A 57,076-nucleotide genomic window follows, 5' to 3' on the forward strand; every position below is an offset into this window, starting at 1 on the left:
TTTCGTTAATCTCCATTGTAATAGATTTAGGTTTGAGAGTTTACACAAAATATTTTACAGTCCCGCACAGACTCACTTATTTACTCTCCTTTAAGAGTAAATTTACCAGCTTTATATGTTCCTATCTCATAGTTTTGAATCGTTAAGGTAACTTCTGTATTATCATCCCATTTTTTAAGATTCGACCAACTATCATAACGTTCTTTGACTTGTTCGATGATACCAGATGCCATTGCTTTAACATCCCTATCTTCCATACTAAAAATGCCATTGCCTTCATATTTAAGTGCATTAGTTGGCTGATTAATTACATCGATTGTAAATTTAAGCGGGTCAAGACTAGTTACAGTAAACTTTTCAACAATTAACTGCTGGGTTACGTCGCCACCTTCAGTGCTCCGAGCAAATTGAACATAACCTAAACTGTTTTCCAAATAAGCAATTGTATTGGTATTTTGTCTATTTGTTTCAGTGACGCTTGAAACAGTTTGAGCCATTAAAGTGACCTGTTCTTTAGTATTCTGATATAAAATAACTAATGCAATAACAACGACAACTAAACACCCAGTTATAACAGCATTCACTAATCCAAGTACATTTTTATTTTTCTTTTGCACTTGCGTCATGTTCTCTGTCTCGTATACTGTCTCCATTCATGAATTCCCCTTTAAGCATTAATATTATTAACTTATTATAGGATATATGTCCCACTTATACAACCAAAAATATTCCCCACAGACCATTACAGCCCATGGGGAACATTACTTATTTCCGCGATAACAAAACCAAATTAAGCCACGACAACTCACTCACACTCAATGATCTACTCTCAGCCTTCTCCAGCCATGTCTTATCTGTAATCGTACCCTTATTGAGCAATTCCTGAATTGTACTTTGCACAGTTTTCCATTGGTACTCTGTCAACGTCAAATCATCATCATCCTTCCCATAAGCATTTACCTTTGCTATAAACTCAGCTTTATCAATTCCAGAACCAGGACACGTTTTCCCAGTATCGTTAATCTCACGATGGAACACAATCTTACTCCCAAATAAATCTACCAATGCACGAGTCAACCCAACAGCTGTATTAAGCTGCTCACCTTCCAACCTCTCTTGACCAACATCGAAATTACCGATCATCTCAAACATAAATGGATGCGTCTTATCGTCATCGCTGTCGTTATAACCAGTAGCAGAAGCAGGAGCGACCAGTAATGATCGCCCTGTCCAGATATAGCCATCAGGACAAATAGTACAATGTTGCGCAATGTCTGACCAACCTTTAGCCTTATGTGTTCGTCTCATTGCTTCAACGAGATATTCAGCACCCTTGGTTCGATAATCAGCAATAGTTGGTTTCCATGTAGCATGAACATGTACCTCAGGAAACTTAACATTATCTATGTATGACTTTAGATAAGCTATGTATTCATCAAGCGTATAGCGTTTAGTTGCCATTAAATCTCCCTCTTTCCTATTCAGGAATAATGTGGTACAATCAGTAACGGAAGACTCGTCTGTATGCTCAAGCAGGGCTATTTGATCGAGTCTTCTTTATTTGTGTCTTTGTTCTCAATATCGGTTCGTTTCTTGGTGTAATGATAAGCACCTGAAGCCGTTAATCCAATAACAGATATTAGGATGATCTTAGACTGTATATAATCAGGAACCATTACAAATACACTGGCAATCGCTATAGCAATAAGATGAGTCCATTTGTCAGATAAACCAAACCCCTTAGCAACGCCTACATAAGCTGCAACTAAAGCGGCAAGTGTTAGAATATCGTTTGTTACCTCCATTTATATCTACTCCTTTCCCTTGAATCGTTCTTTAATATCGCGAATTTCTCCCACAATTAGATCATACTTTTCACTAAATTTATCAAGTATGTCATGTAGTTTATTTTCACGTTCTCTTGCTTCCTTACGAGATGAAAATAGTAACCAAATAAAAAGAACCGCAAATGGCCCCTGAGTTAGAAAATAACGTAAGATTTCTGATTCCAAAGTTAATTCCTCCTTTCTGGCGGAAATGAAAAGAGATGCCCTATTTGGACATCTCTATAAACACACCACTATAAATTAGATACTACCTTCAGTCAAAGAAATTGTTGCCGATTTTTTCACCGTGAGATTTCTCGTTGTAGGTGCTAAATTCATAAGCCTTGAACCTTCATCAAGCACTTTGTCATTTAAAGGTGCAAGTAGTTCAAGACTTGTTTGAGGAAATGTTCCATCAATCATTAATCTAAAGTTCTCTGCAATTTGAGCTGTACGATAAACAGCAAAATCCTTAAATTCATATCCCGAAATGAGATTCGTGGAACTTGGTCTACCTGCTAGATAAAAATTATCTACACTTGTCAACGAGGCAGATACGGTTTCGTCTGAAATAACTTCATTGTCAAGATAGAGTTTTATTTTCTTGCTTATAACATTGTATCTAATGCCAAGCGTATGCCAATTGGTATCGCTAATTATTGCTGTCGTTTTAACCTCTGTACCAGGATTTATAGCAACAACTCCAGTGTTTGTTAGTTGTATCCTAATATAGCCACCATCACCATACGCGCCGATTAATGTTATGGGAATATCTATTACACTTGGAGCCTTGAAGCGAACAAATGCGCTAAAACTTGCCAATGGGTATTCTGGAGAGTATCTAAAGACATAATCAGCATTAGTATTCGATTCAATATGTATAGACCCTTTTTCTGGTGTATTAATCATTTTACCACTCTGAAAACCAACTTTTTCGAACAGACTTGGCGGAATCGATTGGTAGAGTGCAGAATGTCCAGTATCGTTAAGATGCAGGTGATCGAATGATGCTGCTGGGATAGGCATATACGTAGTTTCATCAACAACAGCGCCCATCCAGTCCACTACATGAACGTCCATCGCATCTAATTCAGCATTAAGATTTCTTGCATAACGATAAATTTCCGCTGTGTAATTTTGTGTCGGCATTTGATTTGCAACAATTGGAACCATCCCATGTTGCTTTACAAGTCGAATGATATTAAATAACCCAGCTTTAAATTGTTGATAAACAATATCCTTATCGGACGCATTATAAATTCCTTCGTTCCCAATTGTGAATGCGATAAAGCAGTAATCAGCATTCAGCGGTGCAATATCTTTATAAAACCTTTCGATTGCCTTAGTGGTATTATCTCCACCAACACCACGAATATAGCATTCATATCCTTTAGCGCTTAATGCAGATGCCAACAAACTCATATAAGCATTACTTTTTGTAGTTGTTCCACGACCGTCAGTTGTAGAAGAGCCAAAGAATACAATTTTCTTACGCTGGTACATCGGCTTAAGAAGTGGCGACTCTTCTTTCCCATTAATGTTTAATGTGAGTTTTTCTTTCGTTTCTGACCACCATAATCCAGCGGTAGTAGATTGTTCTGATTCTCTTAATATACTACTACCAAAATCATCTTTCTTCGCAACCCTCAACTTGCCATCATCGCCAACCACATATAAAGCTTCTCTCCTGAGATACGTGGAATCTACAGAATCAGGCAAATTATCATCATCAACACTATTGCCACTTGGAGCATAAGGAACAATCTTACCTGTCCCATCGTCCACATACCATAGACTTTTCGATACAAAATCACTCACTTTTCTTCTCTCCTATCCTATTTATATAATTTAGTTTTAACATCCAATATCAAATACAGCAGTCTTCGTCTCATTGTCATAGGAAACAACAGTACCACCTGTTATCTCAGCAATATCCTTGAAGCTCAACATTAATCGTCCATTAACTATAACTGGTGCTTGAACAAGGTTATATGGTGTTCCATTTACATTTGCTATAGTAGAATTTGCTGTGACTGTGACTCTAAGTTTATCTATTTCAGGCGGTTCATCCTCAATAGTTGGTACTGGTAAACGCAATATTCCATGACCAGAATAGACATCATATCCTACAGTCTCAATATCGATACAGTTAGACTCGATAAGGTTAATCGTTTCTTGATATGTAGGTTTCCTACCATTCCTATCGATAAAGTCGGATCTAAAGTATGCAAGAATACTCCCCACCCAAGGAGCGGCAAAGGATGTACCTGATACAGGTGTTGATTTATGTACTGGAACAACTCCATCGAATCCCATACAGTTAAGGTCGGTTCCTCTATCGTCATAACTACTAAATGACTCCCTAACAATCCTATCTTCAACAAACTTCACTGCACCAACAGATATGGTCAATGGATCACGGGATAATCCAGATAAGCCGTCTGAGCCATCATTTCCTGCTGAACAAACGATAATTCCACCCTGAGCAATAAAGGCTTCCTTCAGTGGAGTATCTATATCGTTGTACCATCCACCTGAATCAAGGCTAACGTTAATTATGTCAATGTTATGATCGATGCAATATTGAAGCCTATCAGCAGTACTACCACTTAATATGTGATATATATCGTTGGGGCGGTTAATTAGATATGTACCAGTGGTATCCATTGAGTGTTCATTAGTGGCACTGTAATCAATCTTCTCGGGAGGTACTATAATGTTATAGCCGATAAACAGGTTAGGATTAAATTTACCACTCTGTAATTCCCATATGGCTATCTTTTGGACTCTATGTCCTTTACCTGCTGCATCCCATTGATCTATTCGACAATAAGCTTTCTCACGTTCATTCATATAATCACATCATTTAATTCGTCTTCAACTTGTTGCCTAAACTCTGCACCATATTTTGTTTCAATTTGTTCAAGAATTTGGCCCGAATCATATCCACCGCTAACCTTGATTTGAACATATTTAACCCAGAAATCAAGTAAGGCAGACATTATACTGCACCTCCTAAAATTAAATCTCCCAACATTTCGGTAAGTGTCGCAACTTCAGATTTAAGATTGGCAATTTCTTTTTGCTCTTCAGTTTCACTATTCTCATAAGTCACAGCGTCAGTTTGAACTATCTCAAATTTAACTGTGCCATCTTCAACGAAAAGACGATGACCAACACCGAATGCTAAATATTCCTCAAAAGTATGTTCCGAAATAGTAAATCCATATGAGTCAGGCGCATAATCAGCAACCATCTCCTCAGTTGGTTCAGTTGCATCAGGTATAATACGAAGTAACTCTAGCGTTTCTCTGTTATAAATGATAAGTAACAATGAATATTCCTCCCCTATACTCCCAAATACATGTTGTACCATGCATCTGTTGCGCTAGCTTCAATTGTGCCGACTCGAATTTTAATCTGACTATCAGTAATAACGTAAAGTCTAATCTCACAAACGCCGTTAGTGGTTGTTAGGTCGAAACTGCAGCCCGTAAACGTTATTTCACCTGTACCAGTAAGTGAACCAGATTTAGTTGCGACTGTATACTCGCCACCGCTATATGCAATCCTCAATTGAAGCGTTACATTTGTCGCTATAGTGCTTGAACTTGTTTCCACGCGAACGGGAATTGTTTGATTGTTCATAACGACACGCCTTTTATTTGGATATACTCTAGTTGCGATTGCGTTGAAGTTGGACGGCGTAATCACATCGAGCATAGTTACAGAACCCGCATTGACGAAAGATGCTGTTGGGGCGATTGTCGCCGCATTCGAACCGCTTATATTGCCGTGAGCATACAAGATAAATGGTGTTGAATATCCTTTATGAAAAACATCATTATTGTTATATGTAAATTCATTGCCACGCAACCTTAAAGGCGTTGCCGTGTTACCAATTAAAGTTTCGTTTGTATAGCTAATCGATGCAATAGGTTGAACACTGCCATTTGTCATGTAACCGCGCAAACCCTTATTGCTCCAAAAAACAATGTCGCCACTCATTTCGCCACCTGAAGTTGATAGTTTAGTTGCTGCAAGGTCGTCTACATATTTTTTAGTTGCGGCATGACTATTTGCAGTCGGAGCCCCAACATTAAATTGGCCACTGGCATTTCGCTGTACAATTGTGTTTGCTGTCGCTGAACTTGTTGAGCCATGTACATCAGTAGTTGCTACTTTATGAGCATCTAATTCAGTAATCTTTGTGTTTAATAAATCAACGTTTATATTGAAGTTATCTTTAGTGGCTGCATCTGTACCTTGATATTTTTTAATGCCACTAGGTAATGTCTCCATTAATCATCTTCCTTTCTTATGTACCATTCCATGCAGCAAACTCATCAAATGTCATACCAAGAGCATCAAGTTCATCGAATGTGATGTCGTAAGTATCAAGCTCATCAAACAGTAAATATCTGAAGATATATTCCACTCTAATATGAGCAGGAACAATATCTGAGATAATACTCTTGAGGTCATCCATATTAGTCGGTACACCTCTTATGGATACAAATTCAACCTTAATTTGACCGTTATAAGTTACATTAACTTCACCGTCTGGGTAGCTATCTGCAATAATTGATTTGATTTGCTCTAAGCTGGCATGACCGCTACCTCTTAGTCGTGCCTTAATATTGCTTCGCCTCTCTGTGATTGTCTTATTATCAGCGGATAATCCCAGATCCTTCTCATATATCTCCAATCCCCATGTCGCTTTATCGACATCCAATTGATTCGGATATTCATTGATTCTTGTTTGAGTTGTATCAAGAGAATTCCCAATTGATTCACTCATATTAATGGTAAGCAAGTCTTTCCGAGCAATCTTAGGAAGATTAGTCAATAAAGTATCCTTATGCAAGTGTGACACCACCCATTATGGCAACTTGCCTTGAACCGATAGGAATGTTTGCTGTGGCACTATTGATTAAGAGTGAAGAACAATCAATTACCCCATCTGAATTCAGAATGGCCTCGGTTACTTTAGCGTAACTAACATATTCACTAGCGAAAGCAATACCCTCTAGATAAGTAGTAATCGATCCCTTGATATTGTTGATGATGCTATCATCAGAATATCCCGCTTCCCTTGTCACGCTTAGACTAATATTAATTACAAGACCTTCAGCAGATGATACATAACATTTTGCTCCAATTGGTGCTTCGCCGTTACCTTCCCCTGTGCTATTTGGATCAATATACTCCTGTACCTCAGCTACCAAATCTGGGCTTGCAGGCTGCTTATCTTGATCGATTATAACAACATCAACCGTGTTATCTCCGCTACCTAATGGGAACACTTTAGCATCACCAACACCACTTATTGATTTAGCCCATTGATAGTAGTGCCACTTATTCCCTGATGTGGCTGGAGTCCTCAAGTATGTATAATATCGATTTCTCAGGCTCTCATCTGATTCAGCATCAAATCCATCATGTGTGGGATTAGGGTTTGTCACTGATGTGATACCCGATATAGTAACAGGCATTTGGGTTATTGAGTTTATAACTACATTCCCGACAGCACCAGCAACAGTACACTTCACATTGACTGAGCCAGAACCGGCAATAGTCTTGGTTTCCTGTGCTGAGAACTGTATGCCGTCTGGAGTTTCGAAGAGATCTCCAATTGTTACGGTTCCATTGCCAGTTACTGTGACTTGACCAATGCTATTGGTAGCTGCTGTACGCACGATCCCTGTCCGTTGGAATATAAATTTTGCAAGCAATTCTCCTGACAAATGGTCAACGTCTAATAACTCTTCCGCTTCTTTTTGTTCTTCATCCAATTGGGATATAACAAGAGCTACTGACTTCAACAAGTCATAAACAATATACCCTTCGGTCTTATCGTATTTGTCATCGATTGCCGCTAATAAACTGTTAAAAATATCGTCCATCAATACTCACCTCACTTGTGAAATCATCTATATTACCCTTTACAGTCTTCACCGTAAAGGAGATGACCGATTTACCACCTTCTGTAGTTACTTTGAAGTTGTCGATTCCTACAATTTGCGAATGCATAATTACCTTCTCTTCAATTTGTCGCCGCAACTCTGAATTAATTGCTGCTATAGGTACATCTCTACGTCCGATATAGTTTTTCAATACTAATCCGAAACCTGTTCCCTGATATACTGGGTACTGGTCAAGTTCAGTCGTAATCAGCATAGTGACCCATTGTCTTATTGCTTCTGTATAGGTTGCTTCAACTGGTCTTCCATTCTTGAGTACATATTGTTTCGTGTCGAAGTCAAACAAAAACACTGTTTTTAACTGATTTTCCGATTCATTCAATGCAGGAATATCTAAGTTTACTGATATTGGAAACATGAACTACCCCCTAACTCTTAACTAACATCTCTCTTAAAATAAAACCCTTTACAATTCTTCAACTTACCAGTCAAAACAGACGATATTCCAGATTGAGATACCGATAACTTCTCAGATACTTCTTTCAATGAATCATACTCGCCAATTAATCGATCATCTTCATAGGAATAAACTTTAATTTTCCCTTTGTAATTAGGATTTTTTGTTCCAATATAGTTTGCTTTTTTATTCTGACTAAGCTTTATTTTATGTTCTTCTGAGAATCTTTTACCTTTATGAGACTCACTCATTCTCCGTTTTGTTACTTCTAAAACAATTCTGCTTTTCTGAAACTCACTCATTTTCCTTTTTGATTCTTCTGTATGCCTATATCCAAACAAAGATCCAGCAGTCGGTAGAATATTGTAGCAAGACTTCTTATTGTCATAAAAAATATCCAAGTATTTTTGTTCTACTTGGATAAGTGCACTTAAATCTTCAACATATTCAATTACTTCAAATGTAAAGGAACTTTCACCATACTTATTAAATGAACGTTGAAGATACTTATTCTCATGTTTTCCATTTGTTAATTTATTAAAATGCTCATATTCTCTTGAAACTAAATCAACTGAACTTCCTATATAAACTTTCTCATTCACCTTATTTTTTATACAGTAAATCCCACTTTTACACATATGTCTAAAATCTATCCACCCACCTTGTCTATTACATAATACATTTGACCATTAGGGATAAGTATCACGCTATCTCCAGATACAGGAGACAGCTCATAAATACGATTGGCAATAACAAGGTTATCGCTCTCAAGTAATATCTCATCACCTAATGCGATCTTAATGGATGGCAATGGGGAAATTACTTTACCAACAGTAGCTCCATCATATTTAGGGTTTTCGTTATCTTTAAACATTTTGGCTAGACCAACTGCCCATGGTTCCATCATCTCACCCCTAACTCAATCGAAACTTTATGTATCCCATTGCTTACCGTATGATTAGCCGACTTAATCAGGAATCGACCAACAATATTGGTTATTGGTTCATTAATATCAATCAATCGACCAGCCTTTATATCGTCATGTCCTAGTAACTCCAGTGATATCTCATGATTTATCTTATTAAGATCAGCCAATGTTGTCTTTGCTATTTGCCTTGCTTGTGATTCGTCTTTTTCATCAACGGTAACAGTCTCCGTTAGAAGTCCATATTTATTGATATTTGCGTTATCTGAAGCCTCTGCATAAACACTAGTCGAATCCTCTTTATTGCTTACAACAATAACATTGTTCCTTAACTCATCAATGGATGATTTATGGCTTGGATTCGATATGAAGTCAGTCAGAGAGAATGCTGCAATATTGTCAGCCAACTGTATCGTAGGATTAATGAGCAAATCCGTTTGCTTCCTTATTGTTAGCTCCTTATCGACCATCTCCATATAATACTTGTTGCCTGTTTCCTGTGCGGCCTGTTCAAGCAAATCAAGAATGATATCACTAACGGTATTGTCTTTATATATCTTGCTGATTAGAGTAGGGATTGGGACAATATTATGCATGATATCGAATTTGTCACATAGTTTTTCGATTGCAGTTGATACACTTACCTTAGAAAATTGAATAACAGTTTTGCTCTTATTTAGCCACCAAGCATAATCATAACACTCATAACTAACCGTATTTCTGTCTGCTTCTGTACTCTCAACAACAACATAATGATGAAGTACCTTATCGTTATAAAGAACAATGAAATCTCCATTATCTATAGTGAGATAATCATTCTTTGCATAATCGAATGACAATTCTTCTCCCAAAGTATCAACATTGCTAGACCATGACAAATTGCTGATTAGTCCCGTGATATCGTACTTATTACCACTAACAATTGCAAACAATTGATGTGCCATATCCTATACTCTCCTTACCACAGGGAAAGGAAATTCCTTAAGTGTCAGTGTATATGGAATATCTCCTGCCTGATTGACACCATAGACAAAACTATCAACCAGACATGCCATATTAAGAACCTCTAAACCATCATTAGTTGTAATGATGATACGAATAGGACGCTTGTTGTTCATCCAATTGTTGATAGTGTTCACGCACTGCCAACCATCTTTTTGGGATTTAGCCCATGGATAATACTTTGTGGTAAAGAATGTTTCGATGGTTAGTGTCTTAAGTTCACGTAAGCCAGCAAGGTTTAACTTACCCACACCATTTATTCCATTGATTAGTTCGAATTCTTCATTGTTTCGTGTATGATTCACCATGTCAGGTAATTCTTCAGGTATGAAAGGAAGTGTAATAACTTCCTCCATATTGTTATAGCTTAATACGATGTCCATTAATTACCACTTCCTTTACATATTAGCTTTTGTTGTTTTAACTTGTTTGAATATTGCATTACCGACTTTATTAATTAAGTCTTGTTCACCATAAACATTGCCATGAATAATAATCTGGTAGGTATCTCCACCATTACTTTTCTCGATGAGTTTGTTTGTCTTATCAGCAGGAAGCACTTTAGTACCGCTAGGTAATTCAACAAGCTCTCCACCTCGCTCGTTGATTCTTGTTAAGCCTCCACGAGCAAAGGATGTGCCCGTTGCATATTGGGATATACTCGGTTTGGAAGATTTAGAAGTAGAGGCAGATACGCTAGAGGAATCATCATTATCGATTAATGAAGAAGCCCGAAATTTAATTTCCACTCCCGGTATCTTATTAAGTGTCTCAATCATACTGTCGATTATTTTAGCTACCCAATTAACACCCTGTCGGAATATCTCCTTAGTTCGTTCCCAGAATTTAGCTCCGACCTCTGTATTCTTTACGAACCAAACGCCAAGTGCTGTTAATCCTGCAACAAGTCCAGCAACAGCTATAATGATTAAAGAGATCGGATTCGCTGACATAGCAACATTCCATGCCCACTGTGCCGCTATAATTATATTGAGTATTAGCCGATAAGCACCTAATACTGTAGTCTTTATGGCAATAGCCGTTGTAACAACAGCGGTTAATGTTCTCCAAACTATCAGAACGGTAACAATACTCTGAATCGTGGTGGAGATAGTTGACCAGTTGTCCTTTATATATGTATAGATTTCAACAGCTTTATCCTTCAGCTCTTGAACTTTTTGAATGGCTTTAGGCAAGTTTTCGGTTATCGCGTTACCGATCCTAGTCACAGTTCCATCGTCAACAAGTTTATTCATCCATTGGCCTAACTCATCAACTTTACCTTTGATGTATTCATAGGCAGAGCCAGCTTTAATTGATCCATCATCAGCAATACCAATAATTCGAGCAAGAGAAGTTTTATAAATGTCGGTTACTGTACTCCATAAACCTCTCATTGATTTGGACTGCTTCTCCATTCCACCTTGGAATCGTTTCTCCATTAACTGCATCAAGGCTTCATTAAAGCGTTTTTGATCGGTAATTTGTCCCTTATTATTGACGATCTCCTTACCTCTCATGGTCTTAGCAGCTTGATCTATGACATCTTGTTTCCTGATGCCGAATTCTTTCACTTATTGTTACCTATCGGATGATAGGGCTAGGTCATTTCTGCCTAACTCTGTATATCACTATACAGAACGGACTATATCTTAGACTGTTCTAGTCTCTCGGCATTTCCTTAAACAATTACTTGAATAAGGCGGGTTTTATTGTCATATCTCCATTAAAGAAACTTAGACTTCCCCTAGTCTCTACACGTTCCAATGGTTTCCCTATTGGCTTCGCTCGGTATTGTCTCTTCATAAGACTTTCACCGAATTTACCGAGTTAATTATTCGCCATATCCCTATGACGCGAGGCTATAAATTAACCTCTCAAGTTCTCCAGTGTTAGCGTCTATCATAGCTTCAATTGCTTGATCAAGAGATTTATTCGTAGAAGATGCCATGTCACCGAGAAGAGGAATATACTTCTCAGCAGTCAAACCCATCATTTCCAGTTTAGACGCACCCTCAACCAACTCACCTGTTTCAAACGGAGTACTCGCGGCAAAATTTGAAGCCCATCGCATTATTTCACCAGCACGTTCAGCCGATTTTGTAGCAGTTTCTAGCTGAAGTCTAAACCCCTCCAAATCCATTGCTTCACTAAAGCCTTGTTTTGCAACCATTGCAGCAGTTGTAGCGGCAAAAGTTGTACCAATTGCAGTAATACCAGCAACTGTTTTTGTTGTTTTCTTGATTACATTGTCGAATGAGGAAATCGCACTGCTATGAAAACTTTTAACACTATTTGTAGCTCTCTTAACTTCCCGCTCCAGCTTTTTAATCTCATCTTTGGTCTTTTTGACTTTCCCCGAAAAATGATCTCGTAACGCCAATATGACGTTGATTTGCTTGTTTTTAGCCATCTGTTCACCCCCTTGCCACAACAAAAAGAGGATAGAACACTCTATCTCCCTGCCATTGCTTTCATTTTGGCCGCTTCTTCTTCGAAGTAAAGTCTCATCATTTCGTAATAGTACTCTAACTCTAGAATTGGCATATTGATAAACTTATCAGGATCATGACCCCGAAGCATCCAAAAGCCAATCAGACGCAATTCAGGATCATCTGCAACTACTTTTTTACTCGCTCTTGCACCTGATCCAATCCGCTGAGACTAATGATTTCACTGCCTAAGTCTAAGCGTTCACCAATAGTGAGAAGTTCTTTAACGATATCTTGTCCAATCTCAATTTCATAAGCTTTATGCAGTTCGACATTTCGGAAGATATCTACGGAGTTATATATTAGATACTCATATGCTTCAGCTACTGTAACCATATCTTCTCCATCTTTGATCATATCGATTGTTTTAAGAATGTACTCATCCTCAGGAACTGTAACAGTTACTTCCCCTTCTAATGCCTCTATATAGTATTCCATCTTCTTATTCCGTTTGTTTTTTACCTCAAGCTTCTTTGCAATAATATCATTCAGCGTCAACTTAACATCGCGTTTCTTATTCGCCATTTATATATGTCCTCCTATAAGGGTGACATTGAGCCACCCTGTTCTCATTATTTACATTAGTTCCTCATATGTAATGTGACTGCATTTAAAAGGCAGCTCTTCCGTTAGGGAAGTGCCTTGTTCAAATCGGTGTGTAAATTCCGTAAATACAACATTATGTACAATAGCACGTTCTGCTTTGCCAGTTTGTTTATTCTGAATTTTTGACACTATTTTAATGTTAGGCATAATACCAGTACGAGCAGCTTCTGCCATAATCTTAGCTCCTCTGGAGCTAGTTTTATGAACTGTTAGTGTTCCTTCACACGTTCGACCGTTGTAAACTTGATATGCATTAGGATCATTACACTGTCTAACCTCAGAAAAATTTAGAGTTGTTTTTACTTCAAATGAACTTACTCCTGCCCACTCTTCTCCGTTGATCCAAACCTGACCATTATCGCCAGAGACTACTTCATTGCCCAAATTGCTCATCTATAGTTACCTCCTTTATGCCATTGTGATATCGAATTTAAGGTCTTCGATAGCATCCAAGATTTTAATTTGACCAGCCAAATAGAGATTGCTACCAAACGTATTGTTACGAACCTCGACATCTGTCCATCCCAATGCTTCGGTTTTGCCGCTATCTACCCACGCTGCACGTTGAGCCTCGACATCTACATAGCACACATTATTATAGTTGCGGTCTAGGATACCTTCAGATGCCAAATCAGCTAAGTAGGAATTTATTGCTGAGATAAACAGAACCTGATTATCATAGCTGTTCTTATACTTGCCTACATAATCATTCTTGAATGTTGCCTGAATATCAGCACGAATCAAATCAATTGTACGAACGATAACGATTTTTTTAAAATCATCAGTTACACCATTACTTAGAGTTGTAAGTGAATTAACACCGCGACCAACTCTGACTTGTTCATCATCATTAAAGAGGACGAATTCTCCATTATTAATCGCAGTCTCAACATTAGCTGGTTCAATTACAGATTCAAGTTCATTGAAGACATAGTATGTACTTGATTGAGTTAACGGTAGTCCTGCTTGAAGTCCAAGGATAGGAGTTACAAATTTATCACCTGTGGCAGTCGTACCAGTCTTATATTTCACATTATTATTCGTAAAATTTACAATATGTTGACAATCTGGAGCCGTAACATTGAATACAACACCCCAAATTCCTTTCTTCAGTGCTTCTTGCTCCTTAACATAAGTAACAAGATCAGATTGTTCTTCTGCTGTTCCCTCAGCAAGTGCAATCCAGTTAAATTTCCTATAACCAAGAGCAGTAATCGCATCAGCCACAACATTCTCACTCGAAGATGCCACGGCCACTACAATAACTTTAGAGCAGCCACCTGATAGTACATCCTTAATGTACTGCACATTTGTATCTGTATATATGGAATCTGCCAATGCTAGTGCAGATGTGAATTCCTGAACACTTGCTGTTGCTTCCTTGATGATTAACGCTGCAATCTGTTGGCTTGATCGTGTGATTGCTGTTACAGCCAGTTTACTAAAATTGATATCAATTATTGGCAATCCAATAGCCATAAATTTATCCTTCTTTCTGTTTAATATTTTCCTTTAAATGCTCCATGAATGGTTTGTTTCCATCATCACTATCAGCAATCTCGATACTGTGTATGTCGAATCTGGATTGGAGAACACCATCAACCTCAGTACTGTCAATTTCATTAATTTGCACACCAAAGTAATCGGTTATGGCAAAGTACCCTCTAAATGCACCCTCTAATATGTCCTGAACTTCAAGCAGCTCTAATTGATGATCATATCTATCTCGTGGAAAATAATAGATTGTCACAGATATAGTCCTCTCTTTACCTCGTGTCATAAATTGAATAGTATTTGTTCGTTCAAAATCGACATAAAGAGATGGCCTAGAGAATCCTTCCTTAATATCTGTACTCTGAACATCAATATTAGGCAAAATCTCCTCTAATTTATCGTTAATGGCGGTCATAATTTGCTTCAGGGTAATCATTAATGAAGCCCCTTATCTAGCAAATCGTCTATAAACGCCTCAACATCATTTTCATATGTATCAGCAAAATCATCATAGGCTGCTTGGAATACAAATTTGCCTTTAACGAAGCCGACTTCCCTTCCATCCTCGGTAACTTGTCGATGTCCATATTCGACTAAATTCGAATGGGATGCAGCCCCATAGACTCGAATAGACTGATCGCCATCATATTTGTAGACTTTGCCACGCCTAACCCCAGCAATATAATCACCAGTATGTTCTTCAACAGCCAATTCAGCTTCTTTTGTAACCCGCTTCTTGAGTTTATTTCCTTCCTTTAAAAGAAACTTTCGTGTCTCTTTCGGCATGGTTTTCTCTGCGAGTTGAAGTAGATCATCGGCAAACTCATTCAATTCATCTGAATCAAATCCATCATTAGCCACTATTCAACGACCTCCTCACAGAATATCTCTCGTTTTTCCATACTAAAATCGTCAATGATGTACTTAATATCAAGCCTATGCCCACGATACATGAACCACATATCAGTTTTGATGTCCTTCCCTGATAAATATCGGATGATAACTTTATGTGTACATTTGCTAATAACAGTATCTGCTTGGTATGTCTGTGTGCTTCCTGATTGAGGGATAATTTCACACCATATTGTTCTTATAGGTTCAGGCTTATTAGAAGTAGCGTTGACCTCATTTTTCACCTTAACGTTATGCCATAACTCAACTTTGTGTCTCAATTTTCCTGCTTCTACAACCTGTTGTTTTGCCATCTTCTTTACCACCTACAACAAGTTAACTGAGTGCATGTCTAGTATAGTCTTAACAACAACATTGACCTTATTGTTATCAACTGTGTACTGTCTCTGAGAGTACAATTCGTTACATAGCACCATATAAACAATTGATAAATCATCTTTTGTATTCATATCTTCATCTGTTAAGCCTGTATAACCCTTTATATACGCCTTAACTGCAAGCATGATAATATCTAAGTCACTATCATCGTCATCATAGTCCATTCGGATATAGTCCTTAATATTCTGCTTCGTTATTTGGCTAATCCCCATGTAAAACACCTCATAAATAAAGAGGCATAAGCAACAATACTTATACCTCTTTATGATTAGTCAATTATTGTACGATCAGTGCTGCAATCTTCTGATTCTCGACTACTTTGGAATCAGCTTCGATATAACCTACTACGCCAATTGCATGTTGAGTTGCATATTTTTCATTAAGAACTTGGATTTGAACGTTTTGAGCAAGCTTAACGTAAAGACCACTCATATCACCATAGAATACTGCTTTATTACCAGTAGCTACAACATCAGCAGATTCGGTAACATAAACACGTTTGCCAAGCAGATTCCAACCGAATGCATTGGTAAGATCTTTAGTTAACGCATAATCTCCGTTGGCATCCTTCACTTTACGAAGACTCTTCAGCGTAGCTTTATTCATGATCCAAACAGCATTAGCTTGATATACTTCAGGAACCGCCATTTGCAAATCAATAAGGTCATCAATTTCAACCAAAGCAACCTTTGCAGTTGTTACAGTATTAGTCGTAGATTCAATACCAGACATCTTATTAGCTGTTCCCTTAATCAGTTCAAGCTCAAGGAATTCAGCAATAGCTTCGGCTACTTTCTTTACGACAAAATCAATCAGGTTGAAATCTGTACGATTCAGTAAGCTTTTGGATACTTTAGCCAGTACACCAACAATAAAGTTTTGAAGCTTAACAGTCGTAAATTTACCAGTACCTTCAGTAAGTTCAGCCATATCATCAACATAAGCTGCTCCAATACTGGAATTAGTCTCATCATATACAGGGAATACTAGGTCTCCACCAACGTTATATACAGTTGCCATAGAGTAAATTGGGGAAAGTTCCTTCACTTTCTCGATAATCTTATTAGCAATTGAAGTTGGAATTACGCCGCCATTGTCTGCAACATTCAATGCGCGTTCTTCACCACGAATAAATTTCAGAAAGTTTGCTTCATCCAATGCGCGTTGTTCCAATTGTTCATCCTTTTTTGTTTCTGTTTTCTTATCCATCGATCTCACTTCTTCCTCAAGTTTAATTGTTTTATCAATTCCATTAATTTCGTTTTGGATTGCTTCCATTTTCTGTGCTTCTTCTGCTGTAAATGCGCGAGTCTCATTCTTTGCGGTATTAAGCATTGCTTCCATTTCATCAACCAGAGTGTTACGTTTTTCGATTAGTGCTTTCATAAATTTACATTCTCCTTTTTGTGCCTTTGTCGGCTAATATTGATTTTTAGACAAATAAAAAAGACACCTAATTAGTGTCCCTTGTTCTTCAACTTATTTATTTGGATCTGATACTCGAACAAACTATAATCAATTGGTTCATTTCGAACCTCTTCTTCAACTACATATTCGATATCATCCACGTTTCGATGCTCTATGACAGTTGCTACCTCATCCCTAATCTCAATGGACGTTGCTATGTATGCTGGTGTGACAGATAAGATGCTGACTTCTGGGAGATCAATATCCTCCAGTGTGCGCCGTTGAATACCATCTTCACCATCAGTCCAACTATCTTTATTAACTCGAAATGCAAATGACCAGCCAGTTAATTGCTTATTCTTTGCTTTCTCCACAATCTCAGGATCATTAATATCAACGACAGCTCTTAATCCTATCTCATCTTCCCACAATTGAACATTACCTTCTGTTGTGTTACCAAGTTTGCGATTATAGTCATGATTAAACAGCAGATCAACATTTGGTTGCCGTTCTAGTGCTCGTTGGAATGTCTTAGCCTTTACCTTCTCAATGAACTTACCTTTCGGTGAAGGTAATATGCGGCTTTCTCTTTCTACGGCGTTTACATAGCCTTCAATATGTATGGAATCATTGCGAATCTCCACTTTCAATCCTATCACCTCCCCCCATGGATGCTGTTTTGTTCGTATTAGGCGTATAGATTTCCTTTGTTTTTGGATTAAATAGGACATCCTGCAAGCCCAATTTAATAAAGTCTAATCCATAAGGTTCAAGATTCTCTTTATATCGGATATCATCCCATTGAATCCATCCATTCTTAAGACCAATTTCATAAGCCTGATAACGCTTAAGAATATCACCTTTGACCAGTTCTTCTTTATCAAATTCCCAATAATATTGGTCTTTTTCTGATTCAAGTAATAAGTCCTTATTGAGAGCAGTCTCGAACGCCTTCAGTATTGGCAATATCGTAGTCTTAATAGCGTTATCATCTAATGTTCCATTAGGGATACCAAAAATGTTATTAATTTCAGACGAATTAGTACGTTTGTTCTCGTTCATCTGCATCTCAACAGATGTAGCAGATGTTTCCTGAAATTCAGTACCTTCATTTAGTACCATCACATTCTCAGAATTATCTCGATACAATCTATTCCAAGCATTCTTAAGGGCTGTAAGTGCTTCTTCGGTTAGTTTACCCTTAGCCTTAAGGAAACCCTTCTTATTACCGCCTGTCTTAAGCAAGATCTGCTCAAACTGAAGAGTGAGATAAGCAACTGTCAAGGCTTTATTACTCTCCTGTACAATACCTACACCATTGACTCCATCTTTCGTTTTGCGAGTTAACTTTATAAAATCAAATGGACGATAAATTCTGCCATTGACCAATATGTCATAATCCTTGAATATTGGATCTGAATTCTTATTAGCCGAGAGAACATCTGTATCTACATAATTAAGGCTCTTGACTCTGTTTCGCTCTTTATTAATATAGAAATATCCTGCTCCAGACAATAAATAATCTTCTATAAGTTGTCTCTTTAATTGGAATGCATCTAATGTATCCTTGGTATCATCATTCAGCAATTTAACCCTATCATCTTTAATAACAGATATTTTCTTGCCGCCTTCCTCTTTATAGAGGTACACAGGAAGCATAGCAATAACGCCACTAATTAGATTCACATTACTTGCTACTGCTGGAATAGATAGAGCCTGTTGTTTCGTTATGGCCTCTACACCAACACCAACTTCAAGCAACAACTCCTCTAAAGTTTGCGCTCGTTTCTCATAATCTCTCCATTGCCGCCATTTGTTAATTAGTCCCAAATTTGTCTCACCTCCTTAAACTTAAGCGAATTGGAATACGAAGTTGTCATTGAGCAACTCTTCTTGTTGAAGTACATATATTGCATTTATGAGACTAACAACCATATCCACTTTGCCGTTTGATTTCTTTTTGTTAACATACTTTCGGAGGTTGGTATCCTCAGTTACTTTAGCATTTTGAAAATTAACTTCTAAGAGTTTATTTTCTTCATACTCAAATTGCTTATTTAGTATATATTCCTGTAACAACTTAGTTGGAGGATGTAGTGTATCTGAATGCTGCCTTACCATAGTACATGGCAATCCTTGTGCTTCTAATTTCTGTGCTGTTGATAAGCAGTTTGATCGATCATATCCAATTCCCATTATTCGAACATCAAACTTCTCTTCAATTTCCATAATCATATTTTCGATAAAGTTATATGATACAGTTGGCCCTTCACAAGCAAAGCATTTACCTGATTTAATGTGTTCGTAATAGTCCTCACGTTCAGACTTAATCTTATCTTCAATCCGATCTTCAGGAATGAAGGCATACGAATCAGCCAATATGTGACCAGTTTGCTTATCTAAAGCAACCATACTGTATGACGTATTGTCCGTTGTGAGACTCAAATCAAGCCCAATGTACACATTACGTCCAGACCAATTAATCTTATCCACTTTACATTCTTGAAGATCGCTAACATCAATATAGGATTCTGTACCGATGCCTTGATAGATAATATTGCAGTGTTTGGTGACAAAGTTTTCTCGCTTGCTAGAGACCTCTATAGCCACTTGACGTTTAGACAACAAACTTTCCATGATTTCAGGAACTTCTAAGGCTAATGGATTAGCTTGCTCAAGAATCTTATCATCTGTCATCCAATCTTTTGTATTGTCTGGTTCATAAAGCAGAGCAAATACTTTATCATCAACTACTGTACGATCAAGCACCTTTTTCGCATAACTTACTTCATCCTCAAATGGATTATTAAATGTAGGATACTTAGTGCTGATTACACATCCCAGTTTATTAAGTATGGTTAATTGTCCTGAACGCATTGCCTCAATCGCATACGGATTTGGTAAAGCTCCTGTCTCATCAACAAGAAACACAGAAGGTAACTTACCATCAAGCCTACTGGTACTGTAATTCAGTGGTATATACTTGTTGCTATTGACTAGACATTCAATATCATCTCTGCGAATCTTAAATTTACTCTTAATTTGCCCATTGCCAGCCAATGCAGGACTAACGGCAATTGTCTCCTTAATCGCTTCCTTAACCTCACGACTTAATGAACCATCTGGAGCAACAGAATAGAACTTACTGAACTTAGGTTCTAACAAGAACAACAATAAGAAGATGATACCTATGAGCCATGTCTTCCCGTTCTTCCTACAAATTTCGAGGATTGCAGTCTCGTATCTTCGTCTATTTATATTGTCACGATGCACAGTACACAAAATAGCGATAATAAAAAAGGACTGAAATCCTGCGATACTGTTATACACTGTATCACCTGAATTTAGCCCTTTTGCCATGTTCATAAGTTTCAACAAGGTATCAATCAAGTTAACTTTTGCCTGATCGATAATATATTTATCACTTTTACCATTCGCAATATTAAGGAAATCTTGACATTGGAGTATCACATATTTAGGTGCATTAATATCACCATTAACAACAGACAATGCGTATCTATAACTCTTATGTTCATTAATCAACTGTTATCACTACCTTGCAATGCCTTAAGCAACGGATCTTCTTCTTTTTGTTTAGCCTGTAAATTGATATTTCCTAACTTTGCTCTAGATGCAGGAGACAAAGATAATTCATTTGTACATCTGAACAAGTCCTTCGTATATTTATCCTTGGCTGCCATTAGACCCTTGTCGCCTATTTTGTCTGCGTCCTCATTAATCCTTCGTTCAATTTCCTGAAGCCGATCAATAGCAATGACACAAGTGGATAAGATGTAAACGTCAAGGTTACCAAGAATGCCACTTGCGTCAAGCTGCTGAACAATATACTTGAACAGTTTCTTCTGATGGGAGTTAAGATATGATGGAGGCTTAATCTTATCCGATTGCCCCTTCAATTTTTCTTCTTGATTAATTCGTTCCTCAATTTCATCTTTAGTTTGGGATCTTTCATGCAGTAATTTTGCCGATTTAGTTGGTCGAGCCATCACCTCACCTCTCTTTCAACTTTTGCCATTTATTTCAAATTCCCATTTTACGAATATTTTGTATTTCGATGTGGCGCGTGCCGTCTCAAAGAAATGACAAAAAACCCTCTTTTCGAAGGGGGGGTATCATTTTTCTCTTTCCCTGACAATATCCCTCAATAATGATGCTGGAATTAGTCCTCGCTCAGCATAACTATGATGTTGATTGCATAATACAATCAGATTGTCATTACTAAGCCTCTTATCCCAATCCATAGCTAATGGAATGATATGGTGAACACTTGTTCCCTCATATGTATATTGGTTAATCGTATGATACAGATTCCTAATGCACACTTGACACATATGCAAGTCCCTTTTCTGAATCTCTACAGCCTTAAGTGTCCATGCCCTACTTGACCTAAAAGCTCTAATCTTCAGACTCAACTCATCATCTTTATCGATTGGCTTTCTGTTTCTCTTCTGCTTAAACGGACACTCGAACTTAATATCATGGATTCGACCACAATAGACACATGACTTATTCATTTGTCATTCGTGTGATACATTTAATCTCTTTCTTATTAATCACATATGATTTACCAACTAAGAACAGTTTCTCATCATTACACATATCAATAATCATAATTTGATATTCCTCCTCATTCCATTTGATTGAACTACCACTAGGCTAAAGCCGTAGTGGATTCCTAAGTACAGAGTTCTATCGAACTCTAATTGATTAGGCTAGCCCCGCAGTTCCTGCGGTTAGAAGTCTTATGGCTTCATTTTTAAGATTTTGTCCTGCGTTAATATCTCTATCGTGATGTGTTCCACAAGATGGGCAATCCCATTCACGAAGATTCAGATTCTTAACGTCTTTGTTTTTGTAGCCACAATATGAGCAAAGCTGGCTGGAAGGGAAATTTTTCGCTACGGTTACGAGTTGTTTGCCATACCACTTCGCCTTGTATTCAATCATGGTTTTGAATTGTGACCATGATACTTCACTGATAGCTTTTGCAAGGTTATGATTCTTTAACATATTCGATACTGACAAATCTTCCATTCCAATAATGTCGTGGTTTTTGACAATACGGGTAGAGATTTTGTCCAAGTAATCCTTACGTGCATTCGCAATCTTTTCATGGATACAAGCCACTTTGATTTTAGCTTTGTACCAGTTCGCACCACCTATCGTTCGTCTACTCATGATTCTTTGTGCTTTCGCTAATTTTTCTTCTAAAGTGCGGAAGAATTTTGGATTTGAGTAAGTCGTACCATCTGACTGAATAGCAAAATCTTTGAGTCCTATATCTATACCGATAGCTGATTCTGTTTTTGGTAGTTCTTTCACTTCCACTTCTGTTCCGATTGAAACAAAGTATTTTCCTGATGGATTTCGCCTAATGGTTGCATTTAGGATTTTCCCTTCTACTTCACGACTTTTAGCAAAGCGAACAAGTCCAAGTTTGGGTAACTTGATATGGTTGTCTATGACAGCGATATTTCCATTCGTATGCTTTGTTGTATAAGATTGAACAGGATTTTTCTTAGACTTGAAACGTGGATATTTATTCTGCTTTTTGTAGTACCTGTCATAAGAATCAGCTAAATTTTCTACTGATTTTTGTAAGGCAATACTGTCTACTTCTTTTAAGAAGCTATATTGTTTTTTCAATTCTTTAACTGCTTTAACGGTTTCATATTTGTTTAAACATTTCCCTTTCCAGTTGTTTGTTGGAAGTTGACCGTTTTGAACCATTTCTTCACAAATATACCAGTAAGCGTCTTTATCTTTCTGCTTTCCTAAAAAGAAGTTAAAGACGAACCTTGCAGAACCGATAGTCTTATTGATTAATTCAATTTGCTTCTTATTAGGATAGATACGGAACTTGTACGCTTTATTAACTAACATTGTATTTCACCTCCTCTTAGTATATACTAAGAATATACATTAAGTTATAAGTATATGTCAAGAGTATATATTTAAAGGAGTGATACCAATGGAACGTATAGCAAAATTGATTAAATTCCCTGTCGATTTAGTAATACGAATTGAGGAGTACAAGGAACAACATAATATCCAAACCTTCGCAGGTGCTGTTTATGAGCTAATACGAAAAGGCTTGGATAAGCAATGAAATACATTTCCGAAAATCATAGCAAACATTTACTCATGTGCCACTTGATATTTGTTTGCAAGTATCGGAAAAAGCTATTGTCAAAAGTAGGTCATGATATTAAGACTGAAATCGAATATATTGCTAATCACTATGGTTGGCAAATTATTGAGCAGGAGATAGACCAAGACCATATCCATGTCTTAATTCGTTATTCTCCGAAGTGGAGTATTCTTGAAATTGTTAGGTTGTTGAAGCAACTTACAACCTATCGAATATGGCAAAAGCATAACGAATATCTTTCTCAACATTTTTGGAAAGAAAGAACCTTTTGGAGTGATGGATATTTTTCTTGTAGTATTGGAAATGTAAGCAAAGAGATTATTCAAAAATACATTCAAACACAAGGTAGTTAGGGCTTACATCCCCTAGCCTAAAGGCATAGGGGTTTTACGCCCCCTCCTATAAAATAGAGCTAGAGCATTTCGCCCTAACTCCATTTGAATTAAACTGCACATTAAGGGAGTGCTCACCTGAATTAAAAACTCAATGTTCTTGAGTGATTTAATAATAGCATTCTTAATTGACTATAGTCAATGAGATTTCAGAAAAATGTTCCAAAAAATAAGAGTTAAGAAAATAGTTGATAAACTAAGGATCAAGGATAAATTCTTAGCTCAAACTTTCTTGTCCTTATCAAACACATAAAAGGACTCCATCTCTGAAGTCCTCGTCAATAAAACGACCATTTTAAATTCACTCTTTTTTATCTCTTATGTATTCGTACCATTGCATAAACGCAGCTTCATGCGGCATCGATTGAACACCATGGACACTTTTCCATTTATGTATCTCGATTGCAATATCCTTTAGCAATTGTTCGTCTTTAACCAATATCATTCTAGGTTAAATTGACGAACCAATTTCTCTTTCTCGCGCCTATTCCTCTGCCCTTGGCTACGCTTCTCTGTTACGTGTTGAACATGCATGACCTCAACGATAATACGATTCGCCTCTGCGAAACCTGTTTTATTATAACGCTCCTCAAGTCCTTTAATGGCACTTTTGCAACGATTGATCCGAGTTTCAGCATCCAATTGGCCTACATAATCTCTGAAGTCTTCAGCAATACCAATTAACTCTCGTGGAGAACAGTCCCTGAATGTTTTTATGGTTCGCCCAACACTAAACCTATAACTATTGAACTGAGCAAAAGTCACAAACCCATTTTTCTTTGCGATCATCGTCAACTCATCTAGTTGATCTTGAACATCAAAATATTCATCAATCAATTCTTCATACGTTTCCCAAGCCTCATCTGTACCCAATGACTTTGCATGAAGCAACGCCCCTTTATCAGTCCAAAGATAAAGTTTGCTCGTCTTTTTATCCACTCCCGAAATTCGGGATTGCATCAGAAAGTCTTTTAATTCTTGCCCTTTTAATTCAAAGTGGTGTTTTCCAGATGTATACCTTTCTTTATTCTCGTTGTAATTATTTGAAATTCTCTTGCTGGTCGCTCCGTATAAGGCAGCTAATTGTGCTGTCGTTAAAACAGGGACACCTTTGTACATAATTACTTCTAATTGATTTAATTTCATTAAAATCACCTTTACCTTTTAGTATTATTGTTTTTGGGCAAACAAAAAGAGCAGCCTAATAAGACCACTCTCCCTGTTTGCGTGTCGATTCACATCGAGACAATAACCGATAAAGGAGTAACCCTTTCGCCTTTAACTGGCGATTAATTGTATTAAGTTATATATATTAACTCCATGATGGAGATAATAAGCAGAGCATCAACAAAAGCTGACGCTCATCGGAGGAATCGTAACGTTTTTCCCATAAATTGCGGCGTTACTAGTATCAGCCTTATTCTAATGCCGACACATGGTCATCGATGCGGCAAAATGTACTCTTATCATTATAAAAAAATTTTGAGAATGCCAAAAAAGTCAAAGCAGCCGAAAATGCAATTTTGAGTTTAATCTGCCTCTCTCCTCATACTAGAAAATTCTAAAATTCGCAAAAAGTTCAGTTGTATCAAGGGTTTGAACTTATTTTCTAAACTTCTACTTTTTTATTTTTATCATGTTCTCTTTTCCATTGTTTTTTTAATTCTTTTTCTCTGTGATGCCAACATTCCAAACAATATAATTTCCTATTACTTTTCACTTGAATTAGTTTGCTACAAGTTTCACAATTTCCTATATTTTCACCTTTCCATCTCAAATAAGTAAGAACATAATCTCTAAAATCGTTAATACTAAAACTGATATCACTCGTATAATCAATAAAGCAAACTCTTTCGCTTGTATTGTCAACTTTCTTTGAACTCCTCAGAAGCCCCATGTCGTTCAAAATTCGCAGAACTGTTTGCTGTTCTCTAATTGACTTATAACCTTTTGTGATTAAAGCATCCTTAAGAATATCCTTAATCTTAATTCCAACCCAATTATCATTATTGGACTTGATTTTGTTGAGAATTTTGGCATAAACGAGATATACAAAAGCAATCTTTTCTATGTCATTGTCATTAATATCTTTTATACGCTGCAACTCGGTTTCTGTGATATCGACTTTATCAATATTAACCAACTCAACTCCGTACTTTTGCACATTCTTTATTGCATATTCGATTCTACTAATCCAATCTTTATGTATGTATTTCTTAACTCGTTCTCTGATATGCACTGCCAGCGTGTCTTTAACTTGCTGTTTATCCATTCCAAATAGGAAATAATGCTTAGTAAGCACTCGCAATACGATTCCATAATTCTTCTCGTCAAATTCTTTACTCTCAAGAGCTTTATGTATTAGTTCCTGTTCATTTAAAACTATTTTCAATATCGTATTCCCTCTCCTTTAAATATCATTAAACTGATTGTTGTTTCAGATCAACAAATATAAGAGCCAGAGCTGATTCTTCAAATCTCAAATCATATTTAAATCTCGTTTAGAGAACTAATCAGGCAATAAAAATCAGGGCTCATGAATATGAGGTAATTGTCCACGATAAATTTTACTTTCCCTTTAAATACCATTATCCCTAAATGTTAATTTCCCCTGATTCCCTTGATATTACTGAGCTTTGGGACACTGTAGCGGAAGCTGATTCTTATTACATTTTATTGCGTCCCCTTTAGAGACCGCTATCCACATATTCCTATTCAACCAAAAGGTCAATAATATCAAGGATTTGTAGGCACAAATTTGAATTGCAGCTTTACCATTTAGGATTTCATCATTTTAAGAGCTCTCGATAATATCCACACTTTTAGCACACTAAGCAATCAACTCTAATCTTCAGTTTTACTTGCTCAATATATTCTTTCCTTCCAAGAGTTTAATCGAGATTTCATCGGAGACATACTTTGTGATCGAGATATACAAGTTGGTTGCCAATTTTGATATGTCGCTACTCATATTCTCATCTAAATCATACTTATATCTTCTAACGAAAGCCTTGATTCTCCTGACCCTTGACTGTTCCTGGTTCGAGTCAAGATAGAGTGATTGTATGTATGCAATCCAATCTGATCCCTGCTTTGTAGCATTACACTCCTTACATGATGGAACTATGTTACCCCATGCATGAAGGCCACCTTGTTCTTTATTCATTGGAATAAGATGATCTTTATCCCATTGAACATCCATGATATTTTTTCTGCAATAACAACACTTGTCTTTGAAATATCTCCTAATTACATAGATATCCTTATTATCACTAAATGGCTTCATGCCTCTCTTTAGATCATATTCTTTTCCTAATTGGCGAAGCAGTCTCCTAACTGCTTGATTTGCTGCCTGTGCTGGTGATGACATGATATCCTCCTGCTTTATGAATGTTTGAACTTTGCGATCTGTTCGTCTATAAACCTGCTTGCCTCATGATCATAATAAATCTCATCACATTCATCACATTTCGTTGCCGGTATATTTTCGATTATGAGCTGCTTGCCATTTATATTTGTCTTTAAGGTATCGATTATATTGATTAGATTGCTGGATAGGCATTGAACACAAGTATCCATATGTATCGCTCCTTTGATTGATATCAATCCAACTTCGTATACCTTTATGCAAAGAGTTCATCTAAATAAGTTAAAATGCAACCCCCATTTCCTTCTCTCTCTTTTTCTGTTGAGTCTTCATATATAATTTCATATATTCATCTTCTTCTTCAAAGACATCGTATATGTCACTGTAGTCAGGTTCTGGAGCTGTATATACAGGTTCATCATCATCGGCATTATGCCAATTTATTTCTTCTCCCTCCTGTTTGTTGCTACTATTTTCATTCACCGATTCCTCTTCAGTAAGTCGTATATCAGTTTTGTATTCCTTTTCCCATTCATCAAAGTCATATTCACAGTCTGGATTGTCATTTAACCTTTCAATAATTAACTCGACTTTTTTAACAAAGGTAATAGCAACATTCTCATCTTTAGCTAATCTGAAAACGAAATAATCATGATAAGTAATCTCTTCGTAAATCCCAAACGAATCTCTTTTTCCCCAATTTGATTCCTTCAACGCTATCTTCAAATCTTTAACAGTAATATCATCACCATAATATTTGTTCTGAATGATTTCCGTATCTTTTCTGATCCTGGATTGCTTAACTTTCTTCTCATTAACGTGCTGGATATGTATTCTTTTCTTTTCTTCGGACATATTCTTATCCGAGAAATAAGTATTCACTTCTTGTTCTGGACTTCCATCAATGCGTTGACCACTGAAACGATATATCAACTTCCCATCCATTTCATTGATAATGTCCTGAATTGTTCTCGTTGCATAATGCTTAATACTGTTGAAGTATTCACATTTCGATGAGATTACTTCGAAACTCAATTTGCTTCCATCAGAAAACCGATTGATATCAGCATAAATATAAAATTTTAATTTCGCTTTATTTAAGTCTTCACGTAATAAGTTGTCTAATACAGAGTTATCTATTCCGCTATACCCTTTATCTAGATTTATAATCTTCCCAATGACAATCTTCGTATATTCCGTAAATTCATCAATATCACAATTGATATAACCTTTACATTGAAGAGAGACTAAAATATCTCTAACGTGTGACTTATTTTCGCTGTCATTTCCCTTTTTAAATTTTAAAACCTTACTCAATAAATCAATTGAAGTTATAAACTCATCATCTACATTGTGATACTTAAACAGAAAAGAAAATGTAATTGCCTCATCTGGTGATAATTTCTTATCACCTTCAAGCGTAAATGCATAGTGCGGAATTCTAATCATCATCTTATTGAATCTTCCTCTTTCATTTTTATATTTTGAATTTAAATATAGAATATTAATAATCAACAAAATATTCATTCATGTTCTAAGCTGCTCTTGTCTTTTGACCTTGATCTTTTCCTAAGCGAAGCGTCAATTTTTCTCGTCGCCACATTATAGTAATATAAATTATTTAAATACTTATAAAGATATTGTCTTGGCACCACAGCTACACTTTTGTAGTTAATCCCTGAACAACTACTATGAATCCATAGGAGATTATTTTTAATGTACTATGAATTAGTAGTACATTATTTGAAACAAAAACATCTACTATAAATATGTAGTGGATTATTTTTTGCTCATGACATTCATCAGAGACTTAACTTTGTCGCTATTATGGAATACGAAGACCTTTTTATTTGTATCAATTAAGTTCTGGTTGCATTGTAGAAACATGATTCCGTTAAACATAAGCCATCCAGCCATTCGAGGGCTATGTATTGTAATTGTCTTATTCAGTTTGCGTACCTCCATTATTATTTTTTGTTTTAAACAAGTCTCGTTAAAATAGTACTTTTATCGACCACAAAAAACTGTTGACTTTAAATAAGCAGATTCTTATAATAAAAGTAACTTCTCTCCTTCCCAACCGAAAATGAACTACAGTGTTTTGAGAAGAATTAGATGTATAACGATCACCACCTTTAAAATAAAATATGAAAATTAGATAGAGGAACTGAGACCCCATCTGATTCTAAATTACCAGCTTTGACAAATATATGTCAAGGTTATTTTTGATTTCTATATTTATCTATCCGATTGTATTTTGTTCCAACTTTTCTTGAATTAATAAATAAGTTTATGATAGAATTTATATGCACCATTCGACACATACTTATTTAGGGCTGCTGACTTTATGTTAGCAGCCTCTTTTTGCGCGGTGCAGTTGGGCTATATTCGTAATCTTCATTGTCGATCCGTGTAACATGAGGAAGCTTGCGAACGATTTGCTTCATAGAGGTTACGTTGATTCGTACACTTAGATGGTTGGCTGTATAAACGTATCGTTTATATTCGTTATAAGTTTTAATATGATCTATATTCACGTATAGTTCTTTATCTAACAGTTTAAAATTAGGTGGAAACTCAAGTTGTTCAAGTATCTCGCTCACTGGATGATACTTTATCTTAATCATTTCCCCAGTTACCAGCATGATTTCCCCAAATCCATTGATGTAAAATATGCGATATGCCTCAATTTTCGTTTGAAGTTTATTCACTCCTGTTGGAAATACTAAATAATTGGGATCAGCCTTAATCTTGGCCGATAGTTCCTCTTCGAGTTCAATCACCTGTTTGGTCGATAGTTCTTGAAGCAAGCTCCTGATTGCTGATAATATCATCAATATCCCTCCCTGTTGTGTAAAACTCGCCATTTTAACGAGAGTTCAGAATGACGGAGCGTATCTATAAGACACGCCCCCATTTGTTATGTAGGAATTACTTTGTTTCATCGAGAAATAGCCACAGTTTAGCAGGGATAATAGCAGATACTAAAGCAATAACAACAAGTGCAACAGTTGCGGAAATCTTCTTCATATAATAATCACCTCCCTCATAGGGTATACTCCCTTTTGTCTTGCTTGTGAGACATATAAATTATCGCTATAACCGATATAATGACGCATATGATTAGTCCTCTAAATAGTAAGACTGAGTTGCTGTTCATAAATGTGATGTAAGCTGATGAACAGACAACGAATAAGAATATCGCTATGGAAAGGAACTGTAAGTTATTAGCCTTCCTAAATGAGAAACCGAATCCACCAGCCGTATACTTGGTATATAAGGCCGTACTAGTGGTGATGAATCCGCATAAAGCTGTGAAAGCGTATGATTTGGCTGTGAATGGTTGTGATGCTTCCTGATATGTTAAGGCATCCAATTGTACCGCTAATTCAACCACTAGGAACTGGAATAACGCATATATAACCAAGCCGGAAATTGTGATGACCAAACAATATGCATATTTGTCCCGAAACAACTTACGAAATACGAACGGTAGGATGATCGCAACGAACAGTGGGATGGGAATATAGTTATATAGGTTTGTGATGACCAGAATGTATGATAGCAATGTGAAGCTGATGGTAAGATACGCTATCTCCTTTTTGTGGTACTCTGGGTAACATGTGTAGTACGAGAATATGATCAACAGTAGTCCCATGTATTCAAATAGACTAAAGAATGTATAAAGTATGAATTCAATAATCATGCCATTCACCGTTCCCATCTATCTTGATATAAAGGGGATACTGTCACATATCCCCTATGCCGATTAGCCTAAGATATCATCAACAAAGCTGTATAGCATTTTCCTGCCTTCTTCTACGTTCACGACATGGATTTTTGTCTCATCGTGAATCACAACAACTTTGCTTGGTAATGTGATCTTCCCAATAATCAATTCCTTATCACTGAGCCAATTAATAAGCCAATTTATTTCCTCTTGTGTTGTGATATAGCTATTGAACAATTGATCGAATGGATTCCTTATTGGTGTCGTTACCTGTAGAGCCTCAATCATGTAGTCGGCCTCTTCATCTGTGAATTCATAGTTAGTCGTATTCACTTTCTGTCTCTCCCTTGATGTAAGTTGGTGTTGCAACCTCGCCTCTCAATTAATGAGAAGCGAACGCTCAGAGCCTAATGCCTATTTATCCTCGCTCTGTCGAGTTATTCAGCAATTCTCCATTCCACTTTTGCTCCAGTAGATGTAAACCGTTTTTTCTTACCCTTGATATCCATCTTACCGTTTACCTTTTCCAATCCACTCAGAATCGAGTAAGCATGAATAAGTGCCTTATCAGATGTTTCTGCTCTAGCTGTGAACTCTAGCGGCAATTGAAGTGTTCCATTCGATACGATGATATCTTGATCAGCGATGAGGAAATGCGACTTGTTGCCAACAATTAGGTCTGCTTCAAGACGAAGAATATCAGAACCATCAATTTGCTGCTTGAATGGGATTGTGATGATACCCTTCACTGTAAAACGTTGAGCCTTAATTGCTGTTGTCATATGTAACCTCTCCTTTTTGACTTCTCATAATTTTATTTGACTTCTTGATATTATAATATTCGATTACCAAAACATTGTCAACATGTTTTCAAATATTTATTCGACTTCTCGAACACTATTGTCAGTAGTTGAAAATTTGTTTGAATTTCTGTATATTTTTAAGAAGAAGGAATAAAGGAGAGAATAGGAATGATTACATTTAAGCCACTTCAACACTTGCTTATAAATAGAGGACTCTCTAAAGGTGAATTTATAAAACTCGTTGATATTGCTCCTTCAACAGCATCTAAGATGTGGAAAGATGAATATATAGCAATGAAGATAATTGATGATATCTGTAATAAACTTGATTGTAAATTAACTGAAGTTATTGAACATATCCCAGAAAATAAACCTAACGAGGAACAGCATTAAGTGTGGTGACATATAAAAAGAGAGGGGGATTTCCCTCTCTTTTGGCTACAGACCACGCTTTACTATTACTAATGTGAATTTACAAAAAAGTCCTTAACTGCTTGAATCCCTTTTTTATGTTCTTCTGGATCTCCAGAAACATGCAATGTAATTTTAAATCCGTCCTTGTTCTTAGCAATAAAAATTGTCTTGGAGCCATCTTCATGTTCAGTATAATCGCAAAGCTCTCCTTCAAATAACGCCTTCATCTTGCCATCTCCTCGTTGTGTTTTAAAAAATAAAAAGTAAAAAATGTTATTATAAGCTATCTGAACTTTTGCTTAGAGTCACTAGAAATGAGTTTTGAACAAGCACTCCCCTTTCCCTCAGATTCTCTTTTAGCTTTTAATAAAATTTTCCAAAATTCTTTACAATTTTCAACGCTAGGAGTCCCAATTATAATCACTTTCGCACCTGAAGGCAGTATTTCAACAATTTGATCTTCTTCTTCTGGCTGCTCCCTATAAGGTGTAGGTACGCTCATTCTGTCATCCCCTCGTTGTAGTTTTAAAATATAAACTGTATACGCTAGTTATAAGATCTTCTTCGACATCTTGCATATCTCATCATTCGACAAATTTAAATCTTGAGATTTGAAATACTCTCCGATCAATAATTGAAGAAATCCTTCCCTAGCTTCCTTATCCTCTTCCTCATCCTCGGTGAATGTTAATTCTACCCACATCTTGTACTCTTGATTAAAACGCTTGAGACTAACTCTCCCATCATCATTAATAAATTGAATATATTTCTGCCCTCTTATCACGACTTCATGTTCTTCCTTCACGTTGTCATCTCCTCGATGTAGTTTAAAAATAAAAAATAAAAATTGCATCGTACTTTTTATACAACTTTTACCATTTAATTTCGCTCATATTGTATCATTGAGGATTCGACAAATGTAGCGGTAATATATGACAAGGGAACTATTACAGTGGTATAATATGGGTAATCAGATGGAAAGGGGGAAATTATGAATATCTTTGAGGGAATTGAAAGTGATATGTTTGAAGCCATGACTGGGATTGATTCGTCATACGTACAGCCAATCATTTTGGTATGCCTCGGAATTATTATTGTCATTGGTACAGTAGCCAGTCTATTGGGTGGGACTCCAAAGAAGAGAAGACGGAAAAAAGAGCAGTACATTGTATATCCTACAAGAGCAGAACGAAACTATTATAGGAACTACAAGAGATACAATAAACAAAATATGATGTATAGCCATAAGCCATATAAGCAATTTAATAAGTACCCTTATACCAAAAGACGTAAATTTCATTATTGAGTTTAAAAGGAAGGATTTCCCTCTTAAATGACGAATAATGTCATCAGGAGGCGATCATGTGAATCCAACCAGATATGATCTTAAGAACAACGCAGATTTCTTCTATGCGATATTCTGTGAAAAGCATGTCTATTATATATCCGAAAACAAAATTGGCTGCGGTCAGATTGATCTATTTACTGATGCGTATGTAATTATTGATGGTGAATCTTTCAATCGCGAAGCTTCTATTTTCTATGTTGATAATTAGAGGGAGGAAGAAATTTTAAATGGTGTCTTTAGACAAGAGATTTATATCGATCATTATTGCCTTAATAGTACTGTCGTTTCTTATTGAATCCATGTTTGCTGATCCGTCAAGGGAAAGTGTTATTGTCGCAGATATCGTAAAAGACATTTTAATGTTTTTAGTAAATGTTATTACAAAAGTGTTCGGTATAAATTAAAGGAGAGGCAAAAAGCCCCTCCTTTTTTCTAAATTGTTTTCCGTTGTGAACACTTTTCCCTTACTTCCTTAGAAAAAACCACGTTCCTTATTAACTAATCTTCTTGATTTTCTCTAAGTTTAGGCATTTTTATTTTAATATTAGAAAGTGTTTTTTTGAATTCAACTATACCTTTACTAATTTCTTCATGTGCTTTAAAATAGGCTTTCTTTTCATACCACTTTAATTTCCCCCCTGCTTCCAATCTTTTTTCTATCTCAATGTATTTACTTACATTCATTTTTTTCTTCACAATAATTTTATATAGAAATATAATATGATTCTGAACTTTCTTGAGAATTGAAGAAAATATACTTTGAACTTTTTTGAAAATTGAAGTTACTATCCACAGAACAAACGATGTAAGCAAAGACAAAAATATAACATCTATAGCCCTAACCTGTTCGTTAAATAGATAATCTTTAATCATAAAGAACACCTCTATAATCAATTCTCTTCTCATATCTTAATGTAATTATATCATAAAATTTGTAAGTGAACCCTGTAATTCGTTGATTGTCTTTTTATATTCATCGCCTGCAGCATATCGATCGTTTCGCCGCCCCGAACCTCGCCCACGATAATGCGGCTTGGCCGCATCCGAAGCGAAGCGCGAATCAAATCGCGAATCGTAATTTCCCCTTTGCCCTCCGTATTGGCGTTCCTGGTCTCCAGCGAAACGAGATTCGGTACGGTTCGAATTTGAAGCTCCGCCGAATCCTCGATCGTCACGATCCGTTCATCCGGCGATATATATTGGGAAAGCGCGTTAAGGAAAGTCGTCTTCCCCGTCCCCGTTCCCCCGCTTATAAAAACGTTATATTGCGCGGCGATCAGCTTCTTCAGCAAGCCTGCCGCTTCCGGGCTGATCGATCCGATCGCAACGAGCTGTTCCATCGTGAACGGTTTATCCGGGAACTTCCGGATCGTCATTGCCGGCCCTCGAAGCGCAATAGGAGGCAGTACGACATGAACGCGGGATCCGTCACGCAGCCGCGCGTCCACAATAGGCGACGACTCGTTGACGGCGCGGTTAACGCCGGAGACGATCGTTTGGATCAGATCCTCCAGCCGCTCCCTGCTTTCAAAGGCAACGGGCAGCCTTAACATCTTTCCTTCCCGCTCGATAAAAATCTCCTCATGATGGTTAATCATGATTTCCGTCACCGAAGGGTCGTCCATTAACGGCTGCAAAATGTCCAATCCTCGAAACGAATGATACAGCCTCCGGACCAGCTTCCCTTTCTCCACGGCGGTCATCGGGCTGGAGGAGGACCAGTCGAACACCGTCCGCTCCACGAGCTGCATCAGACTGTCGTCATCCAGCGTTCCGGTGAAATCGATCTGCTGCCGGATCCGCTCCCGCAGCCGATGAACCGTCTCATCCGACCATTCCGCTCCGTTCAAGCAGCGCACCTTCCTTCGACCAAGCCATATACAGCCTGTCTACAGCTGCCCGATACATCGGGCTGTCCGTCGCCGCCGAAGCAATCGCATGACGCCATTTCGGCACGTCCGGCAGCATAAAAGCCGCTTGAGCCGGTTTCGCCTGGCAATCATGCTGTTGTCCCGCGCAGCCGCCCGCCACGACATCCAGCCGGCGCTTCGCCGCTTCGTAACGTTCGGGCCAGCGCTTCTCCGCGTACCGGAGCGCAAGCCCGCTCTTGTGCCGGGCGACGGGATCGTCGGTCACAAGCCATGCAATGCGGTCGCTCAGCTCCATGAGCCCCAGCTGCAGCTCGTCCATGCCGCCGCTCGCCTCGACGACGATATAATCGTATCCCGCCTTCTTAACCTCCTCGATGACCGCGGCGGCATCGGATGCCGCAAGAGACAATCGGTCTTCCGGATTCGAGCAGGGACGGACGTAGCCGGCTTTCCAATACGGATGCCGGAGCGCGTGCTTTGCCAGCCATTCCGCGCCTTTGCCCGGCCTCGACTGCACGCAATACAGCAGCTCGGACAAACCCTCTCCGGTATCGTCCACGCCGGCCGGAAACGTTCCGAGTTGGACGTCGGAACCGTTCCATAACTCGAGATTCAAGTAGAACGGCCTTCGGTTGCGCGCGGCGGCCGCCTGCGCCAAATGGAGCGCAAGCGTCGTTTTGCCCGCCCTTCCGACGGGTGAAGCGATGACGGCCACGAACGATTTTCCGTCGGTACTCGCGGCCCCTGCCCCGTAAGACGCTATCGCAGCAGCAAAGCCGTTCAACAGCTCCGGAACCGGCTGATACTGCAGAAGCTCTCCATAACCGGTACGCGTTGCACCCAGCACGCCGACCAGAAGGACGACGGGCACTCCGCCGGGAAGCATCTCCTTTATCTCCTCCAGCATCGAAGGCTGAATCGCCACGAGATCAACGGGATAACCTCCTTGCAGATGGCGAACGAACGCATCGGTTTGCGTAAACGCGGCAAGCTGCCACTGCTCGCCGAACGAGCTCGTTCTGACGTAGTCTGCCAGTCTCCTCGCATACTCCTCTTCTTTCACGACAACCGCTATTTGAACCCGCAAATCTCCCAGTCACCTCCTTCACTCGCACAACGCAAAGAAAAAAGCACCGTTAAGGGGCAGCTGGCGCTGCCATTCCTTAACGGTGCTTCCGTTCGCGTTATATGTGAGACCAATTTACCATAGACTGGACATAAGAGTCAAGGGCGGAATCGGTTGTTATTTAATGATTTGGAAAAAAAGGGAGCTCTCCGGCAATATCGAAATAATAAATATAACCTGTCCTCAAGACGGATAGGCATCGGTAAGGAGGGAAATCGTGATTAGAAATCGTATTTTCATTGGTTTGTCTTGCCTGGCCCTGCTAACGCTAACCGCTTGCTCGCAGCAACAGGATCAGCCTCTCGCTCCATACGTTCCAACCCCGGATAATTCGGTTATAAAACCGTCAACGGTCTCCTCCGGCAATCGCCCGGACACTTCTGCTTCGACAGCTTCCGTATCTAAAGACGTAACCGCAAAAGTCGAGTATGTAGGAAACCCGTTCTCCGACAAACCCGCCTATGCCAGAAACGTATGGGACATGCAGTTATTTGACAATAAAATCTATATCGGACACGGCAATAGCAGCAATAGCGAACCGGCGCCCAATGCCGGACCGATCCCGATCGTTTATTACGATCTGGACACTCGCAAATTCGTCAAGCCAAAAGTCACGACTTATAACAATGCGAAACAAAGCAAAAAAATCATGAAGCAAGCTGCCGACGAAGAACAAATCGATCTTTATAAAGTATTAAACGGCTCGATCTATATCCCCGGACATGATGCCAGCGGAGAAAACTGGGATTTCGGAAATTTCTATAAGCTCGAAAAAGACGGATGGAAAAAGTACCGCAATATCCCAAACGCGATCCACGTTTACGATATGGCGTATTACCAAGGGAAACTGTTCGCTGCCATTAGTTCGGACGGGGCCGAAGTATTGAGGTCGGATGATGGAGGAAAGTCGTGGAAAAGCATCGGATATACTTCCGAGGGTGCCCGTGCTTATACGTTTTTTACATTACAGAATAAGCTCTATGCAGCGGGAATGTTTTATTTAGACAATAAGAACACGCGCCAGACTTCCCTTCTCACTGTCAACGAACGGCTTGAAGTCACAAGCACGAAAGTCGACACGGCTGCATGGTTACCGGGGGCCAAAACAAGCGACCCTGCGGGTTATCTTAAAATGTACCGTCCTGCCGAGTGGAACGGCAAGCTTCTATATATTTTCGGCGAGGTCGATAATGACCACCAGACGAAACCGCAATCGCTTGTGCTTGCCTCCAGTATTAAAGATACGAAAACCGTTTCACTTCCGAATAAAAATGCCGTTCCTTATGACATATTGATTCGCGGTCAAACCGCATATGTTCTCGCAGCAGCGAAGCTGGACAACGGACAATATATGAATTGGGTTTACTACTCCAAAGACGGCGTTCGTTGGTCGGAGAATTTTCGGTTCAAACAAGACACTTTCGCAAGGTCCTTTGAGGAAGTGAAAGGGGATTTTTATTTCGGACTGGGAGGTGACGGGGATATGCAGTGTACGACAAAAGGCAATTCGACCTGGTGTACGTCGAGCGAACCGGATTCGGCTACCGGAACGATTCTGAAGGTCGAGCAATCCGCTTATCGAAAGAAATAAAAAAACCGAGGGGATCTGCTTCAGCAGTTCCCCTCCGGCTCCCAACCAATAAGTACTAATGATCATTAGGACGGATCTTTGATGTCGATGTCAACCAACACGCCGTTAACGTAAGTGTAGTCGACAACTGTCAAACCTTTTCCAGCCATCGTTTCGCTCACTTGCAAAACTTCCAGCTCAGGCGTTTGCCATTGTTTTTTCATTGTATTCACCTCCTTTCAAGCAAACCGGTTTCACTCAGCCTAATCCCCGAATAAACCGCCCGGCTATCAAGCTTCGCATAATGAAGATGCTATTCGGATCCGATGCCTGTTCAGAGGTTAAAGCGAATCCCGTCTTCTCCACGGCGCGTTGCACCTGATCTGCATTCACATAACTGCGGAACCGTTCGTCTCTGCATAATTCCCGTACTTCCTTAATGATATCCGGCCATACGGACGCGACCCGGTAAGCCCAATCGATCCCTTGTATTCCTCTGCTGCTCTGATTTAAACGAACCTTATCCGGCAAAATATGCTCCGTCGCTCTTCGTATAAGGGAACGGCCGTAACCGTTCCGAACGTATTGGTCGAATGGAATGGAGAGACAGAAGCGAACGAGACGCGGATCGCTCGTCGGATCTCTTTCCCATACTTTGAACCGGTAAGAGTTTTTAGCGGCAAGCGTGCCCTGCAGGTTAAAAATCGCCAAGTTGCTGAAATAGTCCTGTCTCTCCGTCAATACAGTCGCTGTTGATGGACGGAGACCGACATCGTGGGCCGCAAGCTTCTCGAACACAGCTGTTTTTGCCGCAAAATCCGGCGAAATAAGACTGTCGACATGCGGCACAAACGGCGTTTTCATCCGTTCCGGAAAAGCTTGCTTCCGAATAGCCTGAACGACCCGCTTCCGGCCTACTCTGCGCGCTTCGCCGAATTTGGACACTTCCTTAAATAAATGCACCCATTTTAGCCGTTTCAAATAAACGGCGTACAATTCGATTGCGGATCCCCACGATATTGAAAAATTCCCTCTTGCTCCCGTAAGCAGTATGCCGACATCGTCAGCTGCCGCTTGTTGATAAATGCTCTTGATCCAATAGGAGTTTTCAAAATTTTTATAAGGGGTTTCGAGCATGCCCAACAAATCTTCGATTTCGGTATATGGATTGATGCCGGGAAGCTCCAAGTAATTGGGAGTTATGTTTTGAACATAATCGACAACCGACTGAATATACGGTCTTTCATCCGCAAACGCGGTATCCGGCGTCCAATCCTCAAATCCGTGTGCCGGCACGTGGCTGTACGCGTTAAGGGTTTTCCCTTCCTTCTCCAGCATGTTTGCCGCAAAGCCCGCGACCGATCCGGAGTCCAATCCTCCGCTTAATGTAACTCCTACCTTCTTAAACGTGCGGCACCGGCTTCGAATGCTTTCCCGAAATAATTCCTGAAAAGCTTCGACGTAATCGTCATCATTCCGATACGTTATGGAGCCCTCGGGAACTAAACTCCCATATCTTTGGATATTGAGATTACCGTTCGAATATGTAAAGGAATGGGCTGGCGGCAATTGATAGATGTCTTTATAAAGCGTCGACCGAATATCGACGGCGTCAAGCACTGAAGGAATGGCCAGAAACTCCGACAATCGTTCTTCGTTTATCGATCTATGAACCGAAGACAATGCAAATATCGGATGAATAACGCTGCTGAATATAAAGCCTCGCCGATCGCAGCAATAGTATAAGGTACGGCTTCCCAGCAAATCTCTTGCCCCATAGAGCAGCTTATTGCGGTCGTCCCATATGACAAAGGCAAAATCCCCGATTAAATGTTTCGCTGCCTCGACTCCCCATTTTTCATAAGCCCGAAGGATTAATTCCGCATCGCTTATCTCATTCTGCTGGAGATATAAGCCTAAGTGACGGAACAATTCCTTTCGATTATCGAGAATGGCATCGGCTGCAATAACCAGTCCCGCATTCGGATCATGCAAAGGAAGACGTTCATTGACGGATTCCGGGGTAATCCATTGATTCTGGCACATCATCGCCGCAGCTTCCTGCTGCCATATCGAGAAACCGTCGCCGGGATAACGGCAAAGCTCATTGCTGAATTCGGCCAATTCCGTGCCTATCGATTCAATCGATTCCATAGCTGCAATTCCGCCAATAACGCTCATCGTTTCACCTACCAATGATACATTTCGTATCAATTATAGCATACGTTTTACTTTTTTCAACAATTAATTATTATTTTGCCGTCTGATAATTGAGCAGCGTTCTAAACGTTCCTTTTGCATCCTGCGAAAGCTGCTGATAACCGCCTTGCTGAATAACCTCGCCATGGTCCATCACGATAACCTGATCCGCATTCCGAATCGTCGATAATCGGTGAGCAATAACGATAATCGTCATGCTGCCTTTAAGCCGCTCCAGCGCCTGTTGAATAAGCAGCTCGTTTTCGCTGTCCAATGCGCTCGTCGCTTCATCGAGCACAAGAATAGACGGCTGCTTCAATATTGCCCTTGCCAACACAATTCGTTGTCTTTCTCCCCCGGACAAACGGACCCCTCTGTCGCCAATAACCGTATCAAGGCCATGCGGGAGCCTTCTGACGAATTCTTCGGATGCCGAAAACCGCAGCGCTTTCCATAACGCCTCGTCGTCCGCATTCGGATCTACGAGTTTCAAATTGTACCGTATACTCTCGTTAAACAAGAAAGGATCTTGGGCCACATAACCAATCGTGTTGCGGAACGATATCAATCGCTTGTCATCCATGAGGGATACTCCGTCCACCAATACCTGGCCTTTTTCGGGATGAATTAAACCCATAAGCATATCAACCAGCGTGCTTTTGCCTGCGCCCGATTTTCCTACAATCGCGGTCATGCTGTTGGCTGGAATCGTGACATTCACGTTTCTCAGCGCATAAATAGGCTGGTTTCGGTCGTACCGGTATTGGACGTTCAAGCATTCTATACCTTGCCTCATATGGGTTAAAGGTTGTTCCGGTCTGCCGATTCGCACTTCCGGCTCCGCTTCTTCCCTGCATTCATCCAACAGACTTCGAAGGATACGGAAAGCGGGCAAATTCGACACCAGCTGCTCCATATTGGTTTGAATCGAAATAAACCTGGGCCACAGCTTCGTAAAGATAAGAACAACAAGAATCAATTGCTCAGCCGGCGTTCGGAACACTTCCAATGCCAAGTACACGAATCCGGCTATCAAGATGACGGATGATAAACGATAAATAAACTGGGATAACGAGTTTAACCGTACAAACCTTACGACGTTCGCTTCCAAATCTTTGCTAATGGAAGAAAACCACTGAATGTGGGTATGTTCCATCCGGTTGCTTTTAATATCTTTGATCCCGTTAAAATGATCGGTAATTCCCGCAAAATAATGCTGCGAAAGCTCGGAAGTTTGATCCCCCAAATGTTTGGCCTTTTTCACAAACCTCCGCGAAAAAAAAGCGATAATGCCGCCGGAAACAAGGACCACGGCTGTCAATAAAGGCGATAACCAGAAAGCCAAGCCGATCTGTATTGCCGTGAATATAAAGGAGGTTATCATCTGGAGAAACATGGATGACCCGACACCGACTCTTCCAAGCTCATTTACCAGAACATGATTGAAATCCGATTTCCTTTTACGCAGAAAAAACTCCCACTTGGCTACAATCAAACCGTTATAAATATCATTGCGAAGCATGTGAATGAAGGATTGCAAAATCTTTGAATTGTTTACATTTTGGCTTCGTTGAAGAAAAGCTTGCCCGCCTACAATCAGAATATAAATGCCAAGTACGGTAGGCAGGTTCAAGGCTAGATTAAGAGATTCCAAGTAGTCAAAAGCCGAAGAGAGCAAAGGAATTTCTCCCATACTCATATCCAATACGCCAATAACGCTTAATAAAGGAACAATCATGTATATGCTGATGCCGTCCAGGAAACTGATCGAGAAGGCAAGAAGCATATTCAAATATAAAGCGATCCCCGAGTTCCGTTGCATCTTGCCGATAAAATAAAATAAATCCTTCATCCTTCCAAACCCCGCTCCGGTGTACGGTTCGCAGCCCGCCTGCTCGCTTGGTTTCCGAAAATCCCAACAACAACAAACCGCTCCAAACCTTCATTTCCGGTAACCAAAAAGTTACCGCTGCGAAGCCAAGCATGCGCGATCATTTTGCCGTTCTCATCTCTTCCGCTGCCGAGATATAACGTGGAAGATACCCCTCTTTTCTCCAACATCCTCATTGCGGCAATCGCCCTCACCAGGCATTGGCTCTCCCAAGGCGTAAGCTTGCTCATGGCGTGAATGGCTTTGGAAACTTTCCGTACCAGTTGATCCTGTTCAGGGTCGCTTTGATGAGAAGTTTCAAGCATTTTATCGCCTAGCATCGGGGCAACCTTGGCAAACGGAAGCAGCTTCAATATTCTGGCCCAGCCCAATAAACAATACGCTTCTAAAAACATCCACTTCAGTTCGGCCGGGTAACGGTAAAATCTTTGAAATTTACGAAGCCATTTCATGCTGTCTTGCTTGCTTGAACAAGCCCTTCACCCGCTAATTGGTGAAGAAACGCGAATACTTGCCGGGTGCATGTTTCCTGATCGATCTCGTATTCTTCCAGCAGTTGCTTCACCACATCACGAATAGTGACCGGAGTATTTATAAGCTCCCAAATTCTGCCGCCGATTTGGCCCAAATTATAGTATTTGCCGTTTTCGATGCTAAGCATCACCTTCTCGCCGTTCATATCGCTGACGAGATATCCTTCGGATTGGACGACTACGGCGTTCAGATCGGAAAACACCTCATTGCTCATGAGGAACAGCCTCCTTTGAATGAATAACACGAAGCATGCAATCAACAAGCTCGTATCCCGAAAAACCTTGCGGCGGTCTTGAAAGCTGGTAAACCGGCAATCGGGATGCAAGAGCAGCTGCCGTTTGAAAATGCCATTGATGAAGCTTCATCGAGTATAAAAGATAGTTTCGGTACGTATGCATCCGAAGCTTATGCAAGCTCTCCATCTGCGTGAAGGGCTTTATCGCAGTCGCGGTTCCCTCTTCCGATTTGATCAGTTCGAATACTCCGCCTAAAGGCAACGGCTTCCGATAGAAACCCGTCGAGAGAGGTACGGCGTACTTATCAACCCGATCGTAGATGGATTCGTAACCCGATGCAGCTAAGCCTAAATACTCCAAACTTTCATTCCATAGCTTTTGCTGAGGATAGGAAGGATACACGAGCGGGACAGAATCAACACCTTCTGTAAACCGAACCGCAATAACGTCGTCGGTTACGATCTCGTAACCCGATTGGGCGAAAGTAGCCGCAAGAGTCGACTTCCCCGCTCCCGATTCGCCTACAATCGCATAAGCCCGATCGCGAATAACAACTGCGCTTCCATGAAGCGGAAGCATTCCCCGCTGCACAAGCAGCACGCCCATGCAAGTTCCGAGAAGATAAAGGCGGATCTTCGATTCATCCGCATTCTTGAAGGGATGCACCGTTATCCTTTTCCCGTTGGAAATACTATAAACCGCCGTGTCCGGAATATAGAAATGGAAGGTTCCCTCCTCGAAAAGAGTCGAATAACTGTCCATATGCTTGAGTAGCGGAGATGCCCCTTCATAATCCAATTCTATGAACACATCAACTTCTCCGTTTTCCATTCCATTATTGGACTCCGGGAGGGGGATTTGGCTGACGATATTTATTCCAAATAGCCTATAGCGGTATGCAGGAGAGAAGATGGTATTCACCTCATTTGATCATTGATACATTATGTAACAATAATATCATATATGTTACTAAATGTATACAACAAATTCAATACCATCTCTTAAACTCAAATCATTCAGCTCTCTATTTATATGTGTTCCTTTACTTTATTAACGTTCTTCCACCAATTTTTATTTTTTATGTTCCATTCAATCGTCTTGTACAAGCCTTCTTCAAAGGAATACTCCGGTTTCCATCCCAGCTCGTTCATGATTTTCGCCGGATTGTTCGCATAACGGTAATCTTGGCCGGGGCGGTCTTCCACAAACCGGATCAAGTCTTTTGGTTTGTTCAATATTTCCAGGATGAAGTGAACGACATCAATGGTCCGTTTTTCTTCCCCGGATCCGATATTGTATATTTCTCCCCTCTTCCCATAATGAAGAACCGTATTGATCGCAGCATTATTGTCCTTAACAAATACCCAGTCCCTAATGGTCAATCCTTGTCCGTGAATGGGAATCGGCTGGTCGTTCAATGCATGTAATATGGTCATGGGGATCAGTTTCTCTGGATGCTGCGAGGGTCCGTAAGTATTGCCAAAACGGACAATATTGAAGGGAAGACTGTAAGTATTGCTGTAGGAGCGGATTAATAAGTCGGCGCTTGCCTTGCTGGCCGAATAAGGATTGTTCGGCGCAAGCGGAGACAGTTCCGTGAATTCGCCTTCATCCTGCAGTGAACCGTATACTTCGTCGGTCGAAATTTGAACAAACAGCTTAATACCGTGCTTGACCGCCGAATCAAGCAAGACCTGCGTTCCGTTCACATTTGTTTGGACAAAAATCCGAGGATCCCGAATGCTTCTGTCTACATGCGACTCCGCCGCAAAATTGACGATAATATCGATGCCATATTCACGAAATATGGAATCCACAAGATCGGGATCGCCAATATCCCCTTGGATAAAAGAATGATTGCTGTATGGACGGATGTCCATGAGGTTATTGGGGTTTCCCGAGTATGTTAATTTATCGAGATTAATAAAACGGTACGACTGATATCTAGGCAGCATATATCTCAAGAAGTTGCTGCCCACAAATCCCGCCCCGCCTGTAACGAGAATAGTAGGGGAGGCAATCCCGAAGTTGGGGTCCATCATAATCTCCCTCATTTCCCCTTTGTTATATTTGGAAGAGGAGTTCGGAATATCCTGATTAATCCAAACTCCATATAGAGTTAGTATTCGAGAGAAAGTGATTTTCACCTTAAGTCAATATGACTAAATTTCCTGCTCAAATAGTACTAATTTAATGCATTGTATATTTGGTTGCGGAACTTTCCACCCGACTTTATCAGATGAGACTATTTCGAGAAAAGAATCTAGGTGAGGGAGAGGATTTTCCATGTTGTCTATATCCAAACTGATATCGGTTATTTCTGCTCTTCTTATTTTCGTTCCCTCATCTAATTTCACGGTTCAGAATTCTATTGGTTTTTGAAACCCGCCCGCTATCAGTCATTACCGTGATACAACAAATGCTCAATGATATGATAAGAGCTAATAAAGTGGTAAAGACCTGGCTAGGAAAAGAAAGCCCAATGATCGTTTAGATCGGCAGCAGCGTCACCGCAGGCTCCGGAGCGAGTAAACCTGAGTATTCGTGGGCAGGCCTTTTGAAACGACATTGGTTTAACTCAATCAAAAGTTACTTTACGGAACCAACTGCTCAATAAGAGCAAAAATGCCTCGTAAAGGATTTCAAGCAGCTTTTGCTTTATATAGAGAGCCAAGGAACAAAATCTTTGCAAGTGTAATTCGACTTATAACTAAATGCAGAAACACGGGAATGATGACTCCAAGCAATAAATACTGGATGACTGTCTGCTCACCGGTCAATTCTTCAAAGACTAAGTTTATCGGGAAATGCATATACATAATAGTTAGGGACATTAATCCGATATACGATAATATCTTGGCAACCGTTTTGAGTCGAACAATCCAGTAACTAATTGTTAAGAAAGAAAGTGTCATTGCGAGCGGTATGAATAAATCAAGAAACCAGTTCGTATATTCGAGGACTTTCATATCAAGCTTATACTGAAACAGATGTAAGAGATCGCCTGTAATCAAAATAGCTGGTAACATCAGAGCGCAAAGAAATACAATTCGATATTGAAAAAGTTTTTGTAAAATTGGTCTTACATAGTATCCGGCAGCGTAATAGGTCATCGCCAGGAAAGCTACATCCGCATTCCAAGGAATATTTGCATTCGGAAAGAAGCTCGTTTCGACATGAGCTAATATGTATAATACGAGGATGACTGCAATTTGAAGTGGTATTTGTTTTATCAGAGTGGTTAAACCGGCCATTACCACTTGAGTTATAAGGAGACAAGTAACAAACCAAAATACTGCATATCCTCCCGTGAGCATCTGACCGCCGTAAAGCAGATTACCTAAGTCCCTTAACAAAATTTTGATATCCAAGTGGCCATTTTTGACTTCTTTACCGATCTCCAAAACAGTAATAAGAAGACCAAATGATTATTGCAGTTGTTCTAGGGCACTCAAATCCTGAAAGTATGTTATCTCACTATATTTACTGGTTTCACATGCCTCTTTTTTTCTTTCTGAGCGGATATACTTTCAAACCATTATCATCCGGTAAACCTTTGGCAACGTCAATCCAGATCTCGCGCTTTGACAAGATTCTCCTTAAAAAATTGATTATTTTTTATATCTATTCATAGATTCCGAATAGTGTTAGAATTACCAATGTTACAATTCAGGAGCCATTTACTAGATCCATCCCATTCTTTTTCATATATACCGAATTCTTAGTAAGTCCATATTTAATTATAGATGATGATTTATTTATCAATTGATTTTTAATTGCCAGGTAGGACTGTTTAGGTTTATAGTACTTGTCAAAAATTAATGGCATTGCACTTGCAGATGAAGAATATTTATCAGTTAGTCCCCAGATTATAAACGCTTTACAAATACCATTAGAATTCAAACAAATATTGAACAATTCTCCATATTTCACTGCCTGCTCAGTTAATTGTATAGGCAATTTATTTAAATCTGTGACCTTTACATCTACCTCTGTAAAATGAACAATCATTCCTGCTTTTTTCAACCGCCGCATATTTTCTTCTATTTTTTTATAGTTTATATCTGAATTAACACTAAAATGCATCTGAAAACCAATTCCATGTATTGGAGTCCCTTTACCTTTAAGTTCTCTTACAAGATTATATATAGCATTTGATTTTGGATTGATCCCTTCATTGCTATAATCGTTATAAAATAACAAGGCATTTGGATCAGCTTCATGAGCAAATTGAAATGCTAAAGGTATATATTCTTTTCCGATAGATTTTAACCATATTGAGTCTCTGTATGTTCCATCTTCATTAAAAGCCTCGTTTACAACATCCCAAGCAAAAATTTTTCCTTTATACCTGCCAACCACATTTGTAATATGATCTCGGAGAATCTGAATCATCTCATCTTTAGTAAAATTACCATTTTGTAGCCAATCCGGGTTTGAAGTATGCCAAACTAATGTGTGGCCTCTTATCTTCAAGTCGTTATTTATTGCATAATTCACAATTGCATCCGCCTTAGTATAGTCATATGTCCCTATTATTGGGTGAACACGACTAAACTTTATATCATTTTCAATTGTTAAAGCATTGTATTCATTTGCTAAAAGAGATCTATAAGTAGAATCTCTGCTTAGTTTGCTATAATTCACTGCTGCACCAACAAGGATATTATTCTTATCGGCTAATTTTCTCAAAGTCAAGTCGCTCAATTTCTTATCTCCATTTGTTAGCTGTAATAATAAAGCCCCAGAGGAGGCTACAACTATTACTGTAACAAAAATGAATAAATTGAATCTCCTCAGCTTTGACATCATCTGAATACTACCTTCCGATTGTTTAGACACTTTAACATAAAATCATAATAGTTTTTACTTAGACACTATTCTCAGACTCATTTTGTATTCTAGAAAAGTAGATCCCTATAATTATCAATAGGATGCCACTGAAATTTATTCCAAAAGTACTTTCCTGTAACAATGAAGCTATAAGTAATGAAAACAATATCCCCGATGCAATGATGTATTTACCTCTCAATTCTCCTGAATGCTCAGTACTGTATTTAAGCATTGTTACTACCGCACCAATAAAAAATCCCAAAAACAATAATACTCCTGGGTAGCCTAGTTGGTACAATAATACACCAAAAAAGCTCTCAGCTCCGGTATGTGTTACAAACCATGCCGAAATTCCGGATTGGATAGCGTAATAATTACCTCCATTACCCAATCCCATTCCAAATGGGATGTTATGGGAGTTTAATATTGGTTCAATTAACCCTGCCATATGAACATCTGAACTTGATTTAATATCAATATTGAATAATATAATGAAAGAGATAATTATCACGCTTATAAAAAGTATTATTATATTTCTTGGTTTTAATTTCAAAAATTTTAAAGCGATTATCCAAACATATGTTATTAATACTACTCCAATTGCCCCCTTAACAAGAGTACAGAGCAATGCGGCAGCCAATATCCATTGTGTTATAGGGTTGTTTCTTTTTCTTAACCAAGTACATAAGAGAGCCGTTGCTAAGAAATAACCTAAACTTATTGGATCAAAAAAAATCGAGAACATTCTTGGAAGTATCAATGCTCCTAATTGAGTCATAAAATCTGGGTGAGATTCAAACACACCACGTTTAGCTTCTTGAATTATTCCAAAATTAAACCACTCACTCCATATCGGTGAGTCATTCCCGATCATCATAAACAAAAAACCGATAACAGCAACAATAACACCACTTTTAACAACGATCGAATATACATTTTCTAAATCAATTGCTTTGTTTCTAAAACCAAAGAACAGAAGCCTGCCGATTGCATAAGATACAAATAAAATCAAAAAAACTCTTATGTAATAAGCTTTTGCATCTAAAGTTGCGCTTGATACAAAAAAACTCAATAAAACTATTAACACAATTCCTAAAAATATTTTTTCAAATCGAAATAGTCTTAAATTATTCTTAAACTTTATAAAAAGAAACAAGACAAATATAATTGCAAATACTTCTTTATAAACAAGAGCTAATTTAAGATTTTGACCACTTGTCTGATTTTCGGAAAAAACGTTACCTAAGCCAATCAGTAAATTTTGAGAAATAATAATTAGAATTAGATGATATAATAAATAAATAGGAGTTTTAAAATAAAATATATACAAGAATGAATATATAATTGTCACAAATACATTAATAATGTATAATGTTGTGATCTGGGTATAGTTTACCATTAACATTATGAATAAAAACTGTATAAAGAAAGGGAAAATCAAATAAATAGGAAGAAATTTTTCTCTTTCGCTTGATCGAAACAGTAATGTTTCCCTCACTCTCATTCATTCCTCTCTTTACTATTACAATTAACTCTTTATCATCTCAAAAATTTTATCATCTCAATTTAAATTGTCTTAATACCCATAATAATGGTTTCAATAGGAAATATAAAAAAAATAATTGTTTTGGTAATTTTAACGTCATGAAATCCCTTTTGTTCGGAAGTAATTGACTATAAACATACTTAATTTTTTGATGCGTCGGATTGATAAATAACAAATAAATTCGGAAATATATTCTTAGCAAAGTCGGTAAGTTATCAAATTGAACCACGTTACGTATAAATAGCATACTCATTTTTGCTAATTTTCTTGACTTTTTTGTAAAATGTGTATCTTTAACACTTCTCGTTATAGGAGTACCTAAAAGGGATTCAGCTAAAATCAATGATTGTGCGCCAATAGAGGAGTTATTATATAGATCCATGTTCCTTAAAACATTATCTACTTTTTCATTTTTATTTATTATCCTGTCCATATCTAAAAGCCACTTTAATCGAAACCATGCATGACCTGCACCATGAATTGCTAAATACATAAATAGGTCTGCTTCACCTAGCAGATATACGTTCTTGTTTAGTTTACTTGCTGTTCTGCTTTCCCATAATTGATTAAATACCAGCTCTTTTATAGAGCCGGTATTTAATCTCCAATGTAATTCAATTTCTATTTTTTTGATTGGGTGATAAAAACTCAGATGATGTTCGTGCCATTTTCTGCTGGATCGTAAAAAGTCATCTACTCGGTCTAAGCATATATACCCCAATTGTTCAAGAATTACTTTGCTTTTAGATATATCATTTTCAGATACTAATAAATCAATATCCTTTGAAGTTCGAAGAGTAATATCACCATATAACTCATATCCAAGAATTGGACCTTTTAATGATATCGTTTTAACATCATTTTCAATTAAAACATTCGATACTCGAATTGTTTCAGCACATAATTCAAGCATCATATAAGAATTTCGTTTATACTCTTTTTCTAATATATCTAACACAAAAACTGGTACTGCCATTTGATTTAATCGTTTTAATCTCGTATATAATATTGAGTAAACCTTATGATGGATAGCCAATTCGACAAAGAGATCCCAATTAATATTTTTAATTAAGTTTGCAATCCGTTCCTCTTGCAGATCCCTTGATGAAATTAAGAGTAACAGCAAATTTAACTCTTTTTGTTCATTTGATAATAATATCAAAGTTCAACATCTCCTAAACAAACAATACAGGGCTTTTATCTTTCACACCTTTATTTAAGCTAGGTCTGCCAACCGAATAATAAGTTAGATCGGTGCCATACAATTGTACTTCGTTATAAATATTTCTTCCGTCAATAAGATTTGGTCTTTTTAGCCACTTTTGAATGGTCGTTGGATTTATTAGCGAAAATTCTTCCCATTCTGTTAAAATACAGAGTGCATCAGAGTCAAGAGCAACATCTTTTGCAGTATCACAATAGATAATATTATGACTTAATCGAAATGTTTTCTTAAAATTTTCTATTGCTAATGGGTCATATGCTTTTACTTTCCCCCCGCAATCCAATATTGATTTTATAATTTCATATGCTGGAGTATCTCTAACATCATCTGTATTGGGTTTAAAAGCCAGACCCCATATACCAACAGTTTTGTTTTCTAAATCGTTTAATATTAACTTTAGTTTGGTTAAAACATTAAACCTCTGATCATTATTTACTTCTACCACCGACTTTAATAACTTAAAGTCATAATTCATTTGTCCTGCAATTTGAATTAACGCTTGTGTATCTTTGGGGAAGCAAGAACCGCCGTATCCGATACCTGGATTTAAAAATGAGTTGCCGATTCTGTGATCATATCCCATACCGAGAGCGACTTGAGTCACATCAGCGCCAACTTTTTCGCAAATATTTGCAATTTCATTAATAAACGATATTTTAGTCGCTAGAAATGCATTTGAAGCGTATTTAATCATTTCTGAACTCCTAATATCCGTCACTAAAATATTTCTTGTAAAAGGTTTATGAAGTTCAGATAAAACATCCGCAGCATATTTACTATTTGTTCCAATAACAACTCGATTAGAGTTCAATGTATCTTGTATTGCTGACCCTTCTCTTAAAAATTCTGGAACCGACGCTACGTCAAACACAACATCTGTTTGTGCGGATATAATACTTTCTACAATTTCGTTCGTTCCAACTGGAACTGTACTTTTTGTCACTATAATTTTGTAACCATTAATAGAAACACCGATTTCGTTTGCAACATTTTTCACGAAATCCAGATTTGCTCTTCCATCCGGTAACGAAGGAGTGCCTACTGCTATTATTATAATGTCAGAATCTTTAACTGATTGTTCAATACCAGTAGTAAACTTCAGTCGGCCCAACTCCATATTTTTATCAATTAATTCTTTTAGACCAGGTTCATAAATCGGAACGACGCCTGAATTTAGCATTTCAATTTTTTCTTGAACTTTATCTACACAAACAACTTCATTTCCCGCATCAGCATAACATACTCCTGATACAAGACCTACATATCCAGTTCCAATAACACTTATTTTCAAAACCCCTCACTCCTTAATTCATATTATTTTTTCAATATATTTTTTTATGTCGTTCAATAGAAATTGACTTTCATTGGCATATTTCGCATATTCTTTGGTTTTTATTATTTCTATTTTTTGTGCTAGGTCATTTATGTTATATACAACTTCAATAAATCCTTTTTTTTCAAACATCATTGCAATTTCTAACTGGTGATCATCAATATGTTCATCAAATTTCTTTTGTCTTGGTACAACGATTATTTTCTTTCCTTTTTTCAACCCTTTGATAATTGAACTTGTTCCTGAATGAGTAATGATTAAGTCAGATTGATCAAAATAACGATCCATTTCATCTGAACTAATTAATGTAATATATTTATAGTTCTTTGGTATGTAAGTGGAGTAACCAATTTGAGCAAACATATCCGACTTAATTATTCCTTCTTGAATCAGTTCATCAACTTTTGTTAATAGCCTATTAAATTGAAACCTTTGCGTCCCAACTGTTAAGAGTATCAATAGATAGTCCCCCTATATACAGAGTTAGGATAATACTTTATTAGTTGCTCCCACTGGACATAAAAACGATCTGAGAAACGGTACAATATTTTGCCGGTTAATGTTGGCGTACTAATCTTTGCAAAGCTTTCTATAAAGACTAGTTTTGAGCCCATTAATTTACCAAACAGGCAAATAGGGATAACCGCTCCTGCACCTGTACTGATAATTATTGAAGGTCGTTCTCGGAGAATGATATAGATTGAAATAATAATATTGTATAAAGCACAGTATAAGAAAAGGATGTTTTTTCTCTCCTGTTGTTTTAAGTAATATTTTTCCTCTTTGTTATTATTATCACTCATTTTATTGAACTCAGTAACAACAAAATAATTGTAATTCGATAATATAGGTATTATTTGTTTTAGTTGAGCTAAGTGTCCACCAGTTGAGCTTACAAGACAAATCTTGTCCATAACATCGTCCACTCCATAATTAAAAAATATTGATAAAATTAACTTGAGCTGTATTTTAACTTTAGAATAAAAACCCTGCATTTAAATAATGCAGGGTTTTTAACTTATCAGATATTAACTTTTGTGATTCATGAAGCTTTATAAACAGTCAAAAGCTTCTCAATGACTATCTGTAGATCATGTTTTTTAGCATTTTCCTTACTTTTCAGTCCATATCGTAGTCTTAATTGATTATCATTAATTAGCTTCTCTATTGCAATTGCTAATGAAACGGTATCTCCAGGCTCAAGAAGAAAACCATTTTCATTATTTTTTACAATTTCGGGAATTCCACCAACATTCGTACTTATAATTGGCATTCCATAGGCCATCGCTTCTAGAATTGAGATCGGAAGACCTTCTGCATAAGAAGGTAAAATGTAGACATCAGCGTTTGATAAAAATTTGTTCTTTTGAACGCCGTCGATCCAACCATGTACAATACATGAACCCGTTAATTGTTTAGATATAATATATTCTTTTAGCTTATCGATCTCGTTATTTCCACAAATATGTAAAACAACACGTTGCCTAGCTTCGTTCGGTAATTGTGATATAGCATCAACCAAATCATAAATTCCTTTTCTTTTCCCTATTTCCCCCATAAACAGCAACTGTATTTTTTGATTTGGTTCCTTTAACTTTTCAATCTCGGAATCCTTAGGTATGTTAATCGGGTTAGGTAATACTACAATTTTTTGATTTTGACAATATGATCGAACCAGCTTTCTCATCTGATCTGAAAGTACAATGATGCAATCTGCTTTATTCAAAGTATTCTTGACGACCCACGAATTAAAGTGATTACTTTTTTGAAAAGCTTCAAAACCCGATGCATGAATATGAAAAACAATCTTCTTCCTTAATAACTTTGAGACAATGGTGTAAATTGCTTTTCTATAAAAACTTCCCTTTGCCGCAGAATGCAAATGAATGACATCAAAAGTCCATGCATAAAAAGGAAATTTCAGGATCATTACAATTGAATACACAATACGGGCTAAAGAGTTTGACCTATTGGTATAGGATGGATACCGCTCAATAATTAGTTCCTCTTTACTTCTCTTCAACCCTTCAATCAAGGATACAATTACTGAATTTATGCCTCCTTTAACGGTATTAGAATTGCCCACCAGTAATACTTTCATAAAAATATTCACCCGCTTGGCTTTTATCAATTAGATAAAAAATTTGGAAAAGATTCAGGATCTCCCTTAAGACTAGGCCTGCTTTTGAAGTTCAACATGGTGCTTATTTTTATCTAGTCCTTGCTCTTTTTTAATTAGCACTCCAACGGAAATCCAAAGAAGGATACCTAATAATGCATTGCTAATAATGCCTGTATAAACAGCTCCAAGCCATGAGTACTCTGGTATTAAAATAAAATTCAAAATTATGTTGAATATTGCGATAAAAATTTGTATAAAACTTCTCAAGCCTTGATATCCAGCGCCGGAGATTGTATCAGCTGCAAAATAATGAATTGTCTTTAAAAGAGGAATTACAGATAATAATTTTACGATTTCTATAGAATTTTCAAAATCTTCTCCCAGGAATAGTGGTAAAATCGGGGCGAAAGTATACATTGCTATTCCAATTACAATCGAGTATATCAGTGCAAATGGGATAATCTTCTTAGTATACAAATAACCATTTTTTACTCCGAGTTCCCCATGTTGAAAAAACTTCGGGTATGTAGCATTCAATAATGATCTAATTGGAGTAAAGGCTACATCGATTACTCTATATGCCGCAGCGAATATCCCTGACGCTTCAAGAGTAGAGAGTCTTGTTAGCAAAGTCTTATCTATATCATTATATATATTTTGTGAAGAAAGGCTTACCGAAAAATATATACCCTCAAGTAAATTGCTAAACCATGTTTTGACATTGAATTGTGGTTTGCCTAATTGAAAAATTGCAAAGAATGTAGCTAAACCAGAACTCAATAATGTCGAGCTAAGATAAATTATAGCCCAATATTCTAGGGTAACTTTACTTCCTAAAATCAGTAACACTACAGAGCCTAATAATCTCGAGGCACTTATTAAGAATGAAAGATATGCAGTCCATTTCATCCGTTCAAAAGCTTGAAATGCTTGACCGCACATATCCAAAAGCCTCATTAAAAGTCCATCAGATAAAACAACACAAACAATCAAAATGAAAGGGATCGTTCCAGGCAAAAATAGATTACAGCCTAGAACCAATAAACTCATTAATAAAAGTGATGACCATAGTAACTTCCCTAAAGCGGTTCCCCATTCACTAAAGTAAATAGAATGATTTCTTGATACATTTTTTATTAGAATGTTTCCTGATCCAAGTCCAATGAAAGGTGAAACAATTCCAACCAAGGCTGTAACTCCAACAAAAGCACCAAAACCGTCTGCACCAAGTGCTCTGGCAACAATAACAAAGTAAACAGCCTGCATAAATACCCTAGAGAAATTCCCGGCAAGCATCCATAGGGTGTTTAATGATAAGGAGCTTTTCTTCACATAACCACTTCTATTCTTAATAATATTTCTGTGCTAATATGCATTCTTTGGAACAAATACCTGATAAATCGTTTTTATTATTATTTCTACATCAACTATCAAGCTTCTTTGGGAAATATACTTCAGATCTAAATCGACCATTTGGCTAAAACTTAGTTGATTTCTCCCGCTAATTTGCCACAGTCCGGTACAACCTGGGGTCACTGTTAAACGTAATTTATCATAAGAAGTGTAATTCATTACCTCGCGTGGTAGAGCAGGTCTTGGTCCAACAAGTGACATATCTCCCCGAATTACATTCCATAATTGAGGTAATTCATCTATACTTGTTTTGCGAATAAATTTACCTACTCGAGTTATTCGAGGGTCCTCTTTCATCTTAAACATTGCGCCACTTATTTCGTTCTTATCCAAAAGCCCTTCTAATAATTCTTCTGCATTGGATACCATTGATCTAAACTTATACATTCGAAATGGAATCTCATTCTTCCCAATACGGGTTTGATAAAAAAATACGGACCCTTTTGGGTCCTCCATTTTTATAATAATGGCTACAATAATGAAAACAGGCGATAGTAACAAGAGCCCAATAATTGATAGTACGACATCCATAGTTCGTTTTATGGCGAGATAAAAATATATTGATCTATCATTTATTTGGTTTAAAGAGCTGCCTTCCATTACTACAGCCTTTGATTCATTATTTTGCTGAGTAGAAGCCATCGATATTTTCACCTCATTAACGATTTATTTTAGATGAATGTTCTCGTTCGATGATTGCTTCAAGACCTTCCATTAGGGGTTCGCGCAATTCTTTATTTTTCAGTGCAAAGTCTAGCGTTGTCATAATAAACCCAAGTTTTTCACCTACATCATAACGAGTTCCATAAAAATCATAAGCATAAACACCCTGACTTTCATTTAACTTCTGAATTGCATCCGTTAATTGAATTTCCCCACCTGCTCCCTCTTCTTGCATTGCTAAATAATCGAATATATCTGAAGTCAAAATATACCTTCCCATTATTGCTAAATTCGATGGAGCAGTCCCTGGTGCAGGCTTTTCAACAAATTTATTTACTTCGTACAACCTTCCTAAATGAGTCATTGGATCAACTATCCCATACCTATGCGTTTGATTATGGGGGACACTTTGAACACCAATAACAGACTTCTGTAGTTGTTCAAATTGTTCTATTAACTGTCGAACACATGGTTTCTCTGCTTGAACGATATCGTCTCCTAACAAGACGGCAAACGGCTCATTGCCGATAAAGTTGCGGGCGCACCATACTGCATGGCCTAACCCCTTGGCTTCTTTCTGACGTATATAATGAATATCGACATTGGATGAACGCCTAACTTCATCTAACAAGTCAAATTTCCCTTTACTGAATAGATTATTTTCTAACTCGAATGCATGGTCAAAATGATCTTCAATGGCTCGTTTTCCTTTACCTGTAACAATAATAATGTCTTCAATTCCTGACTCTACCGCTTCTTCGACGATGTATTGAATCGTTGGTTTATCTACGATCGGAAGCATTTCCTTCGGCATGGCTTTCGTAGCGGGCAAAAATCTCGTACCTAAACCGGCTGCTGGGATGAT

At 38.1% G+C, this 57,076-nt stretch carries 69 protein-coding genes and 1 pseudogene (1 of these 70 cut by a window edge); 5 read left to right on the plus strand and 65 right to left on the minus strand.

From position 1 onward, the window contains the following. Positions 1–80: 80 nt before the first annotated feature. From ACFSW5_RS22460 to tnpB, 32 genes are all read right to left on the minus strand, one after another. A complete protein-coding gene (locus ACFSW5_RS22460) occupies positions 81–626 on the minus strand; it encodes a hypothetical protein (RefSeq protein ID WP_379278292.1) in 546 nt (181 codons plus the stop codon). Positions 627–765: 139 nt separating this feature from the next. Further along, positions 766–1,461, minus strand: coding sequence for a peptidoglycan recognition protein family protein (locus ACFSW5_RS22465; RefSeq protein WP_379278295.1), 696 nt, complete (start codon positions 1,459–1,461; stop codon positions 766–768). A gap of 77 nt (positions 1,462–1,538) precedes the next feature. After that, a complete protein-coding gene (locus tag ACFSW5_RS22470; protein ID WP_379278297.1) occupies positions 1,539–1,805 on the minus strand; it encodes a hypothetical protein in 267 nt (88 codons plus the stop codon). A 6-nt stretch (positions 1,806–1,811) separates the two neighbouring features. Continuing rightward, positions 1,812–2,012, minus strand: coding sequence for a BhlA/UviB family holin-like peptide (locus ACFSW5_RS22475; protein WP_379278300.1), 201 nt, complete (start codon positions 2,010–2,012; stop codon positions 1,812–1,814). A gap of 75 nt (positions 2,013–2,087) precedes the next feature. Then, a complete protein-coding gene (locus ACFSW5_RS22480; RefSeq protein WP_379278302.1) occupies positions 2,088–3,644 on the minus strand; it encodes an SGNH/GDSL hydrolase family protein in 1,557 nt (518 codons plus the stop codon). Between the two features lie 36 nt (positions 3,645–3,680). After that, entirely contained in the window at positions 3,681–4,679 is a 999-nt protein-coding gene (locus tag ACFSW5_RS22485; protein WP_379278304.1) for a S8 family serine peptidase, read from the minus strand. Then, on the minus strand, positions 4,676–4,828 hold the full coding sequence (locus ACFSW5_RS22490) for a hypothetical protein (protein WP_379278306.1): 153 nt from the start codon (positions 4,826–4,828) through the stop codon (positions 4,676–4,678). The genes ACFSW5_RS22485 and ACFSW5_RS22490 overlap by 4 nt, the downstream gene beginning before the upstream one ends. Next, positions 4,828–5,160, minus strand: a complete 333-nt coding sequence (locus ACFSW5_RS22495; RefSeq protein WP_379278308.1) for a hypothetical protein — start codon at positions 5,158–5,160, stop codon at positions 4,828–4,830. The genes ACFSW5_RS22490 and ACFSW5_RS22495 overlap by 1 nt, the downstream gene beginning before the upstream one ends. Positions 5,161–5,174: 14 nt before the next feature. Then, positions 5,175–6,128, minus strand: coding sequence for a hypothetical protein (locus tag ACFSW5_RS22500; RefSeq protein ID WP_379278310.1), 954 nt, complete (start codon positions 6,126–6,128; stop codon positions 5,175–5,177). Positions 6,129–6,144: 16 nt separating this feature from the next. Then, positions 6,145–6,693 (minus strand): putative phage tail protein, encoded by a 549-nt coding sequence (locus ACFSW5_RS22505; RefSeq protein WP_379278312.1) that lies wholly within the window; start codon positions 6,691–6,693, stop codon positions 6,145–6,147. Continuing rightward, positions 6,686–7,732 carry a baseplate J/gp47 family protein gene (locus ACFSW5_RS22510; RefSeq protein WP_379278314.1) on the minus strand — a complete coding sequence of 349 codons (1,047 nt, stop codon included), beginning with the start codon at positions 7,730–7,732 and terminating at the stop codon, positions 6,686–6,688. The genes ACFSW5_RS22505 and ACFSW5_RS22510 overlap by 8 nt, the downstream gene beginning before the upstream one ends. After that, a complete protein-coding gene (locus tag ACFSW5_RS22515; RefSeq protein WP_379278316.1) occupies positions 7,716–8,168 on the minus strand; it encodes a DUF2634 domain-containing protein in 453 nt (150 codons plus the stop codon). The genes ACFSW5_RS22510 and ACFSW5_RS22515 overlap by 17 nt, the downstream gene beginning before the upstream one ends. Positions 8,169–8,185: 17 nt before the next feature. Then, the gene (locus ACFSW5_RS22520) at positions 8,186–8,845 is read right to left on the minus strand and encodes a GIY-YIG nuclease family protein (protein WP_379278319.1); all 660 of its coding nucleotides are present in this window, start codon (positions 8,843–8,845) and stop codon (positions 8,186–8,188) included. 11 nt (positions 8,846–8,856) lie between these two features. Next, positions 8,857–9,111: a DUF2577 family protein gene (locus ACFSW5_RS22525; protein WP_379278322.1), complete on the minus strand. Its 255-nt coding sequence runs from the start codon at positions 9,109–9,111 to the stop codon at positions 8,857–8,859. Next, positions 9,111–10,076: an XkdQ/YqbQ family protein gene (locus ACFSW5_RS22530; protein WP_379278324.1), complete on the minus strand. Its 966-nt coding sequence runs from the start codon at positions 10,074–10,076 to the stop codon at positions 9,111–9,113. The genes ACFSW5_RS22525 and ACFSW5_RS22530 overlap by 1 nt, the downstream gene beginning before the upstream one ends. A 3-nt stretch (positions 10,077–10,079) precedes the next feature. Beyond that, the gene (locus tag ACFSW5_RS22535) at positions 10,080–10,517 is read right to left on the minus strand and encodes a hypothetical protein (protein WP_379278328.1); all 438 of its coding nucleotides are present in this window, start codon (positions 10,515–10,517) and stop codon (positions 10,080–10,082) included. Between the two features lie 15 nt (positions 10,518–10,532). Next, entirely contained in the window at positions 10,533–11,708 is a 1,176-nt protein-coding gene (locus ACFSW5_RS22540) for a hypothetical protein (RefSeq protein WP_379278330.1), read from the minus strand. A gap of 275 nt (positions 11,709–11,983) precedes the next feature. Beyond that, on the minus strand, positions 11,984–12,547 hold the full coding sequence (locus ACFSW5_RS22545; protein ID WP_379278334.1) for a hypothetical protein: 564 nt from the start codon (positions 12,545–12,547) through the stop codon (positions 11,984–11,986). Positions 12,548–12,755: 208 nt separating this feature from the next. Beyond that, the gene (locus ACFSW5_RS22550) at positions 12,756–13,151 is read right to left on the minus strand and encodes a hypothetical protein (RefSeq protein ID WP_379278337.1); all 396 of its coding nucleotides are present in this window, start codon (positions 13,149–13,151) and stop codon (positions 12,756–12,758) included. Between the two features lie 51 nt (positions 13,152–13,202). Beyond that, positions 13,203–13,625 (minus strand): phage tail tube protein, encoded by a 423-nt coding sequence (locus ACFSW5_RS22555; RefSeq protein ID WP_379278339.1) that lies wholly within the window; start codon positions 13,623–13,625, stop codon positions 13,203–13,205. 15 nt (positions 13,626–13,640) lie between these two features. Beyond that, complete coding sequence (locus ACFSW5_RS22560; RefSeq protein ID WP_379278343.1) at positions 13,641–14,711, minus strand: phage tail sheath C-terminal domain-containing protein; 1,071 nt, start codon at positions 14,709–14,711, stop codon at positions 13,641–13,643. Positions 14,712–14,715: 4 nt separating this feature from the next. Then, positions 14,716–15,162, minus strand: coding sequence for a phage tail terminator family protein (locus tag ACFSW5_RS22565; RefSeq protein WP_379278345.1), 447 nt, complete (start codon positions 15,160–15,162; stop codon positions 14,716–14,718). Beyond that, the gene (locus tag ACFSW5_RS22570) at positions 15,162–15,587 is read right to left on the minus strand and encodes a hypothetical protein (RefSeq protein WP_379278347.1); all 426 of its coding nucleotides are present in this window, start codon (positions 15,585–15,587) and stop codon (positions 15,162–15,164) included. The genes ACFSW5_RS22565 and ACFSW5_RS22570 overlap by 1 nt, the downstream gene beginning before the upstream one ends. Beyond that, the gene (locus tag ACFSW5_RS22575; protein WP_379278349.1) at positions 15,587–15,931 is read right to left on the minus strand and encodes a phage head closure protein; all 345 of its coding nucleotides are present in this window, start codon (positions 15,929–15,931) and stop codon (positions 15,587–15,589) included. Before ACFSW5_RS22575 ends, ACFSW5_RS22570 begins: the two co-directional genes overlap by 1 nt. 12 nt (positions 15,932–15,943) lie before the next feature. Next, a complete protein-coding gene (locus ACFSW5_RS22580) occupies positions 15,944–16,228 on the minus strand; it encodes a head-tail connector protein (RefSeq protein WP_379278353.1) in 285 nt (94 codons plus the stop codon). A 64-nt stretch (positions 16,229–16,292) separates the two neighbouring features. Then, on the minus strand, positions 16,293–17,402 hold the full coding sequence (locus ACFSW5_RS22585; protein ID WP_379278355.1) for a phage major capsid protein: 1,110 nt from the start codon (positions 17,400–17,402) through the stop codon (positions 16,293–16,295). Between the two features lie 71 nt (positions 17,403–17,473). Further along, positions 17,474–18,073: an HK97 family phage prohead protease gene (locus ACFSW5_RS22590; protein ID WP_379278358.1), complete on the minus strand. Its 600-nt coding sequence runs from the start codon at positions 18,071–18,073 to the stop codon at positions 17,474–17,476. Then, positions 18,051–19,253 carry a phage portal protein gene (locus ACFSW5_RS22595; RefSeq protein WP_379278360.1) on the minus strand — a complete coding sequence of 401 codons (1,203 nt, stop codon included), beginning with the start codon at positions 19,251–19,253 and terminating at the stop codon, positions 18,051–18,053. Before ACFSW5_RS22595 ends, ACFSW5_RS22590 begins: the two co-directional genes overlap by 23 nt. Positions 19,254–19,274: 21 nt before the next feature. After that, positions 19,275–20,966: a terminase large subunit gene (locus ACFSW5_RS22600; protein ID WP_379278362.1), complete on the minus strand. Its 1,692-nt coding sequence runs from the start codon at positions 20,964–20,966 to the stop codon at positions 19,275–19,277. Next, the gene (locus tag ACFSW5_RS22605; protein WP_379278365.1) at positions 20,963–21,430 is read right to left on the minus strand and encodes a phage terminase small subunit P27 family; all 468 of its coding nucleotides are present in this window, start codon (positions 21,428–21,430) and stop codon (positions 20,963–20,965) included. Before ACFSW5_RS22605 ends, ACFSW5_RS22600 begins: the two co-directional genes overlap by 4 nt. A 126-nt stretch (positions 21,431–21,556) precedes the next feature. Continuing rightward, positions 21,557–21,958: an HNH endonuclease gene (locus ACFSW5_RS22610; RefSeq protein ID WP_379278368.1), complete on the minus strand. Its 402-nt coding sequence runs from the start codon at positions 21,956–21,958 to the stop codon at positions 21,557–21,559. A gap of 193 nt (positions 21,959–22,151) precedes the next feature. Then, a complete protein-coding gene (tnpB, locus tag ACFSW5_RS22615) occupies positions 22,152–23,327 on the minus strand; it encodes an IS200/IS605 family element RNA-guided endonuclease TnpB (protein WP_379278374.1) in 1,176 nt (391 codons plus the stop codon). 88 nt (positions 23,328–23,415) lie between these two features. On the opposite strand from tnpB, the gene ACFSW5_RS22620 reads away from it, so the two are divergent. Together ACFSW5_RS22620 and tnpA are read left to right on the plus strand one after the other, a co-directional pair. Beyond that, the gene (locus ACFSW5_RS22620) at positions 23,416–23,553 is read left to right on the plus strand and encodes a hypothetical protein (protein ID WP_379278377.1); all 138 of its coding nucleotides are present in this window, start codon (positions 23,416–23,418) and stop codon (positions 23,551–23,553) included. After that, positions 23,550–23,948 carry an IS200/IS605 family transposase gene (tnpA, locus tag ACFSW5_RS22625; RefSeq protein WP_379278382.1) on the plus strand — a complete coding sequence of 133 codons (399 nt, stop codon included), beginning with the start codon at positions 23,550–23,552 and terminating at the stop codon, positions 23,946–23,948. The genes ACFSW5_RS22620 and tnpA overlap by 4 nt, the downstream gene beginning before the upstream one ends. Positions 23,949–24,428: 480 nt before the next feature. On the opposite strand, the gene ACFSW5_RS22630 is transcribed toward tnpA, so the two are convergent. The 9 genes from ACFSW5_RS22630 to ACFSW5_RS22670 all read right to left on the minus strand — a co-directional run bounded on the left by ACFSW5_RS22630 (position 24,429) and on the right by ACFSW5_RS22670 (position 31,866). Further along, positions 24,429–25,133, minus strand: a complete 705-nt coding sequence (locus ACFSW5_RS22630) for an ORF6N domain-containing protein (protein ID WP_379278384.1) — start codon at positions 25,131–25,133, stop codon at positions 24,429–24,431. A 463-nt stretch (positions 25,134–25,596) separates the two neighbouring features. Beyond that, positions 25,597–26,379, minus strand: coding sequence for a hypothetical protein (locus tag ACFSW5_RS22635; RefSeq protein WP_379278386.1), 783 nt, complete (start codon positions 26,377–26,379; stop codon positions 25,597–25,599). Between the two features lie 465 nt (positions 26,380–26,844). After that, a complete protein-coding gene (locus ACFSW5_RS22640; protein WP_379278389.1) occupies positions 26,845–27,357 on the minus strand; it encodes an HNH endonuclease in 513 nt (170 codons plus the stop codon). 14 nt (positions 27,358–27,371) lie between these two features. Beyond that, on the minus strand, positions 27,372–27,566 hold the full coding sequence (locus ACFSW5_RS22645) for a YgiT-type zinc finger protein (RefSeq protein WP_379278392.1): 195 nt from the start codon (positions 27,564–27,566) through the stop codon (positions 27,372–27,374). A gap of 70 nt (positions 27,567–27,636) precedes the next feature. Beyond that, on the minus strand, positions 27,637–28,806 hold the full coding sequence (locus tag ACFSW5_RS22650; RefSeq protein WP_379278394.1) for a hypothetical protein: 1,170 nt from the start codon (positions 28,804–28,806) through the stop codon (positions 27,637–27,639). A gap of 327 nt (positions 28,807–29,133) precedes the next feature. Then, the gene (locus ACFSW5_RS22655) at positions 29,134–29,319 is read right to left on the minus strand and encodes a DUF5659 domain-containing protein (protein WP_379278396.1); all 186 of its coding nucleotides are present in this window, start codon (positions 29,317–29,319) and stop codon (positions 29,134–29,136) included. 380 nt (positions 29,320–29,699) lie between these two features. Further along, positions 29,700–30,188 (minus strand): hypothetical protein, encoded by a 489-nt coding sequence (locus ACFSW5_RS22660; protein WP_379278398.1) that lies wholly within the window; start codon positions 30,186–30,188, stop codon positions 29,700–29,702. Positions 30,189–31,123: 935 nt separating this feature from the next. Beyond that, positions 31,124–31,417 (minus strand): hypothetical protein, encoded by a 294-nt coding sequence (locus tag ACFSW5_RS22665; protein WP_379278401.1) that lies wholly within the window; start codon positions 31,415–31,417, stop codon positions 31,124–31,126. A gap of 104 nt (positions 31,418–31,521) precedes the next feature. Further along, positions 31,522–31,866: a hypothetical protein gene (locus tag ACFSW5_RS22670; protein WP_379278403.1), complete on the minus strand. Its 345-nt coding sequence runs from the start codon at positions 31,864–31,866 to the stop codon at positions 31,522–31,524. 189 nt (positions 31,867–32,055) lie between these two features. Here ACFSW5_RS22670 and ACFSW5_RS22675 point away from each other — a divergent pair, with 189 nt between their 5' ends. Beyond that, the gene (locus ACFSW5_RS22675) at positions 32,056–32,280 is read left to right on the plus strand and encodes a helix-turn-helix domain-containing protein (protein WP_379278405.1); all 225 of its coding nucleotides are present in this window, start codon (positions 32,056–32,058) and stop codon (positions 32,278–32,280) included. A gap of 68 nt (positions 32,281–32,348) precedes the next feature. Here ACFSW5_RS22675 and ACFSW5_RS22680 read toward each other — a convergent pair whose 3' ends face one another. Genes ACFSW5_RS22680 through ACFSW5_RS22690 form a run of 3 tightly spaced genes read right to left on the minus strand, consistent with a single transcriptional unit; the run spans position 32,349 to position 33,106 of the window. Continuing rightward, positions 32,349–32,528: a hypothetical protein gene (locus ACFSW5_RS22680; RefSeq protein ID WP_379278407.1), complete on the minus strand. Its 180-nt coding sequence runs from the start codon at positions 32,526–32,528 to the stop codon at positions 32,349–32,351. Between the two features lie 56 nt (positions 32,529–32,584). Continuing rightward, the gene (locus tag ACFSW5_RS22685) at positions 32,585–32,803 is read right to left on the minus strand and encodes a hypothetical protein (protein ID WP_379278410.1); all 219 of its coding nucleotides are present in this window, start codon (positions 32,801–32,803) and stop codon (positions 32,585–32,587) included. A 48-nt stretch (positions 32,804–32,851) separates the two neighbouring features. Further along, the gene (locus ACFSW5_RS22690) at positions 32,852–33,106 is read right to left on the minus strand and encodes a hypothetical protein (protein WP_379278412.1); all 255 of its coding nucleotides are present in this window, start codon (positions 33,104–33,106) and stop codon (positions 32,852–32,854) included. Positions 33,107–33,665: 559 nt separating this feature from the next. Between ACFSW5_RS22690 and ACFSW5_RS22695 the strand changes: the two genes are divergently transcribed. Next, positions 33,666–33,857, plus strand: coding sequence for a hypothetical protein (locus ACFSW5_RS22695; RefSeq protein WP_379278414.1), 192 nt, complete (start codon positions 33,666–33,668; stop codon positions 33,855–33,857). A gap of 290 nt (positions 33,858–34,147) precedes the next feature. On the opposite strand, the gene ACFSW5_RS22700 is transcribed toward ACFSW5_RS22695, so the two are convergent. The 3 genes and pseudogenes from ACFSW5_RS22700 to ACFSW5_RS22710 form a co-directional block, all read right to left on the minus strand. Next, complete coding sequence (locus tag ACFSW5_RS22700) at positions 34,148–34,522, minus strand: hypothetical protein (protein WP_379278416.1); 375 nt, start codon at positions 34,520–34,522, stop codon at positions 34,148–34,150. Positions 34,523–34,620: 98 nt separating this feature from the next. Then, positions 34,621–35,460 (minus strand): annotated as a pseudogene (locus tag ACFSW5_RS22705) (CpaF family protein); the annotation flags it as partial. A 13-nt stretch (positions 35,461–35,473) separates the two neighbouring features. Next, entirely contained in the window at positions 35,474–36,607 is a 1,134-nt protein-coding gene (locus tag ACFSW5_RS22710) for a hypothetical protein (RefSeq protein WP_379278418.1), read from the minus strand. Positions 36,608–37,127: 520 nt separating this feature from the next. Between ACFSW5_RS22710 and ACFSW5_RS22715 the strand changes: the two genes are divergently transcribed. Continuing rightward, positions 37,128–38,237, plus strand: coding sequence for a hypothetical protein (locus ACFSW5_RS22715; RefSeq protein ID WP_379278420.1), 1,110 nt, complete (start codon positions 37,128–37,130; stop codon positions 38,235–38,237). A gap of 65 nt (positions 38,238–38,302) precedes the next feature. Here ACFSW5_RS22715 and ACFSW5_RS22720 read toward each other — a convergent pair whose 3' ends face one another. From ACFSW5_RS22720 to galU, 18 genes are all read right to left on the minus strand, one after another. Next, on the minus strand, positions 38,303–38,440 hold the full coding sequence (locus ACFSW5_RS22720) for a paeninodin family lasso peptide (RefSeq protein WP_379278424.1): 138 nt from the start codon (positions 38,438–38,440) through the stop codon (positions 38,303–38,305). A gap of 34 nt (positions 38,441–38,474) precedes the next feature. Continuing rightward, positions 38,475–40,370, minus strand: a complete 1,896-nt coding sequence (locus ACFSW5_RS22725) for an asparagine synthase-related protein (protein WP_379278426.1) — start codon at positions 40,368–40,370, stop codon at positions 38,475–38,477. A 97-nt stretch (positions 40,371–40,467) separates the two neighbouring features. Beyond that, entirely contained in the window at positions 40,468–42,267 is a 1,800-nt protein-coding gene (locus ACFSW5_RS22730) for an ABC transporter ATP-binding protein (protein WP_379278429.1), read from the minus strand. Continuing rightward, positions 42,264–42,758 carry a lasso peptide biosynthesis B2 protein gene (locus ACFSW5_RS22735; protein ID WP_379278431.1) on the minus strand — a complete coding sequence of 165 codons (495 nt, stop codon included), beginning with the start codon at positions 42,756–42,758 and terminating at the stop codon, positions 42,264–42,266. The genes ACFSW5_RS22730 and ACFSW5_RS22735 overlap by 4 nt, the downstream gene beginning before the upstream one ends. Beyond that, a complete protein-coding gene (locus ACFSW5_RS22740) occupies positions 42,755–43,054 on the minus strand; it encodes a lasso peptide biosynthesis PqqD family chaperone (protein WP_379278433.1) in 300 nt (99 codons plus the stop codon). The genes ACFSW5_RS22735 and ACFSW5_RS22740 overlap by 4 nt, the downstream gene beginning before the upstream one ends. Continuing rightward, complete coding sequence (locus tag ACFSW5_RS22745) at positions 43,044–43,907, minus strand: aldolase (RefSeq protein ID WP_379278435.1); 864 nt, start codon at positions 43,905–43,907, stop codon at positions 43,044–43,046. Before ACFSW5_RS22745 ends, ACFSW5_RS22740 begins: the two co-directional genes overlap by 11 nt. Positions 43,908–44,104: 197 nt before the next feature. Beyond that, positions 44,105–45,118 (minus strand): dTDP-glucose 4,6-dehydratase, encoded by a 1,014-nt coding sequence (gene rfbB, locus ACFSW5_RS22750; RefSeq protein WP_379278437.1) that lies wholly within the window; start codon positions 45,116–45,118, stop codon positions 44,105–44,107. A 600-nt stretch (positions 45,119–45,718) separates the two neighbouring features. Then, complete coding sequence (locus ACFSW5_RS22755) at positions 45,719–46,447, minus strand: hypothetical protein (RefSeq protein WP_379278439.1); 729 nt, start codon at positions 46,445–46,447, stop codon at positions 45,719–45,721. Positions 46,448–46,745: 298 nt separating this feature from the next. Beyond that, positions 46,746–47,888 carry an endo-1,4-beta-xylanase gene (locus ACFSW5_RS22760; protein ID WP_379278441.1) on the minus strand — a complete coding sequence of 381 codons (1,143 nt, stop codon included), beginning with the start codon at positions 47,886–47,888 and terminating at the stop codon, positions 46,746–46,748. Positions 47,889–47,946: 58 nt separating this feature from the next. Beyond that, complete coding sequence (locus ACFSW5_RS22765) at positions 47,947–49,413, minus strand: hypothetical protein (protein WP_379278443.1); 1,467 nt, start codon at positions 49,411–49,413, stop codon at positions 47,947–47,949. A 52-nt stretch (positions 49,414–49,465) separates the two neighbouring features. Further along, positions 49,466–50,617: a nucleotidyltransferase domain-containing protein gene (locus ACFSW5_RS22770; RefSeq protein ID WP_379278445.1), complete on the minus strand. Its 1,152-nt coding sequence runs from the start codon at positions 50,615–50,617 to the stop codon at positions 49,466–49,468. Positions 50,618–50,630: 13 nt separating this feature from the next. After that, positions 50,631–51,971 carry a UDP-glucose dehydrogenase family protein gene (locus tag ACFSW5_RS22775; RefSeq protein WP_379278447.1) on the minus strand — a complete coding sequence of 447 codons (1,341 nt, stop codon included), beginning with the start codon at positions 51,969–51,971 and terminating at the stop codon, positions 50,631–50,633. 18 nt (positions 51,972–51,989) lie between these two features. Then, positions 51,990–52,472 (minus strand): PssE/Cps14G family polysaccharide biosynthesis glycosyltransferase, encoded by a 483-nt coding sequence (pssE, locus tag ACFSW5_RS22780; RefSeq protein ID WP_379278449.1) that lies wholly within the window; start codon positions 52,470–52,472, stop codon positions 51,990–51,992. Beyond that, complete coding sequence (gene pssD, locus ACFSW5_RS22785) at positions 52,469–52,927, minus strand: PssD/Cps14F family polysaccharide biosynthesis glycosyltransferase (protein WP_379278451.1); 459 nt, start codon at positions 52,925–52,927, stop codon at positions 52,469–52,471. Before pssD ends, pssE begins: the two co-directional genes overlap by 4 nt. Before the next feature lie 128 nt (positions 52,928–53,055). Beyond that, positions 53,056–54,114, minus strand: a complete 1,059-nt coding sequence (locus ACFSW5_RS22790; protein WP_379278454.1) for a glycosyltransferase family 4 protein — start codon at positions 54,112–54,114, stop codon at positions 53,056–53,058. 72 nt (positions 54,115–54,186) lie between these two features. Further along, positions 54,187–55,467 carry an oligosaccharide flippase family protein gene (locus ACFSW5_RS22795; protein WP_379278456.1) on the minus strand — a complete coding sequence of 427 codons (1,281 nt, stop codon included), beginning with the start codon at positions 55,465–55,467 and terminating at the stop codon, positions 54,187–54,189. Between the two features lie 33 nt (positions 55,468–55,500). After that, complete coding sequence (locus ACFSW5_RS22800) at positions 55,501–56,148, minus strand: sugar transferase (protein ID WP_379278733.1); 648 nt, start codon at positions 56,146–56,148, stop codon at positions 55,501–55,503. Between the two features lie 58 nt (positions 56,149–56,206). Beyond that, positions 56,207–57,076, minus strand: partial view of a UTP--glucose-1-phosphate uridylyltransferase GalU gene (gene galU / locus ACFSW5_RS22805; protein ID WP_379278458.1) — the 3' portion only. It continues 21 nt past the right edge of the window; 870 of the gene's 891 nt are visible here — the last part of the coding sequence; the start codon falls outside the window, past its right edge — the gene reads right to left on this strand; its stop codon occupies positions 56,207–56,209.

It is taken from the genome of Paenibacillus thailandensis, assembly GCF_042685365.1.
Lineage (GTDB): Bacteria > Bacillota > Bacilli > Paenibacillales > Paenibacillaceae > Paenibacillus_AP > Paenibacillus_AP thailandensis.

What these genes read in the sequence shown, in the direction of transcription:
- ACFSW5_RS22610 (WP_379278368.1), bottom strand. Translation starts at nt 21,958, where the DNA reads ATGAATAAGTCATGTGTCTATTGTGGTCGAATCCATGATATTAAGTTC.
- ACFSW5_RS22790 (WP_379278454.1), bottom strand. Translation starts at nt 54,114, where the DNA reads ATGAAAGTATTACTGGTGGGCAATTCTAATACCGTTAAAGGAGGCATA.
- ACFSW5_RS22685 (WP_379278410.1), bottom strand. Translation starts at nt 32,803, where the DNA reads ATGAGCGTACCTACACCTTATAGGGAGCAGCCAGAAGAAGAAGATCAA.
- ACFSW5_RS22530 (WP_379278324.1), bottom strand. Translation starts at nt 10,076, where the DNA reads ATGGCACATCAATTGTTTGCAATTGTTAGTGGTAATAAGTACGATATC.
- ACFSW5_RS22725 (WP_379278426.1), bottom strand. Translation starts at nt 40,370, where the DNA reads ATGGAATCGATTGAATCGATAGGCACGGAATTGGCCGAATTCAGCAAT.
- ACFSW5_RS22630 (WP_379278384.1), bottom strand. Translation starts at nt 25,133, where the DNA reads ATGAAATTAAATCAATTAGAAGTAATTATGTACAAAGGTGTCCCTGTT.
- ACFSW5_RS22700 (WP_379278416.1), bottom strand. Translation starts at nt 34,522, where the DNA reads ATGATTAAAGATTATCTATTTAACGAACAGGTTAGGGCTATAGATGTT.
- ACFSW5_RS22550 (WP_379278337.1), bottom strand. Translation starts at nt 13,151, where the DNA reads ATGGCGAATAAGAAACGCGATGTTAAGTTGACGCTGAATGATATTATT.
- ACFSW5_RS22535 (WP_379278328.1), bottom strand. Translation starts at nt 10,517, where the DNA reads ATGGACATCGTATTAAGCTATAACAATATGGAGGAAGTTATTACACTT.
- ACFSW5_RS22645 (WP_379278392.1), bottom strand. Translation starts at nt 27,566, where the DNA reads ATGGATACTTGTGTTCAATGCCTATCCAGCAATCTAATCAATATAATC.
- ACFSW5_RS22675 (WP_379278405.1), top strand. Translation starts at nt 32,056, where the DNA reads ATGATTACATTTAAGCCACTTCAACACTTGCTTATAAATAGAGGACTC.
- ACFSW5_RS22580 (WP_379278353.1), bottom strand. Translation starts at nt 16,228, where the DNA reads ATGGGGATTAGCCAAATAACGAAGCAGAATATTAAGGACTATATCCGA.
- ACFSW5_RS22575 (WP_379278349.1), bottom strand. Translation starts at nt 15,931, where the DNA reads ATGGCAAAACAACAGGTTGTAGAAGCAGGAAAATTGAGACACAAAGTT.
- ACFSW5_RS22660 (WP_379278398.1), bottom strand. Translation starts at nt 30,188, where the DNA reads ATGATATTATCAGCAATCAGGAGCTTGCTTCAAGAACTATCGACCAAA.
- pssD (WP_379278451.1), bottom strand. Translation starts at nt 52,927, where the DNA reads ATGGACAAGATTTGTCTTGTAAGCTCAACTGGTGGACACTTAGCTCAA.
- ACFSW5_RS22720 (WP_379278424.1), bottom strand. Translation starts at nt 38,440, where the DNA reads ATGAAAAAACAATGGCAAACGCCTGAGCTGGAAGTTTTGCAAGTGAGC.
- ACFSW5_RS22510 (WP_379278314.1), bottom strand. Translation starts at nt 7,732, where the DNA reads ATGGACGATATTTTTAACAGTTTATTAGCGGCAATCGATGACAAATAC.
- ACFSW5_RS22460 (WP_379278292.1), bottom strand. Translation starts at nt 626, where the DNA reads ATGACGCAAGTGCAAAAGAAAAATAAAAATGTACTTGGATTAGTGAAT.
- ACFSW5_RS22760 (WP_379278441.1), bottom strand. Translation starts at nt 47,888, where the DNA reads ATGATGTCAAAGCTGAGGAGATTCAATTTATTCATTTTTGTTACAGTA.
- ACFSW5_RS22620 (WP_379278377.1), top strand. Translation starts at nt 23,416, where the DNA reads ATGGAACGTATAGCAAAATTGATTAAATTCCCTGTCGATTTAGTAATA.
- ACFSW5_RS22745 (WP_379278435.1), bottom strand. Translation starts at nt 43,907, where the DNA reads ATGGAAAACGGAGAAGTTGATGTGTTCATAGAATTGGATTATGAAGGG.
- ACFSW5_RS22565 (WP_379278345.1), bottom strand. Translation starts at nt 15,162, where the DNA reads ATGATTACCCTGAAGCAAATTATGACCGCCATTAACGATAAATTAGAG.
- ACFSW5_RS22525 (WP_379278322.1), bottom strand. Translation starts at nt 9,111, where the DNA reads ATGGAACCATGGGCAGTTGGTCTAGCCAAAATGTTTAAAGATAACGAA.
- ACFSW5_RS22800 (WP_379278733.1), bottom strand. Translation starts at nt 56,148, where the DNA reads ATGGAAGGCAGCTCTTTAAACCAAATAAATGATAGATCAATATATTTT.
- ACFSW5_RS22740 (WP_379278433.1), bottom strand. Translation starts at nt 43,054, where the DNA reads ATGAGCAATGAGGTGTTTTCCGATCTGAACGCCGTAGTCGTCCAATCC.
- ACFSW5_RS22605 (WP_379278365.1), bottom strand. Translation starts at nt 21,430, where the DNA reads ATGGCTCGACCAACTAAATCGGCAAAATTACTGCATGAAAGATCCCAA.
- ACFSW5_RS22715 (WP_379278420.1), top strand. Translation starts at nt 37,128, where the DNA reads ATGCAGTTATTTGACAATAAAATCTATATCGGACACGGCAATAGCAGC.
- ACFSW5_RS22585 (WP_379278355.1), bottom strand. Translation starts at nt 17,402, where the DNA reads ATGAAAGCACTAATCGAAAAACGTAACACTCTGGTTGATGAAATGGAA.
- ACFSW5_RS22670 (WP_379278403.1), bottom strand. Translation starts at nt 31,866, where the DNA reads ATGACAACAGCAATTAAGGCTCAACGTTTTACAGTGAAGGGTATCATC.
- ACFSW5_RS22735 (WP_379278431.1), bottom strand. Translation starts at nt 42,758, where the DNA reads ATGAAATGGCTTCGTAAATTTCAAAGATTTTACCGTTACCCGGCCGAA.
- ACFSW5_RS22485 (WP_379278304.1), bottom strand. Translation starts at nt 4,679, where the DNA reads ATGAATGAACGTGAGAAAGCTTATTGTCGAATAGATCAATGGGATGCA.
- ACFSW5_RS22515 (WP_379278316.1), bottom strand. Translation starts at nt 8,168, where the DNA reads ATGTTTCCAATATCAGTAAACTTAGATATTCCTGCATTGAATGAATCG.
- ACFSW5_RS22555 (WP_379278339.1), bottom strand. Translation starts at nt 13,625, where the DNA reads ATGAGCAATTTGGGCAATGAAGTAGTCTCTGGCGATAATGGTCAGGTT.
- ACFSW5_RS22765 (WP_379278443.1), bottom strand. Translation starts at nt 49,413, where the DNA reads ATGAGAGTGAGGGAAACATTACTGTTTCGATCAAGCGAAAGAGAAAAA.
- ACFSW5_RS22680 (WP_379278407.1), bottom strand. Translation starts at nt 32,528, where the DNA reads ATGAAGGCGTTATTTGAAGGAGAGCTTTGCGATTATACTGAACATGAA.
- tnpB (WP_379278374.1), bottom strand. Translation starts at nt 23,327, where the DNA reads ATGTTAGTTAATAAAGCGTACAAGTTCCGTATCTATCCTAATAAGAAG.
- ACFSW5_RS22730 (WP_379278429.1), bottom strand. Translation starts at nt 42,267, where the DNA reads ATGAAGGATTTATTTTATTTTATCGGCAAGATGCAACGGAACTCGGGG.
- ACFSW5_RS22465 (WP_379278295.1), bottom strand. Translation starts at nt 1,461, where the DNA reads ATGGCAACTAAACGCTATACGCTTGATGAATACATAGCTTATCTAAAG.
- tnpA (WP_379278382.1), top strand. Translation starts at nt 23,550, where the DNA reads ATGAAATACATTTCCGAAAATCATAGCAAACATTTACTCATGTGCCAC.
- ACFSW5_RS22560 (WP_379278343.1), bottom strand. Translation starts at nt 14,711, where the DNA reads ATGGCTATTGGATTGCCAATAATTGATATCAATTTTAGTAAACTGGCT.
- ACFSW5_RS22520 (WP_379278319.1), bottom strand. Translation starts at nt 8,845, where the DNA reads ATGTGTAAAAGTGGGATTTACTGTATAAAAAATAAGGTGAATGAGAAA.
- rfbB (WP_379278437.1), bottom strand. Translation starts at nt 45,118, where the DNA reads ATGATGGACCCCAACTTCGGGATTGCCTCCCCTACTATTCTCGTTACA.
- ACFSW5_RS22545 (WP_379278334.1), bottom strand. Translation starts at nt 12,547, where the DNA reads ATGGCTAAAAACAAGCAAATCAACGTCATATTGGCGTTACGAGATCAT.
- ACFSW5_RS22640 (WP_379278389.1), bottom strand. Translation starts at nt 27,357, where the DNA reads ATGTCATCACCAGCACAGGCAGCAAATCAAGCAGTTAGGAGACTGCTT.
- ACFSW5_RS22490 (WP_379278306.1), bottom strand. Translation starts at nt 4,828, where the DNA reads ATGTCTGCCTTACTTGATTTCTGGGTTAAATATGTTCAAATCAAGGTT.
- ACFSW5_RS22650 (WP_379278394.1), bottom strand. Translation starts at nt 28,806, where the DNA reads ATGATGATTAGAATTCCGCACTATGCATTTACGCTTGAAGGTGATAAG.
- ACFSW5_RS22655 (WP_379278396.1), bottom strand. Translation starts at nt 29,319, where the DNA reads ATGGAGGTACGCAAACTGAATAAGACAATTACAATACATAGCCCTCGA.
- ACFSW5_RS22470 (WP_379278297.1), bottom strand. Translation starts at nt 1,805, where the DNA reads ATGGAGGTAACAAACGATATTCTAACACTTGCCGCTTTAGTTGCAGCT.
- ACFSW5_RS22500 (WP_379278310.1), bottom strand. Translation starts at nt 6,128, where the DNA reads ATGGAGACATTACCTAGTGGCATTAAAAAATATCAAGGTACAGATGCA.